Annotated in this window: 42 protein-coding genes (1 of these 42 cut by a window edge); 9 read left to right on the top strand and 33 right to left on the bottom strand. The window is 73.2% G+C overall.

All coding sequences use genetic code 11. The features are described from left to right. Both AB0G32_RS17120 and AB0G32_RS17115 read left to right on the top strand, forming a co-directional pair. Positions 1–293 carry the final stretch of a hypothetical protein gene (locus AB0G32_RS17120; RefSeq protein WP_361163339.1) on the top strand. Its footprint begins 553 nt before the window's first position, so only the last 293 of its 846 coding nucleotides appear in the window; its start codon lies off the left edge, out of view; its stop codon occupies positions 291–293. A gap of 206 nt (positions 294–499) precedes the next feature. Beyond that, positions 500–3,316, top strand: a complete 2,817-nt coding sequence (locus AB0G32_RS17115; protein WP_361163337.1) for an SCO5717 family growth-regulating ATPase — start codon at positions 500–502, stop codon at positions 3,314–3,316. A gap of 78 nt (positions 3,317–3,394) precedes the next feature. On the opposite strand, the gene AB0G32_RS17110 is transcribed toward AB0G32_RS17115, so the two are convergent. The 9 genes from AB0G32_RS17110 to rimP all read right to left on the bottom strand — a co-directional run bounded on the left by AB0G32_RS17110 (position 3,395) and on the right by rimP (position 15,724). Beyond that, the gene (locus tag AB0G32_RS17110; protein ID WP_361163335.1) at positions 3,395–4,351 is read right to left on the bottom strand and encodes a bifunctional riboflavin kinase/FAD synthetase; all 957 of its coding nucleotides are present in this window, start codon (positions 4,349–4,351) and stop codon (positions 3,395–3,397) included. A 130-nt stretch (positions 4,352–4,481) separates the two neighbouring features. Next, positions 4,482–8,237: a trypsin-like peptidase domain-containing protein gene (locus tag AB0G32_RS17105; protein WP_361163443.1), complete on the bottom strand. Its 3,756-nt coding sequence runs from the start codon at positions 8,235–8,237 to the stop codon at positions 4,482–4,484. 458 nt (positions 8,238–8,695) lie between these two features. Next, a complete protein-coding gene (gene truB / locus AB0G32_RS17100; RefSeq protein WP_361163333.1) occupies positions 8,696–9,601 on the bottom strand; it encodes a tRNA pseudouridine(55) synthase TruB in 906 nt (301 codons plus the stop codon). Then, complete coding sequence (rbfA, locus tag AB0G32_RS17095; RefSeq protein ID WP_361163331.1) at positions 9,598–10,071, bottom strand: 30S ribosome-binding factor RbfA; 474 nt, start codon at positions 10,069–10,071, stop codon at positions 9,598–9,600. The genes truB and rbfA overlap by 4 nt, the downstream gene beginning before the upstream one ends. Positions 10,072–10,107: 36 nt before the next feature. Continuing rightward, positions 10,108–10,401: a DUF503 domain-containing protein gene (locus AB0G32_RS17090; RefSeq protein WP_361163329.1), complete on the bottom strand. Its 294-nt coding sequence runs from the start codon at positions 10,399–10,401 to the stop codon at positions 10,108–10,110. A gap of 137 nt (positions 10,402–10,538) precedes the next feature. Next, positions 10,539–13,661, bottom strand: a complete 3,123-nt coding sequence (gene infB / locus AB0G32_RS17085; RefSeq protein ID WP_361163327.1) for a translation initiation factor IF-2 — start codon at positions 13,659–13,661, stop codon at positions 10,539–10,541. A gap of 145 nt (positions 13,662–13,806) precedes the next feature. Next, positions 13,807–14,082: a YlxR family protein gene (locus AB0G32_RS17080; RefSeq protein WP_361163325.1), complete on the bottom strand. Its 276-nt coding sequence runs from the start codon at positions 14,080–14,082 to the stop codon at positions 13,807–13,809. A 110-nt stretch (positions 14,083–14,192) separates the two neighbouring features. After that, positions 14,193–15,182, bottom strand: a complete 990-nt coding sequence (gene nusA, locus AB0G32_RS17075; protein ID WP_361163323.1) for a transcription termination factor NusA — start codon at positions 15,180–15,182, stop codon at positions 14,193–14,195. A gap of 2 nt (positions 15,183–15,184) precedes the next feature. Beyond that, positions 15,185–15,724 (bottom strand): ribosome maturation factor RimP, encoded by a 540-nt coding sequence (rimP, locus tag AB0G32_RS17070; protein WP_361163321.1) that lies wholly within the window; start codon positions 15,722–15,724, stop codon positions 15,185–15,187. 217 nt (positions 15,725–15,941) lie between these two features. On the opposite strand from rimP, the gene AB0G32_RS17065 reads away from it, so the two are divergent. From AB0G32_RS17065 to AB0G32_RS17055, 3 genes are read left to right on the top strand one after another with little or no spacing between them, the layout of a single operon-like run. Continuing rightward, the gene (locus AB0G32_RS17065; RefSeq protein ID WP_361163319.1) at positions 15,942–16,478 is read left to right on the top strand and encodes a hypothetical protein; all 537 of its coding nucleotides are present in this window, start codon (positions 15,942–15,944) and stop codon (positions 16,476–16,478) included. Then, positions 16,475–16,945: a DUF4439 domain-containing protein gene (locus AB0G32_RS17060; protein WP_361163317.1), complete on the top strand. Its 471-nt coding sequence runs from the start codon at positions 16,475–16,477 to the stop codon at positions 16,943–16,945. The genes AB0G32_RS17065 and AB0G32_RS17060 overlap by 4 nt, the downstream gene beginning before the upstream one ends. A 42-nt stretch (positions 16,946–16,987) precedes the next feature. Beyond that, a complete protein-coding gene (locus AB0G32_RS17055) occupies positions 16,988–17,887 on the top strand; it encodes an aminoglycoside phosphotransferase family protein (protein WP_361163315.1) in 900 nt (299 codons plus the stop codon). Positions 17,888–18,128: 241 nt separating this feature from the next. Here the strand turns inward: AB0G32_RS17055 and AB0G32_RS17050 are convergent, their stop codons facing one another. From AB0G32_RS17050 to AB0G32_RS17020, 7 genes are all read right to left on the bottom strand, one after another. Then, positions 18,129–19,832: a proline--tRNA ligase gene (locus AB0G32_RS17050; protein WP_361163313.1), complete on the bottom strand. Its 1,704-nt coding sequence runs from the start codon at positions 19,830–19,832 to the stop codon at positions 18,129–18,131. A gap of 75 nt (positions 19,833–19,907) precedes the next feature. Further along, on the bottom strand, positions 19,908–20,441 hold the full coding sequence (locus AB0G32_RS17045) for a GNAT family N-acetyltransferase (protein WP_361163311.1): 534 nt from the start codon (positions 20,439–20,441) through the stop codon (positions 19,908–19,910). A gap of 73 nt (positions 20,442–20,514) precedes the next feature. Beyond that, positions 20,515–21,363, bottom strand: a complete 849-nt coding sequence (locus tag AB0G32_RS17040; protein WP_361163309.1) for a GNAT family N-acetyltransferase — start codon at positions 21,361–21,363, stop codon at positions 20,515–20,517. A gap of 244 nt (positions 21,364–21,607) precedes the next feature. Continuing rightward, on the bottom strand, positions 21,608–22,765 hold the full coding sequence (gene ispG, locus AB0G32_RS17035; protein WP_361163307.1) for a flavodoxin-dependent (E)-4-hydroxy-3-methylbut-2-enyl-diphosphate synthase: 1,158 nt from the start codon (positions 22,763–22,765) through the stop codon (positions 21,608–21,610). Between the two features lie 170 nt (positions 22,766–22,935). Next, on the bottom strand, positions 22,936–24,228 hold the full coding sequence (locus AB0G32_RS17030) for a site-2 protease family protein (RefSeq protein ID WP_361163441.1): 1,293 nt from the start codon (positions 24,226–24,228) through the stop codon (positions 22,936–22,938). Positions 24,229–24,236: 8 nt separating this feature from the next. Beyond that, entirely contained in the window at positions 24,237–25,502 is a 1,266-nt protein-coding gene (gene dxr / locus AB0G32_RS17025) for a 1-deoxy-D-xylulose-5-phosphate reductoisomerase (protein WP_361163305.1), read from the bottom strand. An 82-nt stretch (positions 25,503–25,584) separates the two neighbouring features. Next, entirely contained in the window at positions 25,585–27,525 is a 1,941-nt protein-coding gene (locus tag AB0G32_RS17020) for an acyl-CoA dehydrogenase family protein (RefSeq protein ID WP_361163303.1), read from the bottom strand. A 334-nt stretch (positions 27,526–27,859) separates the two neighbouring features. Here AB0G32_RS17020 and AB0G32_RS17015 point away from each other — a divergent pair, with 334 nt between their 5' ends. After that, positions 27,860–28,879, top strand: coding sequence for a LacI family DNA-binding transcriptional regulator (locus AB0G32_RS17015; protein ID WP_361163301.1), 1,020 nt, complete (start codon positions 27,860–27,862; stop codon positions 28,877–28,879). 17 nt (positions 28,880–28,896) lie between these two features. On the opposite strand, the gene AB0G32_RS17010 is transcribed toward AB0G32_RS17015, so the two are convergent. From AB0G32_RS17010 to AB0G32_RS16985, 6 genes are read right to left on the bottom strand one after another with little or no spacing between them, the layout of a single operon-like run. After that, positions 28,897–29,613, bottom strand: coding sequence for a hypothetical protein (locus tag AB0G32_RS17010; protein ID WP_361163299.1), 717 nt, complete (start codon positions 29,611–29,613; stop codon positions 28,897–28,899). Positions 29,614–29,647: 34 nt separating this feature from the next. Beyond that, complete coding sequence (locus tag AB0G32_RS17005) at positions 29,648–31,837, bottom strand: glycoside hydrolase N-terminal domain-containing protein (protein WP_361163297.1); 2,190 nt, start codon at positions 31,835–31,837, stop codon at positions 29,648–29,650. Next, complete coding sequence (locus AB0G32_RS17000; protein WP_361163295.1) at positions 31,834–33,807, bottom strand: beta-galactosidase; 1,974 nt, start codon at positions 33,805–33,807, stop codon at positions 31,834–31,836. The genes AB0G32_RS17005 and AB0G32_RS17000 overlap by 4 nt, the downstream gene beginning before the upstream one ends. After that, entirely contained in the window at positions 33,804–34,733 is a 930-nt protein-coding gene (locus AB0G32_RS16995; protein WP_361163293.1) for a carbohydrate ABC transporter permease, read from the bottom strand. Before AB0G32_RS16995 ends, AB0G32_RS17000 begins: the two co-directional genes overlap by 4 nt. Continuing rightward, positions 34,730–35,755, bottom strand: a complete 1,026-nt coding sequence (locus tag AB0G32_RS16990) for an ABC transporter permease subunit (RefSeq protein WP_361163291.1) — start codon at positions 35,753–35,755, stop codon at positions 34,730–34,732. The genes AB0G32_RS16995 and AB0G32_RS16990 overlap by 4 nt, the downstream gene beginning before the upstream one ends. A gap of 29 nt (positions 35,756–35,784) precedes the next feature. Beyond that, on the bottom strand, positions 35,785–37,467 hold the full coding sequence (locus AB0G32_RS16985; protein WP_361163289.1) for an extracellular solute-binding protein: 1,683 nt from the start codon (positions 37,465–37,467) through the stop codon (positions 35,785–35,787). 336 nt (positions 37,468–37,803) lie between these two features. On the opposite strand from AB0G32_RS16985, the gene AB0G32_RS16980 reads away from it, so the two are divergent. Beyond that, on the top strand, positions 37,804–40,638 hold the full coding sequence (locus AB0G32_RS16980; protein WP_361163287.1) for a glycoside hydrolase family 3 C-terminal domain-containing protein: 2,835 nt from the start codon (positions 37,804–37,806) through the stop codon (positions 40,636–40,638). A gap of 35 nt (positions 40,639–40,673) precedes the next feature. Here AB0G32_RS16980 and AB0G32_RS16975 read toward each other — a convergent pair whose 3' ends face one another. The 4 genes from AB0G32_RS16975 to AB0G32_RS16960 form a co-directional block, all read right to left on the bottom strand. Then, positions 40,674–41,462 carry a hypothetical protein gene (locus AB0G32_RS16975; RefSeq protein ID WP_361163286.1) on the bottom strand — a complete coding sequence of 263 codons (789 nt, stop codon included), beginning with the start codon at positions 41,460–41,462 and terminating at the stop codon, positions 40,674–40,676. A 107-nt stretch (positions 41,463–41,569) separates the two neighbouring features. Beyond that, entirely contained in the window at positions 41,570–43,015 is a 1,446-nt protein-coding gene (locus AB0G32_RS16970; RefSeq protein ID WP_361163284.1) for an aldehyde dehydrogenase family protein, read from the bottom strand. Between the two features lie 142 nt (positions 43,016–43,157). Next, on the bottom strand, positions 43,158–44,744 hold the full coding sequence (locus tag AB0G32_RS16965) for a PucR family transcriptional regulator (protein ID WP_361163282.1): 1,587 nt from the start codon (positions 44,742–44,744) through the stop codon (positions 43,158–43,160). A gap of 117 nt (positions 44,745–44,861) precedes the next feature. Beyond that, entirely contained in the window at positions 44,862–47,276 is a 2,415-nt protein-coding gene (locus AB0G32_RS16960; protein ID WP_361163280.1) for an ATP/GTP-binding protein, read from the bottom strand. Between the two features lie 237 nt (positions 47,277–47,513). On the opposite strand from AB0G32_RS16960, the gene gabT reads away from it, so the two are divergent. Next, positions 47,514–48,848 (top strand): 4-aminobutyrate--2-oxoglutarate transaminase, encoded by a 1,335-nt coding sequence (gene gabT / locus AB0G32_RS16955; RefSeq protein WP_361163278.1) that lies wholly within the window; start codon positions 47,514–47,516, stop codon positions 48,846–48,848. A 117-nt stretch (positions 48,849–48,965) separates the two neighbouring features. Continuing rightward, positions 48,966–49,787 (top strand): phosphatase PAP2 family protein, encoded by an 822-nt coding sequence (locus tag AB0G32_RS16950; protein ID WP_361163276.1) that lies wholly within the window; start codon positions 48,966–48,968, stop codon positions 49,785–49,787. Here AB0G32_RS16950 and AB0G32_RS16945 read toward each other — a convergent pair. From AB0G32_RS16945 to AB0G32_RS16915, 7 genes are all read right to left on the bottom strand, one after another. Further along, positions 49,784–50,239 (bottom strand): hypothetical protein, encoded by a 456-nt coding sequence (locus tag AB0G32_RS16945; protein WP_361163274.1) that lies wholly within the window; start codon positions 50,237–50,239, stop codon positions 49,784–49,786. The genes AB0G32_RS16950 and AB0G32_RS16945 overlap by 4 nt on opposite strands. Positions 50,240–50,399: 160 nt before the next feature. Then, positions 50,400–51,812: an FAD-dependent oxidoreductase gene (locus tag AB0G32_RS16940; protein ID WP_361163272.1), complete on the bottom strand. Its 1,413-nt coding sequence runs from the start codon at positions 51,810–51,812 to the stop codon at positions 50,400–50,402. Positions 51,813–51,815: 3 nt separating this feature from the next. Then, the gene (locus tag AB0G32_RS16935; RefSeq protein ID WP_361163270.1) at positions 51,816–52,616 is read right to left on the bottom strand and encodes an ABC transporter permease; all 801 of its coding nucleotides are present in this window, start codon (positions 52,614–52,616) and stop codon (positions 51,816–51,818) included. Then, positions 52,617–53,543 carry an ABC transporter permease gene (locus AB0G32_RS16930; protein ID WP_361163268.1) on the bottom strand — a complete coding sequence of 309 codons (927 nt, stop codon included), beginning with the start codon at positions 53,541–53,543 and terminating at the stop codon, positions 52,617–52,619. After that, positions 53,543–54,697 (bottom strand): ABC transporter ATP-binding protein, encoded by a 1,155-nt coding sequence (locus AB0G32_RS16925; protein WP_361163439.1) that lies wholly within the window; start codon positions 54,695–54,697, stop codon positions 53,543–53,545. The genes AB0G32_RS16930 and AB0G32_RS16925 overlap by 1 nt, the downstream gene beginning before the upstream one ends. A gap of 5 nt (positions 54,698–54,702) precedes the next feature. Further along, positions 54,703–55,950, bottom strand: coding sequence for a spermidine/putrescine ABC transporter substrate-binding protein (locus tag AB0G32_RS16920; RefSeq protein WP_361163266.1), 1,248 nt, complete (start codon positions 55,948–55,950; stop codon positions 54,703–54,705). A 98-nt stretch (positions 55,951–56,048) separates the two neighbouring features. Further along, positions 56,049–57,599: a gamma-aminobutyraldehyde dehydrogenase gene (locus AB0G32_RS16915; protein WP_361163264.1), complete on the bottom strand. Its 1,551-nt coding sequence runs from the start codon at positions 57,597–57,599 to the stop codon at positions 56,049–56,051. Positions 57,600–57,671 lie beyond the last annotated feature (72 nt).

Here is a 57,671-nt window from a genome sequence, read left to right as displayed (position 1 = left end):
GCCGGGTGACCTCCGTGCCGTGGCAGGCCGTGGTGACGGTGCTCCCGTTCGTCAGCGAACACGCGCCGCGCTGGCTGGCGCAGGCCCATCTCGTCGGGATTCAGCGCATCTCCCCTTACGAGACCGAGGTCGTACGTGACACTCTGGGCGTTTCCAACGAACACCTCCAGCACCTGCCGAACCTTCACGACGGCGTCGCCCTGTGGTGCACTCGTAAGCACCACAAGTTCGTGATGACCGAACCCACCGACGCGGAGACGGGTCTGCTGGGCGCGGCGCGCCGCATGGACTGACGCGTCGTCGTCTGCGAGGGCGGTGGGAACGGCCGCCCCCACGAGGGCAGTCCTGCCGCGCCCGTGGGGGCTTTTCCGTCCCGCCATGCGAGTGATTAGGCTTCTGGTGGTGCGGTGACGATCGCAGTCGCGTGGGACTCGCCACTCGGTCCGCCCGGCCGAGACGACGACCAGCTCAGCAGCAGTGGCTGACCAGGAGGCAAGCAGTGAACAGGGATCGGTCCGAGTACAACGGCGGCAGCCCTTCCTCGGACGGGGACGATCACGACGTGGATCTCACCGGCGAGTTCGAAATCGTCTACACGCCTCCTGCCTGGTACGCACAGAGTACGCAGAGCGGGTCGCCCGCCGATGCGCAGCAGCCGTCCGCACCCCCTCCGCCGCCGCCCGCGGCCGGGCCGCCGGTCGGGCCGCCCTCCGGTCCGCCGGGCGGTCCGGCGCCGCAGGGTCCCCGGCCGGTACGGCCGCCGGCCCCGGGCGCGCCCCAGCAGCCCGCCCAGCCCCCGCAGGCCCACGGCGCTCCTCGTCCTCCTGTTAGTCCTGGTCCCGTTCAGCCGGGTGCCCCGGCGAGGGGCTACGGATTCCCGCAGTCGTCGGCGCCGGGCAGCTCGTCGGCCCGCAGCGGGTACGGCTACCCGCAGCAGGGTGCGCCGCAGCCCGGTCAGGACCCGCCGGGCGCCGCGCCGGTCCCTCAGCCGCCGGCCGCTCCCGGTTTCCCGGTACTGCGGCCGGTCGACCAGGATGTCCCGCCGCCGAGCGCGCCGCCCGCGCCGGGTGTCCCCACGGCTGCCGTCCCGGACCAGCCCGCCCCGCTCGAACCGCCCGTACCGCCTGTACCGACGGAGGCGGAACTCAACCACGCCGCGGCCGACGCCGAGGCGGCGCGGCTGTTCGGCGCCGCCGACGACGACGCGGCGCAGCCGGCGAGCCCGAGCCACCCGGCCGAGCCCGCCGATGCCGCGTCCGGTGCGGAGCAGGAGGAGCCGGCGGACGTCGGCTCCGCCCCGGACTCCGCCCCCGGGACCGAACCGGGAGCCGCGCCGCCGGCAGCGGAAGCCATGTCGGAGACGGGCTCGCACCCGGCGCACCCGGTGGCCGCCGCCGAACCGCCGCCCGCCCCGCCCGCGGCCCCGCCCGCCACCGCCGACATGCCGCCCGTCGCACCCCCGCCGCCCGCACCCGACGCCCCGCCCGTCACGCCGGGCTCCCCGCCCGCCGCTCCCGGGCCCATGCCCACGGCCCAGACGCAGCAGGCCCAGGCACAGCAGCCGCAGGCGGAGCACCCCGCCGGACCGGCCCCGGTACCGCCCGTGCCCGGACAGCCGCTGCCGCCGCTGCCGCAGGGGTTCCCGCCCGCGCACCCCGGCCAGGAGGTACCTCAGCAGCCCGGCCCGTACGGCGCGCCGGGGCAGGTGCCCGGCCCCGGCTACCCCCAGGCCCCCGGCCAGCCGCTGCCCGGACAGCCCGGACAGCCCGGCCACCAGGCGCCTCCGCAGGGGGCGTTCGGTCCGCCCCCGCAGCCCACCTACCCCGGTACGCCAGCCGGGCAGCCGGCACCGGCGGATCCGCGTCAGGCGCCCCAGCCGGGAGCCGACGGGTACGGCTATCCGCAGCAGGCCGGTCAGCCGCCGGTACAGCCCGGTTACGGCTATCCGCCCCAGCCGGCCGGTTACGGCTACCCGCAGCCCGGTCAGCCGCCGCACGAGCAGCCCCCGGCCCAGGCCCAGCCCCAGCCGCACCCCCAAACACCGCCGCAGGCACAGCAGGCACAGCAAGCACAGCCCCAGCAGCAGCCCGGCGCCTACGGCAACCAGGGCTGGTCCGCTCCGCCCGGTCCGCAGCCCGGCGGGCCGGGTGCCACCCCGCAGCAGGCCGCGCCGGGTACGCCGCTCGGCTACAACGCCGCGGTGGAGCTGACCTCCGACCGGCTGCTGCGCAACCAGCCCAAGGCCCGCAAGAACAACCCGGGTCCGTCCCGCTTCAAGTTCGGCGCCAAGAAGGAGGAGGCCGAGCGGCAGCGCAAGCTCGGGCTGATCCGCACGCCGGTGATGTCCTGCTACCGCATCGCGGTGATCAGCCTCAAGGGCGGTGTCGGCAAGACCACGACGACGATGGCGCTCGGCGCGACCCTCGCCTCCGAGCGGCAGGACAAGATCCTGGCGATCGACGCCAACCCGGACGCCGGCACCCTCGGCCGACGGGTCCGGCGGGAGACCGGCGCCACCATCCGTGACCTGGTGCAGGCGATCCCTCAGCTGCACAGCTACATGGACATCCGCCGCTTCACCTCGCAGGCGCCCTCGGGCCTCGAGATCATCGCCAACGACGTGGACCCGGCGGTGTCCACCACCTTCAACGACCAGGACTACCGGGCCGCGCTCGACATGCTGGGCAAGCAGTACCCGATCATCCTCACCGACTCGGGAACCGGTCTGCTCTACAGCGCGATGCGCGGAGTCCTCGACCTCGCCGACCAGTTGATCATCATCTCGACGCCGTCGGTGGACGGTGCGAGCAGCGCGTCGACCACCCTCGACTGGCTGTCCGCGAACGGGTTCGCCGATCTCGTCCAGCGGTCCATCACGGTGATCTCCGGGGTCCGCGAGACCGGCAAGATGATCAAGGTGGAGGACATCGTCGCGCACTTCGAGACCCGCTGCCGCGGGGTTGTCGTGGTGCCCTTCGACGAGCACCTCGCGGCCGGTGCGGAGGTGGACCTGGAGATGATGCGGCCCAAGACCCGCGAGGCGTACTTCGATCTCGCGGCCCTCGTCGCCGAGGACATCGCCCGTACGCAGCAGGGCTTCGGCAACCCGAACATGCAGTACCCGCAGCAGCCCCAGCAGGGGTACGCGCCCCCGCCGCAGCAGCAGCCGTACCCGCAGGCCGGCGGCGCCCCGCAGCCCGGGCAGGGGTGGCAGCAGCAGCCCCAGCAGCCGCCCGCACCGGGCCAGGGCTGGCAGCAGCAGCCGCCGCAGAATCCGCAGCAGGGTTCCGTACCGCCCGGCTGGACCCAGCAGTAGCGCGGCCCAGCGGCCAACGGCCAGGGCCCGTACCGGATGTCACCCCGGTACGGGCCCTGGCCTTTGGCCGTTCGGCTGCTAGGCCCGCTCCCCGGCCCGCGCCACCAGCTCCCGGCACCGCTCGACGTCCGCCGCCATCTGCTCCAGCAGGGCCTCCAGCGTGTCGAACTTCGCCTGGCCGCGGACGAAGGCCAGGAAGTCGACGGCGACGTGCAGCCCGTACAGGTCCAGGCCGACGCGGTCGATGGCGTACGCCTCCACCGTGCGCTCGGTGCCGTCGAACTGGGGGTTGGTGCCGACCGAGATCGCGGCCGGCATCGCCTCGCCGGCCGCGTGCAGCCAGCCCGCGTAGACGCCGTCGGCCGGGATGGCGGTGTGCGGGAGGGTCTCGACGTTGGCCGTGGGGAAGCCCAGTTCGCGGCCGCGCTGGGCGCCGCGGACGACGACGCCCTCGACGCGGTGCGGGCGGCCGAGGATCTCGGCGGCGCCGCGCATGTCGCCCTCGGCGACCAGGCGCCGGGTCAGGGTGGAGGAGAAGGGGTCGCCGCCGCCCGCCGCACCGGTCACGTACAGGTCGACGACCTCGACCTCGAAGTCGTAGACCCGGCCCTGTTCGGTGAGGAACTCGACGTTTCCGGCGGCCTTGTGGCCGAAGCGGAAGTTGGGGCCCTCGACGACCGCCTTGGCGTGCAGTCGGTCGACCAGTACCTTGACCACGAAGTCGGCCGGGGAGAGGTTCGAGAACTCCTTGGTGAAGGGGAGGATCAGGACGGCGTCCACCCCCAGCTCGGCGCAGAGTTCGGCGCGGCGGTGGTGCGGGGCCAGCAAGGGCGGGTGGCTGCCGGGGCGGACGACCTCGCTGGGGTGCGGGTCGAAGGTGACGACGACGGCCGGGACGCCGAGCGCCCGGGCCCGGTCCACCGCGTGCCGGATGATCAGCTGGTGCCCGCGGTGGACGCCGTCGTAGGAGCCGATGGTGACGACGCTGCGTCCCCAGTCCTCGGGGATGTCCTCCAAGCCACGCCAGCGCTGCACTGTGTCTGCTCCTTGTCGCAAACTCGTCGAGAACCCTGCCTCTTGTCGCAGGTCTAAGGGTGCCATGCCGCCCGCCCCGGGCCCGCATCGGCATGGAATGTGACCGGACGCACCCGGCCCGGTCCGCGCCTCATGCCGGGACGCCCAGGCCGGCCAGGCCCTCGACGGTCCGGCGGGCGTCGGGGCCGACCAGCGCCGACCACTCCTCGGGCGCCCCGGCCAGCCAGCCGGCCAGCCGGGCGGCGAAGCCGGGGACCTGCCGGGCGAGCGTGACCAGCGCGGTGTCGAAGCGGGCGACGCCCTCGGGAGTGCGGACCAGCCGGCGGCCGATGCGGCGGACCAGGGCCCGCAGTCCGTCGCCGGGTCCGTGGCCCGGCAGGACCGCGGCGCGCAGCAGTGCCTCCAGCACCGCGGGCTCGCGCTCGTGCTCCAGGAGGATGTCGCGGAGTTCTTCGCGCAGGGAGGCGCGGTACGTGCTGTCCGGGGCGCCGAGGACGGTGGCGAGCGCGCTGCGCAGCGGCTCCGGGCCACTCGCCAGCAGCCCGGTGACCAGCGGCAGGAGGGTGGCGCGGGCGGCCGCCGGGTCCTGGCCGAGCCGCCGGTCCAGGTATCCGGCGACCTGCCCGGCGGTCTCCGGGCGCTCCGCCACGGCGTCCGCCAGCACCTGGGCGACCCGGCCGGCCACCTCGGGCGTGGCCGCGTCGGCCAGCCGGCGCAGCGCTTCCCCGGCGTCCGGGGCGCGCAGCCGGGCCCGGAAGGCGTCGAGCACCGGCGCCGGATGGGTGGGCAGGGCGACGGCCAGCGCGCTCGGCGGGAGGTAGGGGTCGCCCGCCGCGAAGTGGCGCAGCGCCCGTTCCAGGTGGCGGTCGCGGCTGCTGGGGTCCTGCACCAGCAGGGCGAGGGCCGCGCCGTGCAGCGGGCTGTCGGCGGAGCGGACCAGCAGCGCGAGGGCGCCGTAGCGCAGCAGTTGGCGGTCGGTCTCGGTGCGCGCGTGCGGGGCGGCGCGCAGTCCGTAGGTCACGGCTGCCGCGCGCCGCGCGTGCCGCTCGTCGCGTGCCCACCGGTCGACGGCGCGGCACAGGGCGGACGGCTCCTCCTCGGCGAGCACGCCGAGCAGTTCGCCGGCCCGGTGGTGCGCGCTGTCCGCGAGCACCTCGACGAGGTCGTCCGGGGCGCGCCGGCGGTGGGTGTGCAGCAGCGCCTGCGCGGCGGTGGCCACGGTGGCGTGCGGGGCGGCGGGCAGCGGCCGTTCGTCGTCGAACCAGCGGACCAGCAGCGGCTGTACGGTCTCGGGGGCACCGGCGAGCAGGGCGGCGACCGTGTCGAGGTGCCGGGGGCCCGGCTCGTGCGGGGGCCCGTCGGCGCGGACGAGTCTGCGGAACAGGTCGAGACGGGTGGCTTCCGAGACCGGCAGCGCGGTCCAGAAGGCCGGTCCGAACTCGTGCGGTACCGGCCGCCCTTCCTCCCGCCGGGCCGCGACCGCGTCGGCGAGCCGCCGCAGCACGTCCGTGTACGGCACCGGATCGGGCACCCGGGCCAGTACCCCGGCGAGCAGCCGGGGGGTCCACCAGGAGTACGGGTCGGCGTCCAAGGCGCGGGTCAATTCCCTGAGCCGCTCGGTGAGTCGGGCCGTCCCGTGCTGGCGGGCCAGCAGCAGCAAGGCTTCGACGACGGGGCCGATGCGGTGGTGCGGCACGGGCGGCACCGGCGGCGGGGGCTCGTGCACCAGGGCGCGCAGGGCCTCGTCCAGGTCGAGGTGGAGGCCCTGGAGCCAGTCGGCGAGTTCCTCGTGCGCGAAGCGGTAGCCGTGGCCGGCGGGCACCAGGAGGCCCTCGGCGAGGACGGCGGACGCCCAGCCCGTCGCCCAGGGGAACACCACCTCGAACGACGCCCGGTCCAGCTCGCCCTGCCCCGGGGCGAGGATGCGCCGGGCGGCCTCGTGGACCTGGCCGGACACCTTCGCCGCGAGCCGCCGTACGGCACCGCCGCGCAGCCCGTTCTCAGTGGCCAGCCGGGTCGCGATGCGCAGGCAGACCAGGTCGAGGTGGGCCGCGAACACGTCGTCCCGGCGCAGCGGGGCGGGCTGTCCGCCGGTGCCGGTGGGGTCGTCCAGGGCCGCTCTGACCTCGGAGTACAGGCGGAGGGTGAGGGGGTGGCGGGCGTCGGCCGGTGCGAGCGCCCCGTCCGGGACCCGGAGCCGGGCCCGGGCCTGCCGCGCCTCGGCCTCGGTCAGGTCGCCGAGCGGGACGCGGGGCGGCGGGCTGCCGGGCGGGACGGTGGTGGGGGCGGGGTCCGGGACGGGGGCGTACAGCAGGTCGCGGGGGAACGCCGTACCCGCCCGCTCCCAGTACTCGCCCCGGCACGCCACGACCAGCCGGGTACCGGTCCGCCGCAGCCAGGCCGCCGTGCCCGCACTCCACTCGGACAGCCGCCGGTCCAGCCCGGCCGGCATCTCCTCGGGCCCGTCGAGCAGAACCAGCAGGGGCCGCCCGGCCTCCCGAGCGAGCCGAGCCAACCGCTCCGGACTGACGTCCCCCAGCCCGGCACCACTGGCATGGGCGGTGGGCGCCGGGGCGCCGGGGGGTGCCTCGGCATCGAGGGGGGTCGGGGCAGGTGGGGCGGTAAGGGCCTGGGGGGTTTCGCGGGCTTTGGGGACGGGTGGGGCCTCCGGAGCAACTGGGGCCGCTGAGACCGGTCCTTCCGTGCGTCGTGGGTTTAGCGGGCCTGCCACGCTCAGCGGGCCCCCTGGAGCTACCGAGTCTTCAAGGACTGCCCGGCCGACCGGACTTCCGGTGCCTTCCTGACCTGCTGGGCCCGCACCCCCACCCCCGTCCACCAAGTCCCAGTCCCCGGTGCCTCCACGCCCAGCCTCACCCCGGCCCGGCCCCACCCGCGCCCCGCCGAACCCGTTCAGCCCGTCCGGGCCCACCGCCGCGGCCACGATCCGGGCCGCCCGTTCCAGGGCCCGGCCTGCCGCGTCCGCCACGGACATGTCGTCGGCGCGCAGATCGGCTCCGCGCAGCCACAGGGTCGGAGCGGGCCGCGGGCCCCGGCCGCGGCGGTCGGCGAGGGCCGCCAGTTCCGTCGTACGACCGCTGCCGGGAGCGCCGACGAGACCGAGGACGTACGCCGTGCTCTCGGCGAACGCGGCGAACTCCCCTACCGTGGCCGCCCGTTCCACGGGCGGTGCCGCGAGTACGGCGCCGGTCCGGCCCACCGGGGCGCCCGCCGGGCGGTCCTGCCCGACGGAGGTCGCCGTCAGCTCCAGTACGCCCGCCGGATTGAGATCGGTGCCGTACGCCGGGACGGTCGCCGCGTTCTCGGCGAGCAGCTCGGCGAGCGGACCCGGAACGTGGGCGGGGCGGAGCGGCACGGCGAAGCCGAGGCCGCTGTGGCCGGAGCGCAGCGCGGTGCCGAGGACACCGAGCACGGCACCGGTGGTCGCGTCGAGCACCGGCCCGCCGGCCGCGCCCCCGCCCAGCCTGAGCGCGTCCCGGCCCAGGGTGCCGACCGCCAGTTCCAGCGCGGCGCCGATGAAGTGGAAGCCGTCGGTGGACGTGTACGTGACGTCGGCGATGCCGAGCACGCGTGCCTCGCGCCAGCCGCCGGCGGCGATGCGTACGTAGCTTCCGACGGCGGGTCCGTCGCCCGCCGTCAGCGGCAGCGGGGCCAGCCCGAGGCCCTCGGTGCGGACGAGGGCGAGGTTCAGACCGGGCAGCGGGACGACCGCGTCGGCGGTCACGGTGCAGCGCCGGTCGCGGGCGCCGTGCAGGACCAGCCGGGGCAGGCCGTCGACGGCCTCGTGACTGGTGACGACCGTGCCGTGGTGGTCGGCGACGAATCCCGTGCCGCGCGGGCGGCCGGCCAGGTCATGGATCCGGACCAGGGCGGGTCCGGCCGGGGCCGGCGGCGGACCGCCCGTACCCGGCGGTGGACCGCTCGCACCTCGCGGCGGCTCGGTCTTGGTCGGCGGTCCGCCCGCCGCCGGCACTGCGGCCCAGGACGGCACCCCGCTCCCCGTCGACCTCTCGCTCCCCGCTCCGTCACCGGGTGTCTCCCGGGACCGGTTCCGCGATGTCATCGTCGGACCTCCCCCGCCGTACGCCGTGCGCTGTCTCCGACGGTAGGCGGGTGATGATCAGCGGGACAGATCACGTGGCGAACGCGCCCCCTTGCGCTCCCCCGGTTCACTCCGAGCGCCTGCCCGGACGGGTGAACAAAGGGGGTGCCTTGGATACACCCTAGGAGGTGGGGGAACCGAGGGGGGACCGTGGAGCGGCGGCAAGGACGACCCCGTGTCCGCCGCTCCACGGGCGGCACGAACGCCCCCCGGCCGAACCGCCCTCAGCCGAAGACGGCCAGGCTCTTGGCCTTCCCCCGCTGCTCCTCGACCAGCGCGAGCAGGCCGCCGCCGGGGCCGAAGACGGCCACCGCGCCGGCGCCCGCGTACGTCTCGGGCATCTCCAGCCGTACGCCGTTCAGGAGCAGCCGGGCCCGCCGTTCGTCCACGTCCCAGCGCGGGAAGGCCGCGCCGGCGGCCGCGGCGACCGGCATGACCGTCAGTTCCTGCTGGAGCTGGTCCAGCGTCTTCGCCGCGTCCAGCCGGTACGGCCCGACCCGGGTGCGGCGCAGCGCGGTCAGATGGCCGCCGACGCCGAGGCCGGCGCCGAGGTCGCGGGCGAGCGCCCGGATGTACGTACCGGAGGAGCAGACCACCGACACCACCAGGTCGAGGACGGGGGTGCCGTCCTCGGCGGTGTCCGCGCGGACGTCGTAGACCGTGAAGGACGAGACGGTGACCGGGCGGGCCGGGATGTCGAACTCCTCGCCCTCGCGCGCCCGCTTGTAGGAGCGCACCCCGTTGATCTTGATGGCGCTGACCTTCGACGGCACCTGCATGATGGCGCCGGTCAGCTCGGCGATCCCGGCGTCGATCGCTTCCCGGGTGACCTTCGAGGCGTCGGCGCGCCCCGTGATCTCGCCCTCGGCGTCGTCGGTCAGGGTGGTCTGGCCGAGCCGGACGGTCCCCACGTACTCCTTCTCGGTGAGGGCGAGGTGCCCGAGCAGTTTCGTGGCCCGCTCCACGCCGAGCACCAGGACGCCCGTCGCCATCGGGTCGAGCGTGCCGGCGTGCCCGACGCGCCGGGTGCGGGCGATGCCGCGCATCTTGGCGACCACGTCGTGCGAAGTGAAGCCCGACGGCTTGTCGACGATGACAAGGCCGTCGGGCGTGGTGTGCTTGTCGGTCATTTAGCGGTGTCGTCCGTCTCGTCGGCCGCCTCGTCGCCCTCGTCGTCCTCGCCCGGCTTGCGGTACGGGTCCGCCTCGCCGGCGTAGCGGGCGCCCGCGGACACCTCGCGCACCTTGGCGTCGGACTGCCGGGCCTTGTCGAGGAGGTCCTCGATGTTCCTGGCGGTGTCCGGCAGGGCGTCCATGACGAAGGCGAGGGTCGGGGTGAACTTCACGCCCGCCGCCCTGCCGACCTCGGAGCGCAGGATGCCCTTGGCGCTCTCCAGGCCGGCCGCGGCGGCCGCCCGCTCCTCGTCGTCGCCGTAGACCGTGTAGAAGACGGTCGCCTCCCGGAGGTCACCCGTGACCCGGGTGTCCGTGATGGTGACGTGGGAGCCGAGCCGCGGGTCCTTGATCCCGCGCTGCAGCTTCTGGGCCACCACTTCCCGGATGAGGTCCGCCAGCCTCTTGGCCCGCGCGTTGTCGGCCACTGGTCCGTCTCCTTCGTAACTGTCCTGCTGCTTGCTTCAGTCTTCGTCGCTGTGGATTCTGCGTCGAACGGAGAGCAGTTCCACCTCGGGCCGCGCGGCGACCAGGCGCTCGCAGCGGTCCAGTACGTCGGTGAGGTGTCCCGTGTCCCCGGAGACCACCGCGAGCCCGATCTCGGACCGGCGGTGGAGGTTCTGGTTGTCCGTCTCGGCCGCGCTCACCGCGTACTTGCGCTGGAGCTCGGCCACGATCGGGCGGATGAGAGAGCGTTTCTCCTTCAGCGAGTGGACGTCGCCGAGGAGGAGGTCGAAGGACAGCGTCCCCACGTACATGTGTGATCCGGATGTCCCGCCGGTTCGGGGTACGGGCGCCGTGCTCGGACGCCGATACCGGAACCGTACACGCAACGGCCGGGGCCGATCGACGGAAATAAGTCCCGCCGATCGGCCCCGATCGCGTGCTGCGCCGGTCAGACGCGCGGCTTCTCGCGCATCTCGTACGTCGCGATGACGTCGTCGACCTTGATGTCGTTGAAGTTTCCGAGGTTGATACCGCCCTCGAAGCCTTCGCGGATCTCGGTGACGTCGTCCTTGAAGCGACGCAGACCCTCGATGTTGAGGTTCTCCGCGATGACCTTGCCATCGCGCAGGAGGCGCGCCTTGGTGTTGCGCTTGACCTCGCCGGAGCGGATGAGCACACCCGCGATGTTGCCCAGCTTGGACGAGCGGAAGACCTCGCGGATCTCCGCCGTGCCGAGCTCGACCTCTTCGTACTCCGGCTTGAGCATGCCCTTGAGGGCCGCCTCGATCTCCTCGATCGCCTGGTAGATGACCGAGTAGTACCGGACGTCCACGCCTTCGCGCTCGGCCATCTGCGCGGCACGCCCGGCGGCGCGCACGTTGAAGCCGATCACGATGGCGTCGGATCCCATCGCCAGGTCGATGTCGGACTCCGTGACCGCACCGACGCCGCGGTGCAGGACCCGGATGTCGACCTCTTCGCCGACGTCCAGCTGGAGCAGCGAGGACTCCAGCGCCTCGACGGAACCAGAAGCGTCACCCTTGATGATGAGGTTGAGCTGCTGGACCTCGCCGGCCTTGAGCACCTTGTCCAGGTCCTCCAGGGAGACCCGGCGGGTGCGCTTGGCGAACGCGGCGTTGCGCTCGCGGGCCGCGCGCTTCTCCGCGATCTGGCGGGCCGTACGGTCCTCCTCGACCACGATGAAGTTGTCGCCGGCGCCCGGGACGTTGGTCAGGCCGAGGACCTGGACCGGCGTCGAGGGACCCGCCTCCGGCACGTTGTTGCCGTTGTCGTCGAGCATGGCGCGGACCCGGCCGTAGGCGTCGCCCACCACCATCGTGTCGCCGACCCGCAGGGTGCCGCGCTGCACGAGCACCGTCGCCACGGCGCCGCGGCCGCGGTCGAGCCGGGACTCGATCGAGATGCCCTGCGCGTCCTGGTGCGGGTTGGCCCGCAGGTCGAGCGAGGCGTCCGCGGTCAGGATGACCGCTTCCAGCAGCGAGTCGATGTGCAGACCCTGCTTGGCGGAGATGTCGACGAACATGGTGTCGCCGCCGTACTCCTCGGCCACCAGGCCGTACTCGGTCAGCTGACCGCGCACCTTGGTCGGGTCGGCACCCTCGACGTCGATCTTGTTGACCGCGACGACGATCGGCACCTCGGCGGCCTTGGCGTGGTTGAGCGCCTCGACCGTCTGCGGCATGACGCCGTCGTTGGCGGCGACGACGAGGATCGCGATGTCCGTCGACCGGGCACCACGGGCACGCATGGCGGTGAACGCCTCGTGACCCGGGGTGTCGATGAAGGTGATCTTGCGCTCTTCGTCGTTGACCTCGGTCGCGACCTGGTAGGCACCGATGTGCTGGGTGATGCCGCCGGCCTCGCCCGCGATGACGTTGGTCTTGCGGATGGCGTCGAGCAGCCGGGTCTTGCCGTGGTCGACGTGACCCATGACGGTGACCACCGGCGGACGGACGACCAGGTCCTCCTCGGACCCCTCGTCCTCGCCGAACTCCAGGTCGAAGGACTCGAGAAGCTCGCGGTCCTCCTCCTCCGGGCTGACGATCTGAACCGTGTAGTTCATCTCGCCGGCGAGGAGCTGGAGCGTCTCGTCGGAGACGGACTGGGTGGCCGTGACCATCTCGCCGAGGTTCATCATGACCGCGACGAGCGACGCCGGGTTGGCGTTGATCTTCTCCGCGAAGTCGGTGAGCGAGGCACCGCGCGACAGGCGAATGGCCTCGCCGTTGCCGCGAGGCAGCATCACGCCGCCGACCGACGGGGCCTGCATGGCCTCGTACTCCTGGCGCCGCTGCCGCTTCGACTTGCGACCGCGCCGCGCCGGACCGCCGGGACGGCCGAAGGCGCCCTGCGTGCCACCACGGCCACCGGGACCGCCGGGACGGCCGCCGAAGCCGGGACGGCCACCGCCGCCGCCGAAGCCGCCGCCACCACCGGGACGACCGGCGAAACCGCCGCCGCCACCGGGACGACCGGCACCGCCGCCGCCACCGGGACCGCCGGGACGGCCGGCGAAGCCGCCGCCGCCCGGACGACCGCCGCCGCCGGGACGACCGGCACCGCCGGGACCGCGACCGCCGCCGGGGCCACCGCCGGGACGGGGTCCGGCCGCGGGACGCTGCGGCATCATGCCGGGGTTGGGACGCGGGCCGCCGCCGGGACGCGGACCGGCCGCGCCGCCCTGCGGACGGGGCATCGAGCCCGGGCTCGGACGGTTGCCGCCCGGAGCCTGCGGACGCGGACCGCCGCCCTGGCCGCCCGCGGCCTGCGGACGCGGACCACCGGCGGCGGGACCGCCGGGGCCGGGACGCGGGCCGCCGCCCTGCGGGCGCGGCGACTGCGGACGGGCCATACCGGCGTTGCCGCCGGAGGTGAAGGGGTTGTTGCCCGGACGCGGGCCGGACTGCCGGCCGCCGGGACGCGGCGCCGGAGCGCCGGGACGGGCACCGCCGGAGCGGCCCTGGCCGCCACCCTGCTGGCCCTGGCCCTGACCCTGCCCCTGGCCGGGACCGGAGGGCCGGGCGCCGGGACGGGGAGCGCCGGGACGGGCGCCGCCGGGCTTCGGCCCGGACGGGGCGGGGGCGGCGGGAGCCGCCGCCGCGGGCGGCGCGGTGAACTCGGGCGCGGCCGGAGCCGGACGCGGCGCGGGCTTGGGGCCCGGACGCGGGCCGGACGCCGACGGCGCGGGGGCCGAGGACGCGGCGGGGGCCGCGGGCGCCGAGGGTGCCGCGGGGGCCGACGGCTGCTGGGCGGCCGCGGGCTTGGGCGCGGCGGCCGGCTTCGGCGCGGCCGGACCCGGACGGGGGGCCGACTGCGCCGGGGAGGGCGCCGCGGGCCTGGGGGCTGCCTTGCGGGGCGCGCCGGGCTTGCCGGCGGACCGGCCGTTCCCGTTGCCCTGCTGGAAGGCGTCAGTCAGTTTGCGTACGACAGGCGCTTCGATCGTCGAAGACGCCGAACGGACGAATTCACCGAGTTCCTGGAGCTTGGCCATGACGACCTTGCTCTCGACACCGAACTCCTTGGCGAGTTCGTAGACCCGGACCTTAGCCACTTCGCTCCTTTGAGGTCCGGGTTGCGTCCGGACCGTCGCTAGTTCATGGGCGTACTCATCGCGTACTCATCGAGTGCTCATCGCAATCTCGACCTGCTTTCGACTCGCGAGGTACCAGGCCGCACGGGGTTCCGTACGGCACGTCTTACTGTGTCTGCTCGACGTACTGGCGCAACGCCTTTACGTCGAGCGGTCCCGGGACGCGCAGTGCCCTCGGGAACGCCCGGCGGCGTACCGCCTGGTCGAGACAGACCTGGGTGGGGTGAACGTACGCACCCCGGCCGGGCAGCGTACCGCGTGGATCGGGGGCGCATTCGCCTCCGACCGCCACGGTGCGCAGCAGTCCGGTCTTGGCCGCTCGCTCCCGGCACCCCACACAGGTGCGTTCAGGGCATGCACGAGCATGCGTCCGGCCAGACACCGCTAAGTCTACCTCCCCGCGACGACCTCACCCCTGTGGGGCAAGAATCGAACACTCGCCGCCCGGAACCTGTCGTGATCTCAGCGTCCGGGCGGCTTGGATCTATTCCCTCACTCGGACGGCTGCTGCTCGGTGTCCGGGCGGATGTCGATGCGCCAGCCGGTCAGCCGGGCGGCGAGCCGGGCGTTCTGGCCCTCCTTGCCGATGGCCAGCGACAGCTGGTAGTCCGGCACGGTCACCCGGGCGGAGCGGGCCGCCAGGTCGACGACCTCCACCTTGGTGACCCGGGCCGGCGAGAGCGCGTTCGCCACCATGTCGGCCGGGTCGTCCGACCAGTCCACGATGTCGATCTTCTCGCCGTTCAGCTCGCCCATCACGTTGCGGACCCGGCCGCCCATCGGGCCGATGCAGGCGCCCTTGGCGTTGAGTCCGGACCGGGTGGAGCGGACCGCGATCTTGGTGCGGTGGCCGGCCTCGCGGGCGATCGCGGCGATCTCGACGCTGCCGTCGGCGATCTCCGGGACCTCCAGCGCGAACAGCTTCTTCACCAGGTTCGGGTGGGTGCGGGAGAGGGTCACGGACGGGCCGCGCACGCCCTTGGCCACCCGGACCACGTAGGACCGCAGCCGGGTGCCGTGCGGGTAGGTCTCGCCGGGGACCTGCTCCTGCACCGGCAGGATGGCCTCCAGCCTGCCGATGTCGACCAGCACGTTCTTCGGGTCGCGGCCCTGCTGGACCACGCCGGTGACGATGTCGCCCTCGCGGCCGGCGTACTCGCCGAGCGTGGCGTCGTCCTCGGCGTCCCGCAGCCGCTGGAGGATGACCTGCTTGGCGGTGGTGGCGGCGATCCGGCCGAAGTCCGACGGGGTGTCGTCGAACTCGCGCGGCTGCTGCCCCTCCTCCAGGTCGTCCGGGTCCTCCTTCGCCCACACGGTCACATGACCGGAGTCCCGGTCGAGCCTGACGCGCGCGTGGCGGCGGCTTCCCTCGGTGCGGTGGTAGGCGATGAGGAGGGCCGACTCGATCGCCTCGACCAGCAGGTCGAAGGAGATCTCCTTCTCCCGCACCAAGCCCCGCAGGGCACTCATGTCGATGTCCACGGCTACGCCTCCTCCTCTTCTTCCTTCATGTCGTCCTTGTCCTGCTCGTCCCGCTCGCCCTGCTTGTCCTTGCGGTTGAACTCGACCTGGACCCGCGCCTTGGCGATGTCGTCGAAGGCGAGTCTGCGGGCGGTGGCCCTGCGGCCCTTCACGCCGGGTACTTCGAGGTCGAGTCCGTCGTCGTCCACGCCGAGGACGCGGGCGGTCAGCTCGCCGCCCGCGGTGAGCTGGAACCGCACCAGGCGGTCGACGGCGCGTACGTAGTGGCGGTGCTCGGTCAGGTCGCGCTCGGCGCCCGGGGTGCCCACTTCGAGGGTGTACTCCCCCTCGCCCATCGCGTCGCTCTCGTCGAGCTTCGCCGAGAGCGCGCGGCTCACATCGGCGATCGCGTCCAGATCCGCTCCGGCGTCGGAGTCGACGACGACGCGCAGCACACGCTTGCGTCCGACCGAGTCCACCGCGATCTCTTCCAGATCCAGACCCTGGGAGGCGACCAGCGGTTCCAGCAGGTGTCGCAGCCTCTCGCTCTGGGTGGTGCTCATCCGGGTGACTCCTCGGCCGCGTGTGCTGTTGTGGGATGGGTCGCGTGTCTGGTCAAAGGGTATCCGGTCGCGGAGGGTGTTGCCGTCCACCTGGGTGCGGCGGTGCCGCTGAGTGGTGCCGGGCGGCCGCCCGGGTACGGTGATCAAGGCGCGCCGTGCCGGGCGCCCGCCTCCCCTTCCCGCCGCTTTTCGTACGAGCCTGCCGAGGACGTCTGCCGTGTCGTCGTTGCCCTCATGGTCGCGCCCGCCGCGCCGTAGGAGTCTGCTTGCCACCGTCGCCGGAGCGGCGCTGCTGGCCGGCTGCACCGGTTCCGCCGATTCCGGCGGTCCGGACGCCACCTCCGAGGCGGCCGACCGGGCCCGCGCGCGGGCGGCCCGGGACAGTACGGAGCTGGCCGGGCGGTACGACGCCGTGCTCGCCGCGCATCCGGCGCTGGCGGCGCGGCTCGGTCCGCTGCGGGCGGAGGTGGTCCGGCACGCGGCGGCGTTCGGCGGGACCGGTACGGCGTCCCCGTCGGCCGCCGCCTCGCCGTCCGGTTCGGCGCGGGCCGCGGGACCGGACGGGGCGGCCGCCGACGCGGTACCGGCGGCCGAGCAGGACGCGCTGGCCCTGCTCGCCACCGCCGAGCGGAAGCTGTCCGACCGGCGGCTCGCGGCCCTGGGCGAGGTGCCGGGCGAACTGGCCCGGCTGCTGGCCTCGGTGGCCGCGGCGGGCTCGGCGCACGTGTATCTGCTGACGGAGGGCGACCGGTGAGCGACGAGTCCGAGAAGAAGCGGGAGCTCAAGGCGGTCCAGGCGGCCCTGGCCGCCGAGCACGCGGCGGTCTACGGCTACGGGGTGGTCGGCGGCCGGGTGGGAACGGACCGGCGTACCGAGGCACAGGCGGCGTACGACGCGCACCGGGCGCGGCGGGACGCGCTGGGGCGCGAGGTTCGCGACCTGGGGGCGACCCCGGTCGCCGCCCGAGCCGGGTACGCGCTGCCCTTCCCGGTGCCCGACGCGGCCGCGGCGGCGCGGCTGGCGGCGGAGCTGGAGGAGCGGGTGGCCGGGGTCTACTCGGACCTGGTGCGGGCGGCCGACGGGGACCGGCGCAGGGCGGCGGCCGAGGCGCTGCGGGAGGCGGCGGTCCGCGCGGTGCGCTGGCGCGGCGGGAGCGTAGCCTTCCCTGGGCTCGCCGAGCGGTCCGGCGCCGGGGCGGCGTCGGCGGCACCGACCGCCTGACACGCAGGGGGAACACCCGCACGGGAAGGGAACGGCTCGCGCATGGCTTTCGAACCGCCGCGGCGTCTGGTCAAGGCGCTCGGTGAGACGGCACCGGACGGTGACGCCTGGCTGGCCGGCCTGCCCGAGGCGGCTCGCCGGGCCGTCGCTCTACGCGGGTTGACCGTCGAGCGGGTGCAGGTGCCCGGCGGGCGCGGCAGCCTGGTGGTGCTGGTGCGGACCCCCGACGGGACGCCCGCGGTGCTGAAGCTGGCCCCGCCGCGGGCGCGGCCGGAGAGCGAGCGGGCGGCGCTGGCGCACTGGGCCGGCCGGGGCGCCGTACGGCTGCTGGAGCCGCCCGTGACCGAGGGCGTACTGCTGCTGGAGCGGCTGCACCCGGAGGTGTCGGTGCGGTCGCTGCCGGAGGCGCGGGCGCTGCTGGAGGCGGCGGGCACGCTGCGGCGGCTGTGGGTGGCGCCGCCCGCGGACCACCCCTTCGAGACGGTGGCCGGGCGGACCGGGCGGCAGGCGGCGGCGATGCGCGCGGGGGCCGGGGCCGACCCGCAGGCGGCGCCGCTGGTGGACGCGGCGCTGGCGGTCCGCGAGGAACTGCTGGCCGGGCCGCCGCAGGAGCGGCTGCTGCACGGCACGTTCCGGCAGAGCAAGGTGCTCGCCGGGGACCGGATGCCGTGGCTGGCGGTGGGCCCGGACCCGGTGGTGGGCGAGCCGGCCTTCGACCTGGCCCGGCTGGTCCGGGACCGGGTGGAGGACCTGATCGCCCAGCCGTCCGGGGCGTCGACGGTCCGCCGGCGGATCAAACGGCTCGCGGAGTCCCTGGAGGTCGACCGGGACCGGCTGCGCGGCTGGACCCTGTTCCGGGCCGTGGAGTCGGGGGTTCGGGCGGCCCGGGTGGGCCGGTCCCAGGACGCGGAGCTGCTGTTGGAGTTCGCGGGCTGGCTTTGAGGGGTGCCTCGGGTGGTGGGCGGGGTGCCTGCGGCGGCCCCTGGCCCGCCGGTGGGGGTGCGCGTAGCGCGTCGCGTGGTCTTGTGGGTCGGGGCCGGGCCGGGGGTGTCCGTCCTCGGAACGGCGCGGAATCGGTCTCCTACGGGGTGAACCGGGTTGACGCGCCAACCGCTGCGGGCGGACACCCCCGGCCCGTCCCCTTCCCGCCGCTCGCGGCTGTCCGCGCTCGGGAGTCCTGCGGTCAGTTGGTGAGGCGGGCGATGGCCTGCTCGACCGGGAGTTCCTCGCGCTCGCCGGTGCGGCGGTCCTTCAGTTCGACGACGCCCTCGGCGGAGCGGCGGCCGGCCACCAGGATCTGCGGTACGCCGATCAGCTCGGCGTCGGTGAACTTCACGCCCGGGGAGACCCCGGCCCGGTCGTCGACCAGGACCCGGACCCCGGCGGCGGCGAGCTGCTCGGAGATGTCCAGGGCCAGCTCGGTCTGGACGGCCTTGCCCGCGGCGACCACGTGCACGTCGGCCGGCGCGACCTCCTTGGACCACACCAGGCCCTTGTCGTCGGCGTGCTGCTCGGCGAGGGCGGCCACCGCGCGGGAGACGCCGATGCCGTAGGAGCCCATCGTCACCCGGACCGGCTTGCCGTTCTGGCCGAGGACGTCGAGCTTGAGGGCGTCGGCGTACTTGCGGCCGAGCTGGAAGATGTGGCCGATCTCGATGGCGCGGTCCAGCTTGAGGCCGGTGCCGCACTTGGGGCAGGGGTCGCCCTCCCGCACGACCACGACGTCGACGTACGCGTCGGCCTCGAAGTCGCGGCCCGCGACGACGTTCCTGGCGTGGGTGTGCTCCTTGTTGGCGCCGGTGATCCACGCGGTGCCGGGCGCGACCCGCGGGTCGGCGATGTAGGTGACCTTCTCGCCGAGGCCCTGCGGGCCGACGTAGCCGCGGACCAGGTCGGGGCGGCCGACGAAGTCCTCGGCGGTGACCAGTTCGACGGGCGCGGGCGCGAAGTGCGCCTCCACCTTGTCGAGGTCGACCTCGCGGTCGCCGGGCACGCCCACGGCGACGATCTCACCGTCGACCTTGACCAGCAGGTTCTTCAGGGTGGCGGAGGCGGGGACGCCGAGCGAGGCGGCGAGCGTCTCGATGGTGGGGGTGTCGGGGGTGGGGATCTCTTCGAGGGCGGGGACCTGTGCGGCGTCGACCGGCTTCAGTTCGAAGGTGATCGCCTCGGTGTTGGCGGCGTAGTCGCAGTTCGGGCAGTCGGCGAAGGTGTCCTCGCCGGCCTCGGCGGGGGCGAGGAACTCCTCCGACTTGGAGCCGCCCATCGCGCCGGCGGTCGCCGCGCAGATGCGGTAGTCCAGGCCGAGGCGCTCGAAGATCCGCTGGTAGGCGGCGCGGTGCAGGGCGTAGGACTCGGCGAGGCCCTCGTCGGCGGTGTCGAAGGAGTAGGAGTCCTTCATCAGGAACTCGCGGCCGCGCAGGATGCCGGCCCGGGGGCGGGCCTCGTCGCGGTACTTGTTGGCGATCTGGTAGAGGATCACGGGCAGGTCCTTGTAGGAGGACGCCTGGTCCTTCACCAGCAGGGTGAAGATCTCCTCGTGGGTGGGGCCGAGCAGGTAGTCGCCGCCCTTGCGGTCCTGGAGCCGGAACAGCTCGGGGCCGTACTCCTGCCAGCGGCCGGTCGCCTCGTAGGGCTCGCGGGGCAGCAGCGAGGGGAGCGTCACCTCCTGGGCGCCGATGGCGTCCATCTCCTCGCGGACGATGCGCTCCACGTTGGCGAGCACCTTCCTGCCGAGCGGCAGCCAGCTCCACAGGCCGGCGGCGGTGCGGCGGACGTAGCCGGCCCGGACCAGCAGCTTGTGGCTGAGGACCTCGGCGTCGGCCGGGTCGTCGCGCAGCGTCTTCGCCAACAACTTCGACATGCGCTGGACCGGTGCGTTCGCCATGGTTCTCGTGTCTCCTGCGAAGTAAGGGTGGTGACGAACGAGACTAGCCGGGCGGTCGCGAGGGGCGGAAATCGGTTATCGGCGGAGCAGCGGGAGGGGGGCGCCCATCACGGCGTACGGCTTGGGGGCGCTGGGGAAGAGGACCTGGCGGGCCAGGTCCTGGTAGCCGAGGGAGCGGTACAGGCCGCGGGCGGGGCTGTCGGTGTCGATCGCGGAGAGGATCGAGCGGGGTTCGGCGGCGCCGTCGGTGATGGTGGTGATCAGGGCGCGGCCCACGCCGAGGTTCTGGTGGGCGGGGTGGACGTGCAGTTCGGTGATGACGAAGGAGTCGTCCAGCCAGGCGTCGTTGCCCTGGGCGCGGAGGTAGGGCTCGACGATCGTGGACCACCAGTGGGCACGGTCGTTGGGCATGCCGTAGACGAAGCCGGCCAGGTGTCCGGCGGGGGTGATGGCGCCGAGGGCGCGGGCGCCGGGGTGGGTCATGTGGCGCAGGACGATCTGGCGGCGGACGGCGACCTCGTCGGGGCCGAGTCCGAAGGCGGCGGCTTGGACGGCCAGGGCCTCGTCGACGTGGGCGGCGAGGTCCAGGGGGCCGATCACTACGTCCATGCGGGGAGCCTACAGGGGGGTTCGTGTTGATTTCCGGGTGCGGGGGCGTCGTGGTTCCCGCCCGGGACGCGTTTCAGAACAGGACGCTCATGAAGGCGCCGACCTCCTGGAAACCCACCCTGCGGTAGGTCCGCCTGGCCGCCGTGTTGAAGTCGTTGACGTAGAGGCTGGCCGTGGGGGCGATGTCGGTGAGCGCGTAGCGCAGGACCGCGGCCATGCCGGGCGCGGCGCGGCCCTTGCCGCGGTGTTCGGGGGCGACCCAGACGCCCTGGATCTGGCAGGCCCGGTCGGTGGCGGCGCCGATCTCGGCCTTGAAGACGACCCGGCCGTCGGCGTCGAAGCGGGCGAAGGAGCGGCCGGCGCCGACGAGTTCGGCGACCCGGGCCTGGTAGAGGAGGCCGCCGTCGCCGGCCAGCGGGGAGATGCCGACCTCTTCGGTGAACATCGCCACACAGGCCGGCATGATCGCGTCCATCTCGTCCTTTCGGACCCGGCGGACGTGCGGGTCGGGGGCGATGTCGGCGGGCATCCGGTCGGTGACCATGAGCGGCTGGCGGCGCCGTACCTCGCGGGCCGGGCCCCAGTTGGGTTCGAGCAGCCGCCACAGCTGGGTGGTGGACTCGGCGGGGCCGACGATGGAGGAGCAGCGCCGGCCGGCCCGGCGGGCGCGGTCGGCGAAGGCGCGCACGGCGCGCGGGGTGGCGCAGATGGGGACCAGGTTGGCGCCCGCGTAGCACAGGGACGTCAGCATGCCGTCCTCGTACCAGCCCCACATCTCGCCGCCGAGCCGCCACGGGTCGAGACCGGCGACCTGCACCCGGGAGGTCACGAAGGCGTTCGTGACCGGCTCGCGGTCGAGGACGGCGAGCGCGGCGTTCAGGTCGCTCGGTTCGAGGACCCGGGAGGTGGTCTGCGTCAACACGTGCGGGGCCTCACCCTGGGGTCTGCTGATCTCCGCACTGTACCCGCGGAGGCTGAGCGGCGTCGCCCCGCGTTGTCGTTGCCGTTGCCTTGCCGGTGGCTGTCGGCTGCCGTGCCGTCTCCGGGGGCTGCCGCCCCCGGATCCCCGCTGTCGGCCCTGGACGGGCCTCGTCGTCAAACTCCCCCAGAGGGGGCACTCCCAGACGGGCTGACAGCAACCGGCCGGGCTGGTCGGTCCGACCCGCTCAGCCGGCCACCGCCACCGAGGGCTCCCCCGAAGCCACGCCGGCCGCCTCCATCTGTTCGGCCAGCTTCATGGCCTCCTCGATGAGGGTCTCGACGATCTTGGACTCGGGGACGGTCTTGATGACCTCGCCCTTGACGAAGATCTGGCCCTTGCCGTTGCCGGAGGCGACGCCGAGGTCGGCCTCGCGGGCCTCGCCGGGGCCATTGACGACACAGCCCATGACGGCGACGCGGAGCGGGACCTCCATGCCGGTGAGGCCGGCGGTGACCTCTTCGGCCAGCTTGTAGACGTCGACCTGGGCGCGGCCGCAGGACGGGCAGGAGACGATCTCCAGGCCGCGCTGGCGCAGGTTGAGCGACTCCAGGATCTGGTTGCCGACCTTGACCTCCTCGACCGGCGGGGCGGAGAGGGAGACCCGGATGGTGTCGCCGATGCCCTGGGAGAGCAGCGCGCCGAACGCGACGGCCGACTTGATGGTGCCCTGGAAGGCGGGGCCGGCCTCGGTGACGCCGAGGTGCAGCGGGTAGTCGCACTGGGCGGCGAGCTGCCGGTAGGCCTCGACCATGACGACCGGGTCGTTGTGCTTGACGGAGATCTTGATGTCCCGGAAGCCGTGCTCCTCGAAGAGCGACGCCTCCCACAGCGCGGACTCGGCCAGCGCCTCGGGGGTCGCCTTGCCGTACTTCTGGAGCAGGCGGCGGTCCAGCGAGCCCGCGTTCACGCCGATCCGGATCGGAGTGCCGTGGTCCTTGGCGGCCTGCGCGATCTCCTTGACCTTGTCGTCGAACTGCTTGATGTTGCCGGGGTTGACCCGGACCGCGGCGCAGCCGGCCTCGATGGCGGCGAAGACGTACTTGGGCTGGAAGTGGATGTCGGCGATGACCGGGATCTGCGACTTGCGCGCGATGACCGGCAGCGCGTCGGCGTCGTCCTGGGTGGGGCAGGCCACCCGGACGATCTGGCAGCCGGACGCGGTCAGCTCGGCGATCTGCTGGAGGGTGGCGCCGATGTCGGAGGTGCGGGTGGTGGTCATCGACTGCACCGACACGGGGGCGTCGCCGCCCACGGCCACCGAGCCGACCTGGATCTGCCGGCTCTTCCGGCGTTCGGCGAGCCTGGTCGGAACGGACGGCATGCCGAGAGAAATCGCAGTCATCTGCTGTGCAACCCCAAGTCGTGGATCAAGGTCCGGTCCCGTCAGCGGCGGGCTCCGATCATTCGAGATTACGGCACCGGGCTCGGGCCGGGCACATTCAGTCGCCGTAAACACACTCGAAGGAAGGCGGCCCGGCACAAGCGTGCCGGGCCGTCGTGAATGCTGGGTGGCTAGGAGATTTTCACCGGGTTCACCACGTCGGCGACCAGGACCAGCAGGGTGAAGCAGACGAAGACGCCCGCCACCACGTAGGCCACCGGCATGAGCTTCGCCACGTCGAACGGGCCGGGGTCGGGGCGGCGCAGCACCTTCGCCACGTTGCGGCGCAGCGCTTCCCACAGGGCGCCCGCGATGTGCCCGCCGTCCAGCGGGAGCAGCGGGAGCATGTTGAACAGGAAGAGCGAGAGGTTGAAGCCGGCGACCAGCATCACGGCCATGGCCAGCTGCTGGGTGGGCGGGATGTCCAGGGTGAAGATCTCGCCGCCGACCCGGGCGGCGCCGACCACGCCCATCGGGGAGTCGGGTTCGCGCGGTCCGTCGCCGAAGGCGGCGTCCCACAGGGCGGGGATCTTGCTGGGCAGGGCGGCGAGCGAGTCGACGGCGTCGCCGATCCGGTCGCCCATCCAGACCACGGAGTCGCCGAAGTCCTGCTTGACGATGCCGGTGGCGGCGCTGAAGCCGAGGAAGCCGGCGGTGACGTACTCGCCCTGGACGTAGCCGCCGCTGCCGTCCTTCTTGGCGACCTTGTTGGTGGCGATCTCGGCGTGCAGGGTGATGTCCTTGCCGTCCCGCTCGACGACCAGCGGGACGTCGGTGCCGGGGTTGGCGCGGATCAGGTCGGAGAGCTTCTCCCACTCGTCGGTGCGTACGCCGTCGAAGGAGACGATCTTGTCGCCGGCCTTGAGGCCGGCCGCGGCGGCCGGGGAGGGCGCGTCGGCGTCGGTGCACTTGTCGCGGTCCTCGCTCTGGGCGATGACGCACTGGGAGACCGAGCTGACGGTGGTGGTCTGCTGGGAGATGCCGAAGCCCATCAGGACGATGAGGAACAGCGCCACCGCGAGGATCAGGTTCATGAACGGGCCGCCGAACATGACGATGACCCGTTTCCACGGCTTACGGGTGTAGAAGAGGCGGTTCTCGTCGCCGGGCTGGAGTTCCTCGAAGGCGGCCGAGCGGGCGTCCTCGATCATGCCGCGCCAGGGTGAGGTGGAGCGGGCCTCCACCCTGCCGTCGGGGCCGGGCGGGAACATGCCGATCATGCGGATGTAGCCGCCGAACGGGATGGCCTTGATCCCGTACTCGGTCTCGCCCTTCTTGCGGGAGAAGATCGTCGGGCCGAAGCCGACCATGTACTGCGGCACCCGGATGCCGAACAGCTTGGCCCAGGACAGGTGGCCCAGCTCGTGCCACGCGATGGAGAACAGCAGGCCGACCGCGAAGACGACTATGCCGAGGATGAACATCAGGGTCGTCATGCACGGGCCTCCGCCGTCTGTGCCGCCAGTTCCCGGGCTCGGGTACGCGCCCAGGTCTCCGCTTCGAGGACGTCCGCGACGGTCAGGGAAGTTCCCGTCAGCGTTGTCGACGGGGCGCCGTGTTCGTCGACCACCCGCGTGACGGTCTCCATGATGCCCAGGAACGGCAGCGCGCCGGCGCGGAACGCCTCGACGCACTCCTCATTGGCGGCATTGAACACCGCGGGGGCGGTGCCCGCGAGCTCGCCGACCCGGCGGGCCAGGTTCACCGAGGGGAAGGCCGCGTTGTCGAGGGGGAAGAACTCCCAGGTGGACGCCTTGGTCCAGTCGAAGGTGGGGGCGGCGTCGGGAACGCGTTCGGGCCAGCCGAGACCGATGGCGATGGGGCCGCGCATGTCGGGCGGCGTCGCCTGGGCCAGCGTCGAGCCGTCGGTGAACTCCACCATCGAGTGGACGTAGGACTGGGGGTGGACGACGACCTCGATGCGGTCGAAGGGGATGTCGTAGAGGAGGTGCGCCTCGATGACCTCCAGGCCCTTGTTGACCAGGGTCGCGGAGTTGATGGTGATCACCGGGCCCATCGCCCAGGTGGGGTGGGCGAGGGCGTCGTCGACGGTGACGGCCGCGAGCTGTTCCCTGGTGCGGCCGCGGAACGGGCCGCCGGAGGCGGTGACGACCAGCTTGCGGACGTCGGCGCGGGTGCCGGCGGCCAGCGCCTGGAAGAGGGCGGCGTGCTCGGAGTCGACCGGGATGATCTGTCCGGGCTTGGCGAGCGCCTTGACCAGCGGGCCGCCGACGATGAGCGACTCCTTGTTGGCGAGCGCGAGGGTGTGGCCCGCCTCCAGGGCGGCCAGGGTGGGGGCGAGTCCGATGGAACCGGTGATGCCGTTCAGGACGGTGTGGCAGTCGGCGGCGGCGACCTCGGTGGCCGCGTCCGGTCCGGCGAGGATCCCGGGCAGCGGCTCCCCCGTCCCGTACTGCGCCCGCAGGGCCTCGCGCAGTGCCGGTACGGCGTCCTCGCGGGCCACCGCGACGGTCCGGACGCCCAGCCGGTACGCCTGCTCGGCGAGGAGGGCGACCCGGCCGCCGTTGGCGGACAGGGCGGTGACCCGGAAGCGGTCCGGGTTGCGCAGCACGAGATCGATGGCCTGGGTCCCGATCGACCCGGTGGAGCCGAGGATGACGATGTCCTTCGGGCCGTCTGTCGCCACGGGGTCGTAGACGAGGTGCGGGTCGGCGAGGGGGGCAGGGCTGTCGGTCATCCCCCCATTGTTGCCCCAACGGCTGTCGGAGCGGACAGCGCGTCCCCCGGGCGGGGGGCGCGCCGTCCGCCCGGGGCGCGTCTCACCTGATGGGACGGTGCACGTTCGTCCTCGTGCTCGGGCCCGGGGTCGCGTCGGCGATCCACGGGCCGTCGCCGGACGGGTCGACGACGCCGCGCTCCAGCCACTCGTAGGTGCCGGACAGGACGCCCTTGACCACCTTGCGGTCGAGGTCGTCGGTGTTGGTCCACAGCCGGCCGAAGAGTTCGTCGACCCGGATGCGGGCCTGCCGGCAGAAGACGTCGGCGAGCTGGTACGCCTCGCGGCCGTGCTCGCCGCGGGAGCGGAGCAGCTCGGCGCGGACGCAGGCGGCGCTCATGGCGAACAGTTCGGCGCCGATGTCGACGATCCGGCCGAGGAAGCCCTGCTTGGTCTCCATCCGGCCCTGCCAGCGGGACATGGCGTAGAAGGTGGAGCGGGCGAGTTTGCGGGCGGTGCGCTCCACGTGCCGCAGGTGGGGGGAGAGATCGATCTCATGCTTGAACTCGCCGTAAGCGGTGGGGAGTTGCCCAGGACCCGCGATCAGCTTGGGGAGCCACTTGGCGTAGAAGACACCGGCGTTCGCGCCCGCCCTCGCCTTGTCCGTGAGGGACTTGTCCGGGTCGATCAGGTCGCCGGCGACCGACAGGTGGGCGTCGACCGCCTCGCGCGCGATCAGCAGGTGCATGATCTCGGTGGAGCCCTCGAAGATGCGGTTGATGCGCAGGTCGCGCAGGACCTGTTCGGCGGGGACGGCGCGTTCGCCGCGGGCGGCGAGGGAGGCGGCCGTCTCGAAGCCGCGGCCGCCGCGGATCTGGACCAGTTCGTCGGCCATCAGACAGGCCATCTCGGAGCCGTAGAGCTTGGCGAGGGCGGCCTCGATGCGGATGTCGTTGCGGTCCTCGTCGGCCATCTGGGAGGAGAGGTCGAGGACGGCTTCGAGGGCGAAGGTGGTGGCGGCGATGAAGGAGATCTTCGCGCCGACCGCCTCGTGCAGCGCGACCGGCTTTCCCCACTGCTCGCGCACCGCCGACCACTCGCGGGCGATCTTCAGACACCACTTGCCGGCGCCGACGCACATCGCGGGCAGCGAGAGGCGGCCGGTGTTGAGGGTGGTGAGGGCGATCTTGAGGCCGGCGCCCTCGGGGCCGATCCGGTTCGCGGCGGGGACCCGGACCCGGTGGAAGCGGGTGACGCCGTTCTCCAGGCCGCGCAGGCCCATGAAGGCGTTGCGGTTCTCGACCGTGACGCCTTCGGTCGCGGTCTCGACGACGAACGCCGTGATGCCGCCCCGGTGTCCCTCCGACTTCGGCACCCGGGCCATGACGACGAGCAGGTCGGCGACGACGCCGTTGGTGGTCCACAGCTTCACACCGTCCAGGACGTAGTCCGCCCCGTCCGGTACGGCGGTGGTGGCGAGCCGGGCCGGGTCGGAGCCGACGTCCGGCTCGGTCAGCAGGAAGGCGGAGATGTCGGTGCGGGCGCAGCGCGGCAGGAACCGCTCCTTCTGCTCCGCGCTGCCGAACTGCTTCACCGGCTGCGGTACGCCGATCGACTGGTGGGCGGAGAGCAGCGCGCCGATCGCGGCGTTCGCGGAACCCACCAGGGCGAGCGCCTTGTTGTAGTACACCTGGGTCAGGCCCAGGCCGCCGTACTTGGTGTCGATCTTCATGCCGAAGGCGCCCAGTTCCTTCAGCCCGGCGATCACCTCGTCCGGGATGCGGGCGTCGCGTTCGATGACCGCGCCGTCGATCCGCGTCTCGCAGAAGTCGCGCAGCTCGGCGAGGAACTCCTCGCCGCGGCGGCTCGCCTCGGCGTCCGGGAGCGGGTGCGGGTGGATGAGGTCGAGGCGGAGGCGGCCGAGGAACAGTTCCTTGGCGAAGCTGGGTTTGCGCCAGTCCTGGTCGCGGGCCGCCTCGGCGACCCGGCGGGCCTCGTGTTCGGTGACGGTGGGTCGGGAGGAAGGGGTGGTCGGTGCGGACATGGGGCACCTCGCCGCGTCTCGGCACGTAAAGGAAGGTATGGGGCGATGGGTGGGGTGATGGGTGAGTGATGGGTGGGGTGACATGTGGGGGATGTACGTTACTGATCGGTGCTACTCGATCGTATGTACCCGATTCCGGACGTCCCGGCCACCCTTCGCGCGGCCATTCGGCCGATGAGCGGATGAGCGTACGATCGAGCGTCGAAGCGCTTCGACGACGGCTGCCGATGTATGGACACCCCGCTCTTCCTGGGGCTAGGGTCGGATCACCCTCGCCCCGCCCTGGTCCGATTCGCGCGCTTGTCGAAGCGCTTCACATCGCTTGGAGAGCTGGATGGTCACCCTTGCCGAGGTCGCCCAGCACGCCGGAGTGTCGGCGAGCACGGTGAGCTATGTGCTCAGTGGCAAGCGGTCCATCTCCACCACCACCCGGCAGCGGGTCGAGGAGAGCATCCGGCAGCTGGGGTACCACCCCAACGCCGGGGCCCGCGCGCTGGCCAGCAGCCGGTCGAACATCGTCGCGCTGATGATCCCGCTGCGCACCGACATGTACGTACCGGTGATGATGGAGATCGCCATCGCGGTGGCCACCACCGCGCGCACCCACGGCTACGACGTGCTGCTGCTCACCGGCGAGGAGGGCCCCGACGCGGTGCGCCGGGTCACCGGCAGCGGGCTGGCCGAGGCGATGATCGTCATGGACGTCGAACTCGACGACGAGCGGCTGCCGTTGCTGCGCGCCACCGGGCAGCCGTCCGTACTGATCGGGCTGCCCGCCGACACCTCCGGGCTGACCTGCGTCGACCTCGACTTCCGGGCCACCGGCGCGCTGTGCGTGGAGCATCTGGCCTCGCTGGGCCACCGGGACATCGCCGTCATAGGTGAGGCGCCGGCGGTGTACGAGCGGCACACCGGGTTCGCCGAGCGCACCCTGGAGGGGCTGCGGGCCCGGGCCCGGGAGCTGGGGCTGCGCCTGCTGCACCGGCCGTGCGAGGGCGGGTACGACGCGATGGCGCTGACCCTGTCCCGGATCTTCGACGAACGGCCCGGCACCACGGGGTTCGTGGTGCAGAACGAGGCGGCGGTCGAGCCGCTGCTCGCCCTGCTGCGGCAGCAGGGGCGGGCGGTGCCCGAGGACGTGTCGGTGGTGGCGGTCTGCCCCGAGCAGGTCGCCGCACAGGCGTCGGTGCGGCTGACCTCGGTCGCCGTCCCCGCCCAGGAGATGGGCCGGCACGCGGTGGAACAACTGGTCGCCAAGCTCGGCGGACGCGCCAGCGACGAGGTGGTGCTGCTGCCGCCGGAGCTGACGGTACGGGCGAGTACGGGGCCGGCCCCCGGCTGGACCGGCCCCTGACCCGGGGGTGCGGTGGGTCAACCGCCGCTGACCGTCAGGTTGTTGGTGACGAAGTCCAGACCGCCGGCCGACGAGGTGATCTCGTAGCCGAACTGCACGTCGCCGATGGTCTCGTTGCCCATCCAGCCCTTGGTGTCCTTGATCCACTTCAGCACCGGGAGGATGTTGACGGTGCCGGCGGTGGAGTCGGAGGTGCGCAGGAACGAGTACACCTCGTTGGCGCCGTTGTTGCCCTTGTAGACGTTCCAGGTGTGGCCGCCGAGGGTGGCGCTGCCCTGGGCGGTGCCGAGCGGGCCGACGGCGCCGTTGTAGTTGACCCAGAGCATGATCTCGTAGTCGTAGTCGGTGTCCCAGATGTCGTACGAGGTGTTGTACGCGCCGGACGACGGGACCGTGACGTTGTAGCTGCTGCTGAGCGAGGTCAGTGAGGTGATCGGCTTGTTGATCACCTTCTTGCTGTTCGGGTAGGACTTGATGCCGCCGGTGCCCGGGTGGTCGGCCCAGACTCCCCAGTTGGTGCCGGAGTTGGCCCAGACGCACTGGCTGCCGGCGCCGGAGCCCCAGATGTTGTTGTAGAGGATGTAGCCGTTCAGGGTGGTGTTGCCCCACTGGTCGCAGGAGTTCCAGACGGCGGCCTCGGCGGGGGCGGCGGCCAGGCCGACGGTGGCGCCGAGGGCGAGCGCGGGGGCCAGCAGGGCCCTGGGGAGTCCGCGGGGGATGCTGCGTAGTGCCATGGTCGTCCCTTCCATGGGTGGGGGGATCGGGTGCCTACCGGGCCTCCAGGTGGAGGACGCGGTCTTCGCCGGCGGTGAGGTCGAGCGGCTCGGTGCCGGTGGAAGTCCTCAGTTCGACACGTACGGTGCGGTCGGGGCGGAGCGCGGCGGTGGCGCCCCCGGGGGTCCAGGTGAGGTCGAGGGCGGCGCCGAACCGGGTGCGTACGCCGCGCAGTTCGCCCGCCGGGAGAGCGGCGGGCAGCGCCGGCAGCAGCACCAGGCGTCCGGGGGTGGACTGCACCAGCATCTCGATGAGCACGGCGGGCAGGGTGTGCGCCGCGTCGGCGTTGTAGACGTCGCGGTGCGGGTAGTGGGAGCTCATCAGGGAGGCGTGGAAGTAGTCGCCCGTCAGCACCGCGCCGAGGGCGTGCGCGACCCGGGCGCCGTCCCGCAGCCGGGCGGCGACCAGGGCGTGGTGCAGATGGCCGTGGGCCGAGTCGTTCTCGGCGCCGCGCAGGGCGAGCGCGCGGTGTGCGGCGGCGGCCAGCTCCGGGGTGTCGTACGGGGTGATCTCGTCCAGCGGCCAGACGCCGTAGAGGTGGCTGAGGTGGCGGTGGTCGTAGGTGTCGTCGAGGCCCGGGCGGGCCCATTCGGCGAGGGCGCCGTCGGCGTTGATCCGGTGCGGCGGCAGGCGGTCGGCCAGCGCGCGCCAGCGGGCGGCGTGCCCGGGGTGGTAGGCGGCGGCGGTCAGCAGGGCGTGCCGGGCGGCGGAGAGGTCCATCGCCGCGTCGACCGTGCCCCAGCTCGCGTTCGCCGGACGGTTCTCCGGCGAGTAGGAGGGCACGACAGCCAGCCGGCCGTCCGCGCCCTCGGTGAGGAAGTCCTCGTAGAACAGGGCGACTTCGGCGAGTGCCGCGGCGGTGCGCGGGTCGCGGGTGCCGTGCGTCTCGTCATGGTCGACCAGGGGTTTGAGCAGCCAGTCGGCGCCGGCCGTCCACAGGTGCAGCGGGTACTCACGGCTGAAGTGGTACGAGTGCCCGTTCTCGCCGTCGGTGTGCGAGGGGGCGACCATGCCCCGGGTGCCGAAGACCGCGCGGGCGTTCTCCCGCCAGTGCTCCCGTTGCCGGTGGACCAGGGCGGCGTGTGCCTCGGTGACCTCGGGGAGGGCGGCGGCGGCGGCCGAGGCGGTCTGCAGGTTGAGGTTGGCGTTGGTGGTGAACGCGCCGGACCAGGCGGTGTCCCAGTCGCCGGTCCACAGGCCGGTGAGGCGGGGCGGCAGCAGTCCGGAGGCGGAGAGCTGGTGGTAGCGGCCGGCGGCGAAGAGGCGCTCCAGGAGGGCCGGGCTGCCGGGGCGGCGCAGCAGCCGCGAGCCGGGCAGGGCGCGCTCGGCCGGGTCGGCGGCGAGGTCGAGGCCGACCCGTAGGTAGGCGGTGCGGTGCCGGTGGAGGTGGCGGTCGAGGAGGCCGTCGTAGCCGTGCCCGGCCAGCAGGTCGCGCAGCGCGCGGGACTCGGCGTGCACGTCCCACTCCCCCGGGTGCCGGTGCACCCGGGTCACCAGCAGCAGACAGCTCGCCCCCGCCACCCGCAGGCCCGGCGGGACGAGGGCGGTGCTGCCGCCGGTGACCGCGGCGACGGTGACGCCGGTGCAGACGCGGTCGCTGTCCGGGTAGCGGGCGCGCAGGCTCAGGACCGCGCCCTCGGGGGTGCGGACCGCGCCGTGGCCGACGCCGAGGCCGGCGGGCACGCCGGGCAGCCGGTGGTCCAGGGCGAGGTCGAGGGTGAGCAGCGGGGCGGTGACCTGCTGGACGATCACGTCGTCGGCGCGGGAGACGAAGACCCGGCTGGTCCAGCCGCCGGCGGTGGCGGTGGTCTCGCCGGTGGCGAAGTCGACGGTACGGCGGTAGGGGTGAGCGGTGTCCGGGGGCCGGCGCAGGCGGAGCTGGAAGGCCGGGTGGAACGGCTGCACCCAGTGCAGCGGGCGGCCGTCGGTGAACTCCTCGGCGGCGGTGACGTCGCCGGCCAGCAGCCGCTCGCGCAGCGCGGGCAGGGCGGCGGCCAGCTCCGGGGGACGGGCGTGTTCGCCACCGTTCGGGCGGACCAGGGTGTGGTGGGTGACGATCACCCGGTCGTCGTGCGGGTCGCCGAACACCAGGGCGCCGTGGTGGCCGTTGCCGGTGAGGAAGGCGTCCTCCCAGCGGGCGGCTGGGGCGGGTTCCCAGGTGGCGTGGACGGGGGCACCGTTCATGGAGCGAGCACCCGTACGCCGTACCGCTCCAGCGTCGTCCGGTCCCTGACCGGCTCGCCGGTGAGCAGGTCGCGGTGGGTGCCGGGGACGTCGACGGTGACCGGTTCGCGGCCGTGGTTGAGCAGGAACAGCAGGTCGCCGCGGTGGACCGCCTCGACGCCCGGCGGGACGCGGTCCAGCGGCGGGCGGACCCCGGCGTCGGCGGCGATGCCCGCGAGCAGGCCGCGCAGCGCCTCGGGCTCGGGGAGGGTGGAGACGTACCAGGCCCGGCCCTTGTTCAGGACGGCGGGCAGTCCGTCGAGTTCGCCGCCCTGGTACGGGACGGTCTCGTCCGCGGTGCCGTCGGGTTCCAGTTCCTCCGACCACAGGGTGCCGGTGAAGCCGTCGCAGCCGGCCCTCTCCCCGTCGGCCAGCGGCCACCACTCGTGCACGGTGCGGATGCCGAACAGGTCGCGCAGCCGGGCGTCCATGGCGCCGGGGCGGACCCGGTCGTCCTGGTCGGCCACGCCGGTGAGGAAGCCGCAGACGAGGGTGCCGCCGCCGTGCACGTACCCGACGAGGTTGTCGATCGCGGCGTCCGTGAGGAGGTAGAGCTGCGGGACGACGACCAGCCGGTAGCGGGCCAGGTCGTGCTCGGGGTGGGCGAAGTCGGTCGTGAGGTGGGCTTCCCACAGGGCGCGGTGCCAGGCGCGCAGCACCACGGGCAGGTCGGCGCGCTCGAAGGGGCGGGCCTGCTGGGTGCCGGCCCACCAGGAGTGCCAGTCGTGCAGGACGGCGGCGTCGGCGGTGACGCGGGCGCCGGTGACCCGCGGGGCGATCCGGGCCAGGTCGGCGCCGAGTCGCTTGACCTCCTGGAAGGCGCGGCCGTCCGGGCCCGCGTGGCCGACCATCGCGGAGTGGAACTTCTCGGCGCCCTGCCGGGACTGCCGCCACTGGAAGTGGCAGACGGCGTCCGCGCCGCGGGCCACCGCCTGGAGCGACCAGAGCCGGTTCAGGCCGCGCGGCTTGGGCCGGTCCACGTCCCGCCAGCCGACCGCGCCCGTCGCCTGCTCCATGACCATCCAGGGGGCGCCCCCGGCCTGGGACCGGGTGAGGTCCTGGATCAGCGCGCCCTCCGGGGCGCCGCGGGGGTCGCCCGGGTCGGGGTAGATGTCGACGGAGACGACGTCCTCCTCCTCGGCCCAGCGCCAGCCGTCCTGGCCGAAGAAGAGCGGCATGAAGTTGGTGGTGACCGGCAGGTGCGGGGTGTGCCGGCGGACGATGTCGCGCTCGGCGGTGTAGCACTCCAGCAGCATGTCGGAGGTGAAGCGGCGGAAGTCGAGGACCTGGGCGGGGTTCTTGAGGTAGTGGGTGCGGCGGGCCGGCAGGATCTCCGCCCAGTCGCCGTAGCCCTGGCCCCAGAAGGCCGTCCCCCAGGCGGCGTTGAGGGCGTCGAGGGTGCCGTACCGCTGCCGCAGCCAGTCGCGGAAGCGGGCGGCGGCCTCGTCGCCGTGGTCGTAGGTGCAGTACTCGTTGTTGATGTGCCACATCGTCAGCGCCGGGTGGCCCGCGTACCGGGCGGCCAGGGCCTCGGTGACGGCGGCGGCGCGGTCCCGGTAGGCGGCGCTGGAGTGCGAGAAGTGCTGCCGGCCGCCCCAGTGCTCGGTGCGGCCGTCCTCGTCGACGGGCAGGGTGTCCGGGTGCAGCCGGCCGAGCCAGGGCGGGGGCGAGGCGGTCGGGGTGGCGAGGACGACGCCGACGCCGTGTTCGTGCAGCAGGTCCATGACCCGGTCCAGCCAGCCGAAGTCGTACTCCCCGGGGCGGGGTTCGAGCCGGGCCCAGGAGAAGACGCCGACGGTGACGGTGTTGACGCCGGCCTCCCGCATCAGGCGTACGTCGTCCTGCCAGGTCCGCTCGGGCCACTGCTCGGGGTTGTAGTCGCCGCCGAACAGGAGCCGGCCCCGGGTGACGGCGCCGAGGTCGGGGCTCATCCCTTCACCGCCCCGGTCAGCATGCCCTTCTTGAAGTGCCGCTGGACGAAGGGGGAGAGGACCGCGACCGGCAGCAGTGCCATCACCATCACGGCCATCTGCACGGCGAGGCCGGACAGCTCGCCGGTCTTGATCGCCTGGCCGAGGCCGACCGGTGCCTCCTGCTTCTGCACGAGCTGGATCATGACGTTCTGGAGCGGCATCATGTCCTGGTCGTTCAGGTACAGGGAGGCGTTGAACCAGGCGCTCCAGTAGCCGACCGCGTAGAACAGCGTGATGACGGCCAGCACCGCGCGGGACAGCGGCATCACGATCTGCCACAGGATGCGGAGGTCGCCGGCGCCGTCGATGCGGGCGCTGTCGGTCAGCTCCTGCGAGATGCCCATGAAGAAGCCGCGCAGCACCAGAATGTTGAAGACGCTGACGGCGCTCGGCAGGATCAGCGCGAGGTAGGTGTCGGTCAGGCCGAGGGACTGGACCAGGAGGTAGGTGGGGATGAGGCCGGCGCTGAAGAACATGGTGGCCAGCAGCAGCATGAGCAGCCAGCGGTGGCCGAAGGAGCCGGAGCGGGACAGGCCGTAGGCGCACAGCACCGACACCGACATGGAGAACAGCGTGCCGACGAGGGTGATGCCGACGCTGACCAGCGCGGCCCGGGTCACCTGGCCACCGCTGAGGAGTTCCTGGTAGGCGACGAAGGTGATGTCCTTCGGGACCATCACCAGACCGCCGGCCTGGTCGATGGTCTTCCGCGACGACAGGCTGGTGACGATGACGATCCACAGCGGGAAGAGGATGGCCAGGCAGGCCAGGGCCAGCACCAGGCCCTTGCCGGCCAGGCCGGCCGGTGCGGGCTTCTCCTCCCACACCGGCCGGGGCGGGGCCGCCCAGCGCTGCCGGACGCTCTTCTCCATGACGGCGGTCACTTCTTGTACACCCCCTGCTCGCCCATCAGATGGGCCACCTTGTTCGCGGCGAGGACCAGGCCGAGGCTGACCACGCCCTTGATCAGACCGGCGGCGGCCGCGTAGCCGAAGTCCTGGTTGCGGACGCCGTTCCACCACACGAAGGTGTCCAGCACCTCCGCCGCGCCCGGTCCCACGGCATCGCGTTGCAGCAGGATCTGCTCGAAGCCGACGGTGAGCGCGTCGCCGACCCGCAGCACCAGCAGCAGGGCGATCACCGGGCGCAGCGCGGGCAGCGTGACGTGCCACATGCGGCGCCAGCGGCCCGCGCCGTCCATCGCGGCGGCCTCGTACAGGTCGGGGCTGACCGAGGCGAGCGCGGCGAGGAAGACGATGATCCCCCAGCCGGCGTCCTTCCACACGCTCTGCCCGGTGACCAGCAGCGCGAAGGTGTCCGGGTCCCGCATCATGTCGAGCCCGTCGTACCCGTGCTGCCGGAGCACCTGGGAGAGGATGCCGGCGCCGCCGAACAGCTGCTGGAAGACGGCGATGACCAGCACCCAGGAGAAGAAGTGCGGCAGGTACAGCACGGCCTGCGCGAACGCCCGCACCCGGGGCCGGATCACACTGTTGATGAGCAGTGCCAGCAGGATCGGGACCGGGAAGTACAGCACGAGCTGGAGGATGAACAGCAGCAGGGTGTTGCGTACGGAGTTCCAGAACGCGGAGTCCGCGAAGATCCGCTCGAAGTTGTCCAGCCCGGCCCAGGGGCTGTTCAGCATGGAGACGATGCCGTTGTCGCTGATGTACGGGTCGTAGTCCTGGAAGGCGACCACGTTGCCGAGGATCGGCAGGTAGTTGAAGACCAGCAGGAGCAGTACGGCCGGCAGGGTCATCAGCACCAGGACGCGGTCGCGTCTGAAGCGCAGGCGCAGACTCAGCTTCCCGGACGGGGGCTGTTCGGGTCCGGGGGCGCCGTCGGGCTCCGCCGGGGACTTCTTCACGGCCTCGGTCCTGCTCCGAGGCACCGTGCTGTTCGACACGGCCGTTCTCCTCGCCTCGCTCGCGCCGGTCAGCTCGCCGCCGTGCCGTTCTCGTCCAGCAGCTTCTTGTACCAGTCGCGGAGCTTGTCGCCGCCCTTGCTCTTCCAGTCGGACACCGCCTGCTGCATGTCGCTGACCTTCTTGCGGCCGCGGACGATGTCGTCCTCCAGCTGCTCGAAGTCGTTGGAGAGGTTGGTGTACCGGGACGGCTCGGTGATCTGCATGCCGTAGAAGGACGACTTCTTGGTGAAGGCGCCCATCCGCTGCTGCCACTCGACCTGGCCGCGGGCCACCTCGGGGAGGTCCGGGTGGGCGATGGTGGAGGCGGGGCTCGCGATCATCACGTAGGCGTTGAGGACCTCGGTGTTGCCCTTGTCGTTCTTGACCGGCAGACCGCCGTCGATCGTGTAGTGGGTGCCCTCGACGCCGTAGTTGGTGAGCATGTGCTCCTTGGTGCCGTACGGCGCCGCCGTGACGTTGGCGACCGCCAGCACGTCCTTGATCACCGACTCGGAGGCGTTCTTGTTGACGAAGGCGAAGATGCTGGCCGGCTGGCGGGCCCACAGCACGGGGTCACCGCCCTCGTGCCCGAAGATGTCCATCGCCCCGCACTCGAAGCCGTTCTTCTGCCCGGCCTGCTCGGCGTTGCGGCTGTACCACTGCGAGATGTCCTGGTTGTAGATCAGCACCTCACCGGCGGCGAACGTGGGGCCGGCGTCGCTCATGCTGTCCACGTCGGGGTGGACCACGCCGGCCGCCCACAGCTTGCGGGACCACTCCAGCGCTTCGAGGTACTCGTCGGTCTCGCCGCGGAACGTCATCCTGCCGTCGACCAGGTTCCAGCCCAGCGGCTTCTCGTCGCCGGGCAGCACGCCGAAGGCGTTGAACGCGGTCCACTTCATGTCCAGGCAGGCCCAGCGCTTGGCCTTGGCGTTGGTGATGTCCTTGGCCAGGTCCAGGAACTCCTGCGCGGAGGCGGGGACTTCGTACCCCTCCTTGGCGAAGAGGTCCTTGCGGTACAGCGGGGCGATGTTCACGACGTACGAGGCCGGCATGGGCAGGCCGCGCAGGGCGCCGCCGAAGATGGCGCGCCGCCAGGCGTCGGTGGGGATCGCGGCGAGGTTCGGGTAGTCCTTGACGGCGTCGCCGGCGAGGTAGGGGCCGAGGTCGGCGAACTTGCCGATGATGGCGCTGGGTATCTTGCCGCCCATGTTCCAGCCGGGGACCACCACCACGTCGGGCACGTCACTGGAGGCGAGGACCGCGCCGAGCTTCTCGTCGTAGGTGTTGCCGTCCTGGTTCTGCCAGACGACGTCGACGCCGATCAGGTCGTTCATCGCCGTGTAGTAGGCGTTGTCCGCCTTCGGCGGGGAGCCCCAGAACGGCGACATGACGGTCACCTTGCCGCCCTTGCCGAGCTTCTTCGGCACCGACGCCTTCAGGCCGGCCAGGTCGAGCTCGCTGGTGAAGCCCAGCGAGGAGCCGTTCTTCGACGGGATGTCCGGCGTCACCACATTGCTGGCCACATACGCCGGCAGCAGCTTCTTGGCGTCCTTGCCCGACGTGGTGCCCTCCCGCGACCCGCTGTCCGTCCCGCCGCAGGCGGTGAGCAGCGGCATCCCGCCGGCCACCGCTGCGGCGGCGAGTGCCGAGGAGGCGAGGAAACTTCTCCGGCTCGGCGCGGAGGCGGCGGAGGCGGCGTTCGGCGTCATTGCGTCAACCCTTCATGGCGCACCAGGACACCCGGTGGTGGCCGTCGGCTGCGGTGGAACGGGCGGGACGGGAGGCGGCCCTCGGGGCCCTCACCGTCGAAGCGCTTCGATGTTGCAGCGAGGTTAAGTGAACACGGGGGTGGGCACAAGAGTCGTTTCCAAGATTCCTCGGAGGTGTGTGCGGGCTGTCCGTCCCGTACGGATACGGCGGGGAGGGCCGCGCGAGCGCACCCGGTGCGGTCCCGTCTCTTGACACCGGACCTTTGCCGACTGAGCATCGAAGCGCTTCGAAAGCGCACGTCGCAGCATCGCCGCACATCGCAAGGGGAATCCCACGTGACCGCACCCACGCCGCCCGCACCGCCGTTCCGCGACCCCGCAGCACCGGTCCCGGAGCGCGTCGACGACCTGCTGTCGCGGCTCACGCTCGACGAGAAGATCGGATTTCTGCACCAGTTCACGCCGGGCGTCGAGCGCCTGGGCGTGGCCCCCTTCCGCACCGGCCAGGAGGCGCTGCACGGCGTCGCCTGGATGGGCCCGGCGACCGTGTTCCCGCAGGCCGTCGGCCTCGGCGCGACCTGGAACGAGGACCTGGTGCGCCGGGTCGGCGAGGCCGTCTCCGCCGAGGTCCGGGCGATGCGCGCGCGCGACGACCGGGTCGGCCTGAACGTCTGGTCCCCGACCGTCAACCTGCTGCGCCACCCCCTGTGGGGCCGGGGCGAGGAGGGCTACTCCGAGGACCCGAGGCTGACCTCGGCGATCGCCACCGCCTACACCCGCGGCCTGCGCGGCAGTCATCCGACCTACTGGCGCACCGCCCCGGTGCTCAAGCACTGGCTGGCCCACAACAACGAGACCGACCGCGACACCGCGTCCTCCTCGGTCCGCCCCCGCGTCCTGCACGAGTACGACCTGCGGGCCTTCCGGGAGACGGTCGAGGCGGGCGCGGTGGCCGGCGTGATGCCGGCCTACAACCTGGTCAACGGCCGCCCCAACCACGTCTCCCCGTACCTGCGCAGCCAGCTGCGGGCCTGGACCGACCAGGAACTGCTGGTCTGCTCGGACGCGGGCGCGCCCTCCAACCTGGTCGACTCCGAGCACTACTTCGACACCCACGAGGAGGCGACGGCCGCCGCGCTGAAGGCCGGCGTCGACAGCTTCACCGACCACGGCACCGACGCGGCGCCGATCACCGCCCGGGTGCGCGGCGCGCTGGAGCGGGGCCTGCTGACCGAGGCCGACATCGACACGGCGGTGCGCCGGCAGCTCTCGGTGCGGTTCCGGCTCGGCGAGTTCGACGGGTACGAGGAGGCGGGCGCCTTCGACACCCCGGAGCACCGGGCACTGGCCCAGGAGGCGGCCGAACAGGCGGTCGTGCTGCTGAAGAACGAGCGCGGGCTGCTGCCGCTGGCCCCCGGCCGCCGCCTCGCCGTGGTCGGGCTGCTCGCCGACGAGTGCAAGCTCGACTGGTACAGCGGCACCCTCATCCACCGCTCCACCCCGCTGGAGGGCCTCTACGAGCGGTTCGGCGCGGAGCGGGTGGAGTTCGCGGAGGGCGTGGACCGCATCCGGCTGCGCACCGCCGCCGGTACGTTCCTGCACGTGCCGCCGGCCGGCGACGACACCCCCGCCCCGGCCGCCGAGGGCGCCCTCGACCCGGCGCTGCTGGCCGGCCGCACCGATCTGCCGCCGCTCACCACCGACGCCACCGGCACCGAACTCGCCCTGGTCGACTGGGGCGAGGGCGTGCTCACGCTGCGCGCGCCGGACGGGCGGTACCTCTCGGCGGCCGAGGACGGGTACCTGCGCGCCTCGGCCGACCAGCCGGGCGGCTGGGTGGTGCGGGAGACGTTCCGGCTGGAACCGCACGGCGACGGTCACCTCCTCAGGCATCTGGGCACGGGTCACCATGTGTCGGTGACCGCCGAGGGCGTGAAGGTTGCCGCGACCGGCGGGGAGATCTTCGAGCCGGTCGTCGCCGAGCGCGGCGAGGAGGCGGTCGCGCGGGCCGCCGCCCGGGCCGACGTGGTGCTGGTGGTCGCGGGCAACGACCCGCACATCAACGGCCGCGAGACCGAGGACCGCACCACCCTGCGGCTCCCCGCCCACCAGGAACGGCTGCTGCGCGCCGCCCGGGACACCAACCCGGACACCGTGCTGGCGCTGGTCTGCGCCTATCCGTACGCGGTCGACACCGAGCCGCTCCCGGCGGTGCTGTGGACCGCGCACGGCGGCCAGGCGGCCGGCACCGCCCTGGCCCGGGTGCTGGCCGGGGACGTGTCACCGGCCGGCCGGCTGCCGCAGACCTGGTACGCCGACGACCGGGACCTGCCCGACCTGCTCGACTACGACGTGATCGGCGCCCGGCAGACGTACCTGTACTTCGAGGGGACCCCGCTGTTCCCGTTCGGGCACGGGCTGTCCTACGCGTCGTTCGGCTACACGGACCTGAGCGCGACCGTCGGCACCGGCTCGGTGCGGGTGTCCTGCACGGTGACCAACACCGGGGACGTCACCGCCGACGAGGTGGCCCAGCTGTACACCCGGGCCGAGGACCCGTCGGTCCCGCGGCCGCGCCGCGAACTGCTCGCCCACCGCCGCCTCACGCTCGCCCCGGGCGCCGCCGCCGAGGTGTCCTTCGACGTGCCGCTGTCCGCGTTCGGGTACTGGGACGTGGCGCACGGCCGGTGGCGCCTCGCACCGGGCCGGTACGCGCTGCTGGTGGGCGCCTCCAGCGCGGACGTCCGGCTGCGCGCGACGGTCGCCCTGGACGGGGAGCCGGCCGCGCCGCGCCCGGTGCGGGAACGCGGCCTGGACGCCGCCGACTTCGACGAGCAGAGCGGCACCGAGATCGTCGACCGGACGAAGGAGGCGGGCGACGCGGTGACACCGGCGGCCGGGAAGTCCGGCGAACTCCTCTTCCGGGACTGCGACTTCGGCACTGGAGTGACCTCGGTGACGGTCGCGGTGGCGGGCGAGGGCGTGGTGGAGGTGTCGCTGGCGGGCGGGGCCGGCGGCCCGGTGCGGGCGGTGCTGGCGACGGGCACGCCCACGCCGGGACCGTACGACTACGTCTCGCTGGTCACCGGCCTGGCCGCCGAGGGCGTGCACGACCTGCGGATCGGGCTGCGCGGGCCGGTCCGGCTGGCCCGGGTCGGGTTCTCCGGCTGACCCGGCGCCCCGGCCCGGCCCGTCTCCCCGCCCGGTCAGGCCGGGGCGTGCTTCATGATCTGGTAGGCGATGCGCCGGCGGGTCTGCTTGCCGATGCGCTCGGCGACACCGGACAGCCAGCGCGCCAGCTCCTCGGCGTCCGGTTTGCCGCGTACCTTCTCGGCCATGAACCGGCCGGACTTGTCGTTGATCGTCCAGACGCCGCCGATCCGGTACAGCTCGCCGCAGACCCGCCCCTTGGGCTGCTGCATGGTCCTGCCGCTCGGGCCGAACTGGGCCGCGATCGTCGGGTGCCCCATGTTCTCCAGGCCGGTGGACAGGTCCTCGGCACTCAGCCCCGGCTGTTTCGTCCGCATCCCGGCGAGCAGCCGGTCGAGCTGGGCCCTGGGGATGAGCGAGGCGACGTCCTCGCTGCCGAGCGAGATGTCCCCGTGCTCGGTCACCGCGTACTGCCACTTCGCGCCCTCGGGACTGTTGTCCAGGTCCCGGCCGCTGAAGTCGTCGAGCGGCACCCACAGCGGATTGAGCCGTACCTCACCGAGGTCGTCGGTCTCGTGGCCCTTGACCTTCTTCGGCGGCACCGCGAGGCCGGCCGTGTGGTCCAGGTCGTCGGGGGCGCGCTGGACGGCGTGCGCGTCGCCGGTGGCGACCAGGCGGGAGACCGCCCGGTTGCCGGCCGCGCGTTGCAGGTTCAGGGCGGCGGTGGCGGACATCGGTCCGCCGGCCGCCGCCGTCTGCTCCGCCTCGGCCGCGCGCTGTTCCTCCCTTCGCAGGAAGGGGACGGCGTTCTCCTCGTCGTGCTGGGCTCTGCGGGCGTGCGCCAACGTTCCGTTCCCTCGGCGTCGGGGGTTTTGCGGAACGCTCCCGCGCCGAGGGCTCGGCCGGCCGACGGACAGGCCAACGGCGGCTGTCCGGCGCCGGAACAGCTGGGTCAGAGCGCCAGACCGGTGAGGACCATGACCCGCTCGTAGGTGTAGTCGTCCATCGCGAACCGCACGCCCTCGCGGCCCACCCCGGACTGCTTGGCACCGCCGTACGGCATCTGGTCGGCGCGGTAGGAGGGCACGTCGCCGATGACCACACCGCCGACCTCCAGCGCGCGGTGGGCGCGGAAGGCGGCCTGCACGTCGTGGGTGAAGACGCCCGCCTGGAGGCCGTACTTGGAGTCGTTGACGGCGGCGAACGCGGCCGCCTCGCCGGCCACCCGCTGCACGCTGAGCACCGGTCCGAAGACCTCCTCGCGGGCCAGCGTGGTGTCCGCCGGTACGCCGGTCAGCACGGTCGGCGCGTAGGAGGCGCCGTCCCGCCGCCCGCCGGTGGCGAGGGTGGCGCCGGCCTCGACGGCCTCCGTCACCCACGCCTCGACCCGCTCGGCGGCGGCCTCGCTGACCAGCGGGCCGACATCGGTCTTGTCGTCGCTCGGGTCACCGGTGACCTGCGCCTCGACGGCGGCGACGATGCGCGGCAGCAGCCGGTCGTAGACGGCGGTGTCGGCGATCACCCGCTGCACCGAGATGCAGGACTGGCCGCCCTGGTAGTTGGAGAAGGCGGCGATGCGCCGCGCGGCCAGGTCCAGGTCCGCCTCGCTCGCCCAGTCGGCCAGCACGACGGCCGCGCCGTTGCCGCCCAGCTCCAGGGTGCAGTGCTTGCGCGGCACCGAGTCCATGATCGCGTAGCCGACCTGCTCGGAGCCGGTGAAGGAGATCACCGGCAGCCGCTCGTCCTGGACCAGGGCGGGCATCCGGTCGTTGGGGACCGGCAGCACGCTCCAGGAACCGGCGGGCAGTTCGGTCTCGGCGAGCAGTTCGCCGAGGAGCAGCGCGGAGAGCGGGGTGGCGGGCGCGGGCTTGAGGACGATGGGGGCGCCGGCCGCGATCGCCGGGGCGACCTTGTGGGCGCAGAGGTTCAGCGGGAAGTTGAACGGCGCGATGCCGAGCACCACGCCCTTGGGGAACCGCCGGGTGAGGGCGAGCCGCCCCTGCCCGCCCGCGTCGGTGTCGAGCCGCTGGGCCGCTCCGCCGTTGAACCGGCGGGCCTCCTCGGTGGCGAACCGGAAGACGGAGACCGCCCGGCCGACCTCGCCCCGGGCCCACTTCATCGGCTTGCCGTTCTCGGCGGAGATCAGCCGGGCGATCTCCTCGGCCCGCTCGGCCAGCCGCCGGGCCACGTGGTCCAGGGCGGCGGCGCGGACATGGGCCGGGGTGGCGGCGAACTCGTCCCGTACGGCGTACGCGGCGGCCACCGCCTGCTCCACCTGCGCCTCGGTCGGGACGCTCACGGCGCCGACCGGCCGGCCGTCCCACGGGGAGGTGACGTCGAAGGTGTCGTCGCCGGTGGCCTGGCGGCCGGCCAGCCAGAAGGCGTGGGTGGAGGTCATGTCGGGTTCCGGCCCTTCCCGTCGGGTGTACGTGCGGTGCTGGGTCCACCGTAGGGGCGGGGCGCCGGGCGGTCGTTTGTCCGGTGTGTAGCAGTGCGGCGGGCGACACCGACGGATTGGACTAGCCGCGCCTGGTCGCGCCCTACTGGTGCGCGGTCGCCTTCAGGGCCAGCCACAGCTCCATCCGTACGTCCGGGTCGTCCAGGGAACGGCCGAGGATCTCCTCGACGCGCCGCATCCGGTAGCGCAGGGTGTGCCGGTGGACGCCGAGGTCGGCGGCGGCCGCGTCCCACTGGCCGTGCCGGGACAGCCAGGCGCGCAGCGAGGCGACCAGGTCGCCGCGGCCGGTGGCGTCGTGGTCGTGCAGCGCCCGCAGCAGCCCGTCGGCGAAGGCCCGCACCGCGTCGTCGGCGAGCAGCGGCAGCACCGAGCCGGCCGCGAGCCGCTCGTGCTCGACGCACCTCCGGCCGCGCCGCCGGGCCACCGACAGCGCCTGTTCGGCCTGCTTGTACGCGGCCGAGGCGCCGATCGGCCCGGACGGCGCCGACAGCCCCGCCACCCAGCCCTCGTCCGCGCCGCCGGCCGGCGCGTCCGGCACCGTGCGGCCCGCCTCCAGCGCCGCCGCGTACTCCGCGCAGGCGGCGACCGCCGCGCCCCCGTCGGCGGCCAGCACCACCAGCCGTTCGCCCTGCGGCACCACGAGCACCGCCTCGCCCGCCCGGGCCGCCGCCGCCTCGACGACCTCGGCGAGCGCCCCGGGCAACTCGCCGCCGGCCGGCACCGGTTCGGCGACCACCAGCCGGAAGGGCGCGTCGAGCAGCGCGCCGTACAGGTCGCCGGCCACGGTCCGGGCGTGGTCGGGTTCGCCGGCCAGCAGCATGCCGAGGACGGCGGTGCCGATCCGCTGCTCGGCGGCGTGCAGCGAGCGGGAGCGTTCGGTGGTGAGGGTGAGCAGGGCGACGGCGGAGTGCAGGGCGTAGCGCTCGGCGGTGCCGAGGGTGGTGGCGGTGCCGACGGCGAGGGCGGCGCGGGGGCGCCGGGAGGTGCCGATGGAGTGCAGCTCGACGCGGTCGCCGTCGCCGTTGGTGTCCGTCCCCCCGACGACGGCGGAGGCCGGGGCGGGCCGCTCGCGCAGCCGCCGTACGTCGGCGGTGAGTCCGGCGGCGCGGCGGCCGGCCCACTCCGGCGCGGCGGCCACCACCTCGCCGGCCGCGTCGTAGAGCGCGGCCCACCCGTCGACCTGGGCGGCCAGCGCGCCGAGCAGCCCTTCCGGGCCGTCGCCCAGGGCCCGCCTGGTCAGCTCCCGCTGGGCGGCGAACCCGTCGGTGACCGCCCGGTACTGGTCGGCGGCGATGGCGGCGGAGACGGCCTTGCTGATGGCGAGGAACGGGGTGCGGCGCGGCACCTCGATGAGCGGCAGCCCGGCCTCCTCGGCCGCCGCCACGAGCGCGGCCGGGATGTCCGCGTAGTGCACCCCGACGGCGAACCCGAGGCCGACCACCCCCGCCCCGGCCAGCCGCCGCACGTACCGGCGCATCGCCTGCGGGTCCTCGGCGTCCAGCTTCAGCGCGGTGATCAGCAGCAGCTCACCGCCCTCCATGTAGGGGACGGGGTCGGCCAGCTCGCTGGCGTGCGCCCAGCGCACCGGCGCGTCCAGGCGGTCCCCGCCCGCCCGCACGGTCAGCTTGAGCGTGGAGTGGTGGACCAGCGAGGCGAGGGTCGGGGGCATGGGCCGTCAGCTCCGCGTCGGTGAGGTGCAAAACCGGTGCTCCGTTGGCCGCCGCGTATGAACGGCCTGGGGCGATTGTGCCTCACTGTACGGTCGCGGCGGGTCCCGGCCGGGGTCTCACCCCCGCAGGTCCACCAGGAGCGGCGGCGCGTGCTCCCCCTTGACGGTGGTCAGCGACAGCACCGCGTGCCCGGGCGGCACGGCGTGCGCCAGCTCGGAGGCGGACCAGCGTTCGCGTTCGACCTGCTTCACGGTCACCGCGTCGGTGGTGACCGCCCGGCCCGTCACCAGTTTGCGCAGGGTGTGGATGGCCCGGGTCATCGGCTGGTCGGCGAAGACGGTGTGCTTGGCGACCTCGGTGGTCTCCACCCACTCGGTGCCCCAGGCCTGCGCGAACCGGCTGCCGTCCCAGGTGGTGACGCCGCAGAAGGCCATCCGGCAGCCGACCGCGCCGTAGAGCGGGCCGTGCAGCGCCTCGGGGACGTCGGCGACGGTGCGCAGGGTGAGCAGCACGCCCGCGTTCTGGCCGCGCAGCCGCTGGATGCGGCGCACCGACTCGGGGGTGACCGTGCCGGTCGCGTCGTCCAGCACCAGGCAGGCGAAGTGGCCGCGGCCGCGCTCCTGGACGACGGCGTGGAACTGGGCCAGCACCAGCCGGGTGATCAGCCGGCCCGCCTCCTCGTGGCCGCGCTCGGGCAGGTCGATCCGGACCCGCAGCGGGTGGTGGGCGAGAGCCCGCAGGGAGAACGGCCGGCCCGGTCCGCCGCCGCCGAGGAAGTCCGCGAAGACCGGCCGGTTCAGCAGCGCCAGCCGGTCGGCCAGGGCCCGCCCCGCGTCGCCCGGCGCACCGGCCCCGCGCAGCCGCGCGTCGAGTTCGCGGACCATGACCTCGTTGCCGCTCGCGGCCAGCGTCTCGCGCAGCGGGAGCAGCGCGGCCGCGCCGCCCTCCAGCAGTTCGCGCAGTTCCGGCAGGGCCGGGAAGCGGCCGTGCACCGCCCGGAACGGGCCGAGGAGCTGGGCCAGTACGGTGGCGGCGCCCGGCGCGCCCGCCGGTTCGAGGTCGCCGGCCAGCGCCTCGGCGAGCAGGGCGGCCGCCTCGTCCGGGTCGTCGGACTCGGCGTACAGGTCGAGGTCGTGCACGGAGGACGGGTCGCCGATCCGCACGATCACGTCGAAGGAGTCGTCCGTGCCGAGCGGGCGGCCGGCGGCGGAGACGGCGACGACGGCGCAGCGGCCGGTGAGCGCCTGGAGGGCCAGGGCCTCGGTCACCGGTTCGACCAGGGTGCGGGTCTTGCCGGCGCCGGCCGGGCCGACGGCGAGCAGCGAGGTGCCGAGCACCTCGGGGCCGAGGGCCGCGCCGGCGTCGTGGTAGGGCTCGGGGGTGCGTTCGGCCGGTGTCCAGCGCCCGATCCGCACCTGGCCGGCCAGCAGGTCGTGCCGGGCCGTCCGGCGGGGCAGGTCACGGGCGCCGGACGGGTGGGTCCAGGCGGCGCCGCCCTCGCGCAGCACGGTGTCGCGGAAGACGTGCGGGGCGGCGTCGCGCCGGGTCAGCTGGAAGGAGTGCTCGACGCGGGCGCAGTCGAGGTCGTTCATCCGGCCGCCGGCCACCTCGGCGGTGAGCAGCTCGGCGGCCTCGTGCTGGCCGGCGTCGCGCAGGGCGGGCCACTGGGAGCGGGGCAGGCCGGGCGCGGCGGCGGGGGTCTCGGCGCGGCGGCGCGCGGCGAGCAGCTGCCGGGCGTAGGGCAGCCAGCCGCCGAGGCGGGCGAACGGCCACAGCACGAGCGCGGTGACGACCGCGTACACCGTGTCCGTGTAGAGGGTGGAGGCCATCAGCTCGTAGCTGTCGGTGACCAGGATGGTCAGCGACAGCAGCGGCCGGACCACCGGCACCGGGTCCCAGCCGACCAGCGGGAAGGCGCGCGGGAAGACCAGGCTGAGGACGATCAGGGCGAGGCCGGCGGTGATCAGGGCGCGGGCCGGCTGCGGGCGGCGGCTCGTGTAGTGGCGGGCGATGGCGGGCCAGCCGCCGAGCGAGGCGACCGCGAAGACGAGGATCAGGAAGAAGAGGCCGTCGTAGACCTCGTTGGCGTACACCCCGGGGGGCACCGCCCAGCCCTCGACCTGCTTCGGCCAGGTCACCGAGCCGGCCCACCACCAGTCGTCGGGCGTGAACATCCGCAGCAGGACGTGCTGGTACGGGACGGCGTCCCGGACCCAGAACGACCACACCAGCAGGGCCAGCGCGAGCGGGATCAGCATGCCCACGACCGTCACCGGGGCGATCCGCTCCACGGCTTTCCGGGGCGGCCGGTAACCGAACCGCCAGATCCCGGGCCGGGCCTCGGGCCGGTCCGTGTCGAGCCAGCCGGCGACGGCGGCCGGCTCGGCGGACCGGGGCAGTTGGTGGGGCACCGGCGGCGGGCCCGGCGCCCGGGCCGGCCGGGGCGGCATCGCGGGTGGTACCGACGGCATCGCGGGCGGCACCGGATTCGCCCGTGCGCCCGGCGCGTCCCGCTTCCCGTCGCTGTCCATCGACCCTGCCCCCTGAGCAGCCGTTCCGTGCACCGTCGCAGTCAATCTAACGCCCCTGCACAGGCGTTCACCGCTTACGCGGCCGGGTGCGCGGTGCCGGGCCCGGGAATGTCTCTGTCCACCACGGACAATCCGCCCGGCCGACACCGCCCACATGGAGCATGCCCAGTCCGGTCCGCCGCACCTAGCCTGCGGGAAAAGAACGCAAGCGTCCGTAATAACCCCCAGGAGCCCCGCATGACCGCACTTCCGCAGGAGCGCCGTCTCGTCACCGCCGTCCCCGGACCGAAGTCGCAGGAGTTGCAGGCCCGCCGCACCGCCGCGGTGGCACAGGGCGTGGGCTCCACCCTGCCGGTGTTCGTCACCCGGGCGGGCGGCGGCATCATCGAGGACGTGGACGGCAACCGGCTGATCGACTTTGGCTCCGGCATCGCCGTGACCGGCGTCGGCGCCTCGGCCGAGGCCGTCGTACGGCGCGCCGCGGCCCAGCTCGCCGACTTCACCCACACCTGTTTCATGGTCACCCCGTACGAGGGGTACGTGGCCGTCGCCGAGGCGCTGGCCGAACTGACGCCGGGCGACCACGCCAAGAAGTCCGCGCTGTTCAACAGCGGCGCCGAGGCCGTCGAGAACGCCGTCAAGATCGCCCGCGCGTACACCAAGCGGCAGGCGGTGGTGGTCTTCGACCACGGCTACCACGGCCGCACCAACCTCACCATGGCGCTGACCGCGAAGAACATGCCGTACAAGCACGGCTTCGGCCCGTTCGCGCCCGAGGTCTACCGGGTCCCGGTCGCCTACGGCTACCGCTGGCCGACCGGGGCCGACAACGCCGGCCCGGAGGCCGCCGCGCAGGCCGTCGACCAGATCGCCAAGCAGGTCGGCGCGGAGAACGTGGCCGCGATCGTCATCGAACCGGTGCTCGGCGAGGGCGGCTTCATCGAGCCGGCCAAGGGCTTCCTGCCGGCGATCCGGCGGTTCGCCGCCGAACACGGCATCGTCTTCGTCGCCGACGAGATCCAGTCCGGCTTCTGCCGTACCGGCCAGTGGTTCGCCTGCGAGGACGAGGGCATCGTGCCCGACCTGATCACCACTGCCAAGGGCATCGCGGGCGGCCTGCCGCTGGCCGCCGTCACCGGCCGCGCCGAGATCATGGACGCCGCGCACTCCGGCGGCCTCGGCGGCACCTACGGCGGCAACCCGGTGGCCTGCGCGGGCGCGCTCGGCGCCATCGAGACCATGAAGGAGCTCGACCTCAACGCCGCCGCCCGGCGCATCGAGGAGGTCATGAAGCCGCGGCTCACCGCCATGGCCGAGAAGTACGAGGTCATCGGCGAGATCCGGGGCCGCGGCGCCATGATCGCCATCGAACTGGTCAAGGACCGCGCCACCAAGGAGCCCGCCCCCGAGGCGACCGCCGCGCTCGCCAGGGCCTGCCACGCCGCGGGCCTGGTCGTCCTGACCTGCGGCACCTACGGCAACGTGCTGCGCTTCCTGCCGCCGCTGGTCATCGGCGAGGACCTGCTCACCGAGGGGCTCGACATCATCGAACAGGCCCTCGCAGGCATCTGAGCACCGTGTGAAGAACGTGTGGGGGGTGAATGGCAGGATGCCGATGTGCCTGTCCTCCGCCCAGCCCCTGCCGTAGGTTCTACGCAGATGAGAGATACACCCCGTCCACAGGGAACTGTGGGCGACCCCAGGCCGGGGCCTCCCCAGCTACGGTCTGGTCGTGCCCTCGCGCACACAAACGGAGCCTCTGGCTCCGGATCTCCTCACCGATCGGACGGTCGCTCGCCCCAAACCCCCCGGGGCGCGCGACGTTCCGGTCCGGTCGGCCGCCCCGGAACCACCCCCCCTGTTCCGGGGCGGCCGACCTTCTCCCCCCTCCTTCTCCTGCTCCCCCTCGTGCTCTTCGCGCTGATCACCTGGCAGGTCGTCGCGGACGGTCCGCTGCTGCGCGCGGACGAGCGGGTGAGCCGGGCCCTGGTCCGTCCGGACCGGTTCTCCGAACTCCTCTCCGACCTCGGCAACCCGCAGGTCGCCCTGCCCGTCCTCGTCCTCGCGCTGGCCTGCGCCGCCTGGCGCGGACGGGCCGCCGGCGCGGACCGCTGGTGGCTGCCGCCGGTCGCCGGCGCGCTGCTGATGGCGCTGGTGCCGGCCCTGGTCGTGCCGCTCAAGGTGTGGACCGACCGCCCCGGCACCCCGGCGGTGGCGCCGGGCACCGGCTACTTCCCCTCCGGCCACACCGCCACCGCCCTCGTCGCCTACGGCACGGCCGTCCTGCTGCTCCGGCCGCTGCTCCGCTCGGCCGCCGCCCGCCGCTGCCTGGAGCTGGCCGGCGCGGTCCTCGTCCTCGGCGTCTCCTACGGCCTGGTCCGGCGCGGCTACCACTGGCCACTGGACGTGGTGGCCAGTTGGTGCCTGTTCGGGGCGGGCCTGGGCGCCCTGCGCCTGCTGCTGAGCCGCCGCCGTACCGAGGAACCCGGTCGCCGTACCGAGGAACGCTAGCTCTCCTCCTGTCCCGCGAGGCGGGCCGCCGCCTCGTGCATCGCCAGTTCCAGCAGGGCCGGGTCGGTGAGGGTGCCGGAGCCGTCCGGCGGTACCAGCCAGCGGATGCCGCCGACCGACAGCCGGCCGGGGTAGGGGACGACGATCCAGGTGCCGGCCCCGGCCGTCCGCACACCGGTGCCCAGCCAGCGCGCCGCGGTGCCCGGCGGTACGAAGAAACCGGCGCGCGCGTCGCCGAAGTCGGCGAGCACCGGGCCGGGCTGGTCCAGGATCCGGGTCAGCACGTCGAGGGTGGGATGGCCGAGCCGGCTCGGCAGGATGAGCACGTCCCAGGCCCGTCCGGCCGGCAGCAGGGCGATCCCCAGGGGGTTGCGCTCCCACTCCAGCCGGCAGACCTCGGGATCCGGTGCGACGGATGCCAGCCACTGTGCCGCCGTCTTCGCCCCAGGCATCTGGAGACCTCCCTTTCGGTCGTGGACGCGGGTGCGTCACGAGGGAGAGGGAGGTCACCGGCGGGCATTACGCGGCTTGGCGCATCCCACGGGGGTGAAGAGGGTCACACCCCGCGGCACCGGCGCGCACGCCCCGGCGCCCGCACCGGCGGGCCACGGGTCAGCTGTCGAAGCCCAGTCCGAACCGGTCCAGGGTGCGCAGCCACAGATTGCGGCGCCCGCCGTGCGCGTCCGCGCGGGCCAGCGACCACTTGGTCAGCGCGATCCCGGTCCAGGCGAACGGCTCCGGCGGGAACGGCAGCGGCTTGCGGCGCACCATCTCCAGCTCGGTGCGCTCGGTCCGCTCCCCCGCCAGCAGGTCCAGCATCACCTCGGCGCCGAACCGGGTCGCGCCCACCCCGAGCCCGGTGTACCCGGCGGCGTAGGCGACCCGCCCCTGGTGGGCGGTGCCGAAGAACGCCGAGAAGCGGGAGCAGGTGTCGATCGCGCCGCCCCAGGCGTGGGTGAAGCGGACCCCCGCCAGCTGCGGGAAGCAGGTGAAGAAGTGCCCGGCCAGCTTGGCGTGGGTGGCGGGCCGGTCGTCGTACTCGGCACGCACCCGGCCGCCGTAGTGGTGGACCGCGTCGTAGCCGCCCCACAGGACGCGGTTGTCGGCGGAGAGCCGGAAGTAGTGGAACTGGTTGGCGCTGTCCGCCAGGCCCTGCCGGCCGCGCCAGCCGATCGAGGCGAGCTGGTCGTCGGTGAGCGGCTCGGTCATCAGGGCGTAGTCGTAGACCGGGACGGTGTAGGAGCGGACCCGCTTGAGCAGGTTGGGGAAGACGTTGGTGCCGAGCGCGACCGTGCGGGCCCGGACCGTGCCGTACGGGGTGCGTACGGCCATCCCGGCGCCGTACGGCTTCAGGGTGAGCGCCGGGGTGTGCTCGTAGACCCGGACGCCGAGGCGGCGGCAGGCCCGTTTCAGGCCCCAGACCAGTTTCGCGGGGTTGAGGACGGCGACGCCGCGGCGGTCGTACAGGCCGCCGAGGAAGGTCGGGGAGTCGACTTCGGCGCGGACCGCGTCGGCGTCCAGGTACTCGACGCCCTCGGCGAGGCCGTGCCGCCGGCTCTCCGTGTGCCAGTCCGTCAGCTCCTGGACCTGGTGGGGTGCGGTGGCGAGGTCGATCTCGCCGGTGCGTTCGAAGTCGCAGTCGAGGTGGTGGCGGGCGACGGCGGTCTCGATGGCGTCGAGATTGCGGGCGCCCAGTTCCGCCAGCCGGTGGATCTCGCCCGGCCAGCGGGCGAGGCCGTTGGCCAGGCCGTGGGTGAGGGAGGCGGCGCAGAAACCGCCGTTGCGGCCGGAGGCGGCCCAGCCCGCCTCGCGGCCCTCCACCAGGACGACGTCCCGCCCGGGGTCGCGTTCCTTGGCGAGCAGCGCGGTCCACAGGCCGCTGTACCCGCCGCCGACCACCAGCAGGTCGCAGGTCTCGGCGCCGGTGAGGGCGGGCTCGGGGCGGGGGCGGCCGGGGTCGTCCAGCCAGTACGGGACCGGCTGGGCGTCGGCGAGGGAGGTGGTCCAGTCACTCCTGAGCTGCATGGTTCACGCCTTGGGTTTGGTCCGGCGATTGCTGATGACCATCGAGACGAGGACGAACAGTACGGCGATGACGAACATCGCCGTCCCGATGACGTTGATCTGAACGGGGGTGCCGCGCTGCGCCGAGCCCCAGACGAACATGGGGAAGGTGACGGTCGAACCCGCGTTGAAATTGGTGATGATGAAATCGTCGAAGGAGAGCGCGAAGGCGAGCAGCGCGCCCGCGGCTATGCCGGGTGCGGCGATCGGCAGGGTGACGCGGAGGAAGGTCTGGAAGGGGCCGGCGTAGAGGTCCCGGGCGGCCTCCTCCAGTTTCGGGTCCATCGACAGGACCCGGGCCTTGACCGCCGTCACGACGAAGCTGAGGCAGAACATGATGTGGGCGATCAGGATCGTCCAGAAGCCGAGCTGGGCGCCCAGGTTGAGGAACAGGGTGAGCAGCGAGGCGGCCATCACCACCTCGGGCATCGCCATCGGCAGGAAGATCAGCGAGTTCACCGCGGAGCGGGCCCGGAACCGGTAGCGGACCAGCGCGAAGGCGATCGCGGTGCCCAGCGCGGTGGCGCCGAGCGTCGCCCAGAAGGCGAGCTGGAGGCTGAGCGAGAGCGAGCCGCACAGGTCGGCGACGCCGCACGGATCCTGCCAGGCGTCCGCCGAGAAGTCCTGCCATTCGTAATTGAACCGGCCGACGGGTTTGTTGAAGGAGAACACCGTGACGACGACGTTCGGCAGCAGCAGATACGCGAGCGTCAGCAGTCCGGCGAGGACGACCAGATTGCGCTTGAGCCAGTTGACGAAGGCCATTTACACCAGATCCTCCGTGCCGGACTTGCGGATGTAGAGGGTGACCATGACGAGGATCGCGGCCATCAGGATGAAGGAGAGCGCGGCGGCGGTCGGATAGTCCAGGACGCGCAGGAACTGGGTCTGGATGACGTTGCCGACCATGCGGGTGTCGGTCGAGCCGAGCAGATCGGCGTTGACGTAGTCGCCGGTGGCCGGGATGAAGGTGAGCAGCGTGCCGGAGACCACGCCCGGCATGGAGAGCGGGAAGGTGACCCTGCGGAAGGTGGTGAGGGGCCGCGCGTACAGGTCGCCCGCCGCCTCGTGCAGCCGGCCGTCGATGCGTTCCAGGGAGGTGTAGAGCGGCAGGATCATGAACGGCAGGAAGTTGTACGTCAGGCCGCAGACCACCGCGAGCGGCGTGGCCAGCACCCGGTCGCCGGCCGTCCAGCCGAGCCAGCCGGTCACGTCCAGCACGTGCAGGGTGTTCAGCGCCCCGACCACCGGGCCGCCGTCCGCGAGGATCGTCTTCCAGGCCAGGGTGCGGATCAGGAAGCTGGTGAAGAACGGCGCGATCACCAGGATCATGATCAGGTTCCGCCAGCGTCCCGCGCGGAACGCGATCAGGTACGCCAGCGGGTAGCCGAGCAGCAGACACAGCACGGTCGCGGCGGCGGCGTAGGCGACCGAGCGCAGGAACTGCGGCCAGTACTCCGACAGGGCGTCCCAGTAGGTGGCGAAGTGCCAGGTGACCCGGTAGCCGTCCTCCAGCGAGCCGGTCTGCACCGAGGTGGACGCCTGGTAGACCATCGGCAGGGCGAAGAAGACGAGCAGCCAGAGGATGCCGGGGAGCAGCAGCCAGTACGGGGTCCAGCGGGCGCGCCCGCGGCGGGTGGCGCGGTCCGGTTCCGGTGCGGCCGGCGGAGTCTCGGTGAGCGTGGCGGTCATCAGGCCGCCTCTTCCACTGCGGCGTCCGCTTTCCCGTCCTGGGCGGACTGCGCGGCGTCCAGGGCGAAGGTGTGGGCCGGGCTCCAGTGCAGGACCACCTCGGTGCCGGGGACCAGGCGCGGGTCGCGGTCGACGTTCTGGACGTAGACGGCGAAGTCGTGGCAGACGGGGCTGTCGACGACGTATTGCGTGGCGACGCCGATGAAACTGGCGTCGGCGATGGTGCCGGTGATGCGGTTGCGGCCGGCGGGGACGGTGCCGGCGTCGGCGGCGTGGGTGAGGGAGATCTTCTCTGGGCGGACCCCGGCCAGGATCTTGCCGCCGGTGGTGGCGGGGGCAGCGCAGCGGGTGGCGGGGAGGACGAGTTTTCCGCCGCCCGCCCTGAGCACCACGTCCTCGCCGGTGCGGCTGTCGACCTCGGTTTCGATGAAGTTGGAGGTGCCGAGGAAGTTGGCGACGAAGGTGGTGCGGGGGTGCTCGTAGAGGTCGGCGGGCGGGCCGAGCTGCTCGACCCGGCCCGCGTTCATCACGGCGACCGTGTCGGCCATCGTCATGGCCTCCTCCTGATCGTGCGTGACATGGACGAAGGTGATGCCGACCTCGGTCTGGATGCGCTTGAGCTCCAGCTGCATCTGGCGGCGCAGCTTCAGGTCGAGGGCGCCGAGGGGTTCGTCGAGGAGCAGCACCCTGGGGTGGTTGATCAGGGCGCGGGCCACCGCGACGCGCTGCTGCTGGCCGCCGGAGAGCTGGTGCGGCTTCTTGCGGGCCTGCTCGCCGAGCTGGACCAGGTCGAGCATCTCGCCGACCTGCTTCCTGACCGGCTTGACGCCGCGCCGGCGCAGGCCGAAGGCGACGTTCTCGAAGACGTCGAGGTGCGGGAAGAGGGCGTAGGACTGGAAGACGGTGTTCACCGGGCGCTTGTACGGCGGCAGCCGGGTCACGTCCTGGTCGCCGAGGTGGACGCTGCCGCAGGAAGGTTCCTCCAGGCCGGCGATCATGCGCAGGGTGGTGGTCTTGCCGCAGCCGGAGGCGCCGAGCAGGGCGAAGAAGGAGCCCTCGGGGACGGTCAGGTCCAGCGGGTGTACGGCGGTGAAGGAGCCGTAGGTCTTGCCTATGCCGGCCAGGCGGACGTCGCCGCCGTGCTCGTTCGTCATCTGGGTCACGCCCCCGTCAGCTTCGCGAACGCGGCCTCGTACGCCGTCTCTTCCTTCGAGCTGAGCGAGCGGAAGGAGCGGGACTTCGCCTGCATGGCCTGGTCCGGGATGATCAGTGGATTCGCCGCCGCGGCCGGGTCGATCTTCGCCAGTTCCGCCTTGACGCCGTCGACCGGACAGACGTAGTTGATGTAGGCGGCGAGTTCGGCGGCGGCCTTCGGCTCGTAGTAGTAGTCGATGAGTCGTTCGGCGTTCGCCTTGTGCCGGGCCTTGCTCGGGACCAGCAGGTTGTCGCTGGAGGTGACGTAACCGCTGTCCGGGATGAGGAAGTCGACGTCCGGGTTGTCCGCCTTGAGCTGGACCACGTCGCCGGCCCAGGCCAGACAGGCGGCGAAGTCGCCCCCGCTGAGGTCGGAGGTGTAGTCGTTGCCGGTGAAGCGGCGGATCTGGCCGCTGTCGACGGCCTTCTGCAGGCGGGCGACGGCCGCGTCGTAGTCGTCGTCGGTGAAGTCGCCCGGGTCCTTGTCCATGTCCAGCAGGGCCATGCCCATCGTGTCGCGCATCTCGGTCAGCAGGCCGACCCGGCCCTTGAGCTTCGGGTTGTCCAGGAGGTCGGAGAGGGACGTCACCTCTACGCCGTCGAGGGCCTTCTTGTTGTAGGCGATGACGGCGGATATGCCCTGCCACGGGTAGGAGTAGGCGCGGCCCGGGTCCCAGTCCGGGGTGCGGAACTGGGGCGAGAGGTTGGCGAAGGCGTGCGGCAGGTTGGCCGGGTCGAGCTTCTGCACCCAGCCGAGGCGGATCAGCCGGGCGGCCAGCCAGTCGGTGAGGACGATCAGGTCCCGGCCGGTGTCCTGGCCGGCGGCCAGCTGCGGCTTGATCTTGCCGAAGAACTCGTTGTTGTCGTTGATGTCCTCGGTGTACTTCACGCTGATGCCGGTGCGGCGGGTGAAGGCGTCGAGGGTGGGGTGCTGCTTGCCGCTGTCGTCGACGTCCATGTACTCGGTCCAGTTGGAGAAGTCGATCTCCTTCTCCTGGTCCGAGTGGTCCTCGGCGGAGGTGCCGCCCTCCTTGGTGCCGGCGGCGGGGATGCCGCAGGCGCTCAGCGCGGCGGCGGCGCCGACGGTGAGCGTGCCGGCGGCACCGGCGCGCAGCAGCGAGCGGCGGGTCAGGGCGGCCCGGCCGTTGCGCATGCTGCGCCGCATGGCGGCCACTTGGGCCAGGGAGAGACGGGCTGGCTCGTACTGCTCCATGCGGGTGGGGCCCTTTCGGCAGACGGGAGGGGGCGGGTGGGGGGTGGACGGGGGTGGATGGGGGGGGATGGGGGGGTCGCGGGAGGGTGGCGGCGGGGCTAGCGGTCCCCGAAGACGGTGCGGTGCCAGTCCTTCGCGGGGGCCGCGGTGTTGTCGAACATGACGTGCTTGAGCTGCGTGTACTCCTCGAAGGAGTAGGCCGACATGTCCTTGCCGAAGCCGGACGCCTTGTAGCCGCCGTGCGGCATCTCGCTGATGATCGGGATGTGGTCGTTGACCCAGACGCAGCCCGCCTTGATCTCGCGGGTGGCGCGGTGGGCGCGGTACACGTCCCGGGTCCAGGCGGAGGCGGCGAGACCGTACGGGGTGTCGTTGGCGAGGTCGATGCCCTCGTCGTCGGTGTCGAAGGGCAGCACGACCAGGACCGGGCCGAAGATCTCGGCCTGGACCGCCTCGCTGTCCTGGGCGGCGTCGACGATGAGGGTGGGACGGTAGTAGGCGCCGTCCTTCAGGTGCGCGTCGTCGGGGATCTCGCCGCCCGTCACCACGCGGGCGTACGTGCGGGCCCGGTCCACGAAGCCGGCGACGCGGTCCCGGTGGGCGTGGCTGACCAGCGGGCCGAGGTCGGTGCCGGGGGCGAAGGGGTCGCCGAGCCGGACGGTCCGCATGAGGGCGGCGGTGCGGTCGACGAACTCCTCGTAGCGGGGGCGTTGGACGTAGGCGCGGGTGGCCGCCGTGCAGTCCTGGCCGGAGTTGATGAGGGCGGCGGCGACCGCGCCGTGGGCGGCGGCCTCCGGGTCGGCGTCGTCGAAGACGAGGAAGGGGGCCTTGCCGCCGAGTTCCAGGTGCAGGCGTTTGAGGGTGGCGGTGGCTGTCCTCGCGACGCGTTCGCCCACGGCGGTGGAGCCGGTGAAGGAGGTCATCGCCACGTCGGGGTGGCCGACGAGGTGTTCGCCCGCCTCCCGGCCGGTGCCGGAAACTATGTTGATCACGCCGTCGGGGATGCCCGCCTCGGTGGCGGCCTGGGCGAACATCAGGGCGGTGAGCGGGGTGTTCTCGGCGGGCTTGAGGACCACGGTGTTGCCGGCCGCGATGGCCGGGAGGATCTTCCAGGCGGCCATCTGGAGCGGGTAGTTCCAGGGCGCGACGGAGCCGATGACGCCGAGGGGCTCGCGGCGTACGTAGGAGGTGTGGTCGGCGGAGTACTCGCCGGCCGACTGGCCCTGGAGGTGGCGGGCGGCGCCGGCGAAGAAGGCGGCGTTGTCGACGGTGCCGGGGACGTCGAACTCGCGGGTGAGCTTTAGGGGTTTGCCGCACTGGAGGGACTCGGCGCGGGCGAGTTCCTCGGCGTGGTCGGCGAGGACGGCGGCGAACCGGTGCAGGGCGTCGGAGCGTTCGGCGGGCGTCGCGGCGGACCAGGCGGGGAACGCGGCGCGGGCGGCGGCGACGGCCGCGTCCACGTCGGCCGGGGTGGCGAGCCGGTAGGTGAGGACCGGGGTGCCGGTGGCCGGGTCGACGACGGTGTACGTGCGGTCGGAGCTGCCGTGGGTGAGACGGCCCGCGATGTACTGGGCCCCGGCCGTGAAGCGGTTCGCTGCGCGGTTCTGGGCGGGGAGGTGGTCCTGGGTGGCGTTGCCCGGGTGGTGCATGTCGGCTCTCCTCGGTGTCCCCGGTGGTGGGGTCCGGCGTGGCTCGAACTCGATGTGGGTGCCGATCCTGAC

The sequence above is a fragment of the Streptomyces sp. NPDC023723 genome (assembly GCF_040639815.1).
In the GTDB taxonomy this organism is placed as follows: domain Bacteria; phylum Actinomycetota; class Actinomycetes; order Streptomycetales; family Streptomycetaceae; genus Streptomyces.
Note: the sequence above shows the minus strand (reverse complement) of the source record. Positions and strands in the feature narration are given on the sequence as shown.

Coding starts and splice junctions, on each gene's coding strand:
- AB0G32_RS17090 (WP_361163329.1), bottom strand. CDS start 10,401: ATGTACGTGGGGACGCTGTCCTTCGACCTCCTCCTCGGCGACGTCCAC.
- AB0G32_RS17000 (WP_361163295.1), bottom strand. CDS start 33,807: ATGAGCCCCGACCTCGGCGCCGTCACCCGGGGCCGGCTCCTGTTCGGC.
- AB0G32_RS16945 (WP_361163274.1), bottom strand. CDS start 50,239: ATGCCTGGGGCGAAGACGGCGGCACAGTGGCTGGCATCCGTCGCACCG.
- AB0G32_RS16970 (WP_361163284.1), bottom strand. CDS start 43,015: ATGACCTCCACCCACGCCTTCTGGCTGGCCGGCCGCCAGGCCACCGGC.
- AB0G32_RS16960 (WP_361163280.1), bottom strand. CDS start 47,276: ATGGACAGCGACGGGAAGCGGGACGCGCCGGGCGCACGGGCGAATCCG.
- AB0G32_RS17030 (WP_361163441.1), bottom strand. CDS start 24,228: ATGTTCATCCTCGGCATAGTCGTCTTCGCGGTCGGCCTGCTGTTCTCC.
- AB0G32_RS16935 (WP_361163270.1), bottom strand. CDS start 52,616: ATGGCCTTCGTCAACTGGCTCAAGCGCAATCTGGTCGTCCTCGCCGGA.
- AB0G32_RS16915 (WP_361163264.1), bottom strand. CDS start 57,599: ATGCACCACCCGGGCAACGCCACCCAGGACCACCTCCCCGCCCAGAAC.
- ispG (WP_361163307.1), bottom strand. CDS start 22,765: ATGACTGCGATTTCTCTCGGCATGCCGTCCGTTCCGACCAGGCTCGCC.
- rimP (WP_361163321.1), bottom strand. CDS start 15,724: ATGAGCACCACCCAGAGCGAGAGGCTGCGACACCTGCTGGAACCGCTG.
- AB0G32_RS17020 (WP_361163303.1), bottom strand. CDS start 27,525: ATGTCCGCACCGACCACCCCTTCCTCCCGACCCACCGTCACCGAACAC.
- AB0G32_RS16920 (WP_361163266.1), bottom strand. CDS start 55,950: ATGGAGCAGTACGAGCCAGCCCGTCTCTCCCTGGCCCAAGTGGCCGCC.
- AB0G32_RS17010 (WP_361163299.1), bottom strand. CDS start 29,613: ATGGCACTACGCAGCATCCCCCGCGGACTCCCCAGGGCCCTGCTGGCC.
- gabT (WP_361163278.1), top strand. CDS start 47,514: ATGACCGCACTTCCGCAGGAGCGCCGTCTCGTCACCGCCGTCCCCGGA.
- AB0G32_RS17015 (WP_361163301.1), top strand. CDS start 27,860: ATGGTCACCCTTGCCGAGGTCGCCCAGCACGCCGGAGTGTCGGCGAGC.
- AB0G32_RS16985 (WP_361163289.1), bottom strand. CDS start 37,467: ATGACGCCGAACGCCGCCTCCGCCGCCTCCGCGCCGAGCCGGAGAAGT.
- AB0G32_RS17045 (WP_361163311.1), bottom strand. CDS start 20,441: ATGGACGTAGTGATCGGCCCCCTGGACCTCGCCGCCCACGTCGACGAG.
- AB0G32_RS16930 (WP_361163268.1), bottom strand. CDS start 53,543: ATGACCGCCACGCTCACCGAGACTCCGCCGGCCGCACCGGAACCGGAC.
- AB0G32_RS16940 (WP_361163272.1), bottom strand. CDS start 51,812: ATGCAGCTCAGGAGTGACTGGACCACCTCCCTCGCCGACGCCCAGCCG.
- AB0G32_RS17050 (WP_361163313.1), bottom strand. CDS start 19,832: ATGGCGAACGCACCGGTCCAGCGCATGTCGAAGTTGTTGGCGAAGACG.
- dxr (WP_361163305.1), bottom strand. CDS start 25,502: ATGACCGACAGCCCTGCCCCCCTCGCCGACCCGCACCTCGTCTACGAC.
- AB0G32_RS17055 (WP_361163315.1), top strand. CDS start 16,988: ATGGCTTTCGAACCGCCGCGGCGTCTGGTCAAGGCGCTCGGTGAGACG.
- AB0G32_RS16925 (WP_361163439.1), bottom strand. CDS start 54,697: ATGACGAACGAGCACGGCGGCGACGTCCGCCTGGCCGGCATAGGCAAG.
- AB0G32_RS16965 (WP_361163282.1), bottom strand. CDS start 44,744: ATGCCCCCGACCCTCGCCTCGCTGGTCCACCACTCCACGCTCAAGCTG.
- AB0G32_RS17005 (WP_361163297.1), bottom strand. CDS start 31,837: ATGAACGGTGCCCCCGTCCACGCCACCTGGGAACCCGCCCCAGCCGCC.
- truB (WP_361163333.1), bottom strand. CDS start 9,601: ATGACCGACAAGCACACCACGCCCGACGGCCTTGTCATCGTCGACAAG.